Raw genomic sequence first — 56215 nt, 5'->3', positions numbered from 1 at the left:
CGTACATCCAGAACGGCTGGCGCTGCTTGATCATGAAGGGGTCGAAGGGCAGATCGCCATGGCTGTGGGTGCGGTCGTGGACCATGTCCCACAGGGCGAACGCCTCCTGGCAGCGCCGCTGGTCGGCGAGCATGTCCCGGACGTCCTCGGGGAGCTCGATGCCCAGCGCCTGGACGGCGGCCTCGCTCACCCGCCGGAAGCGGGCGGCCTCGCGGTCGCAGAAGATCCCTCCCCAGCTGAACCGCTCCGGGACCTCACGGACGGCGATGGTCTCGGGGAAGAGCACCGCGGAGTTGGTGTCGTAGCCGGAGGTGAAGTCCTCGAAGGCCAGGCCGATGTAGAGCGGGTTGTCGTAGCGGGTGCGCTCGAGCTCGGCCAGCCAGTCCGGCCACACCACGCGTACGACCAGCGCCTCGAGGTTGCGGTCCGGGTTGCCGTTCTGCGTGTACATCGGGAAGACGACCAGGTGCTGCAGGCCGTCGGCGCGCCCGCGGGCGGGCTGGAAGGCGAGCAGCGAGTCGAGGAAGTCCGGCACCCCGAAGCCGCCCTCGGCCCAGCGGCGGAGATCGGCGACGAGCGCCTGGTGGTACGCGGCGTCGTGCGGCAGCAGCGGGGCCAGCTCCTCGACGGCCCGTACGACCTGGTCGACGGCGTCCTGGGCTCTGGCTCGGGGTGGAGCGCCGTCGGCCTCGAAGTCGATCGAACCGTCCCTGGACTGCCAGGGCCTGATGGCCTCCACGGCGTCCTTGAGCACGGCCCAGGACGGGTGCTCCACTACGCGATCCACACGCTCCGCAGGCAGAATGACACCCTCCGCCACCGTAGACGAAAGAATTTCCGTCATAACCACACCTCCACCGAAGAAACTCGCGTAGAGACACCGTATCCAGCGACTGTTCTCCGGCTCAAGTGGGGCCACCGGAAATTATCCTGCCCCGCCCCCTCCCCACCGATGTTTTTCCTGTAGGACATGGCTCGGTCATGGATCGGTAGCCGAGCCGCGCCTCTGCCGCGGCCCTGCCTTAACCCCCGCGTCGCGGTGGGCCGTTACGCTGAGCGCCGGTCCGGGCAGCCGCCTCAGCACGACCAGCAGAGCCGACAGAAGAGCGAGACACCGTTGACCTTTCTCACCATCGGACACCGCGGAGTGATGGGCGTCGAGCCGGAGAACACCCTCCGGTCCTTCCTCCGGGCCGAGCGCGAGGGCCTGGACGTCATCGAGCTGGACCTGCATCTGAGCAAGGACGGCGAGCTCGTGGTCATGCACGACGCCGACGTGGACCGCACGACCGACGGACAGGGGCCCATCAGCGACTTCACCCTCGCTGAACTGCGCGAGCTCGACGCCGGGCAGGGTGAGCGCATCCCGGTCTTCGAGGAGGTCGTGGACGCCGTGCAGGCGCCCCTCCAGGCGGAGATCAAGGACACCGCGGCCGCGCGGGCCCTCGCCGAGGTGATCACCCGCCGCAATCTGCTGGACCGCGTGGACGTGCTCTCCTTCCACGACCAGGCCATCGCCGAGATCCGCACCCTCCTGCCGACCGCCCGCACCGCGCTCGTCGCCAGCCGCTACGGCCTCGATGTGATCGACCGGGCGCAGGCGGTCGACGCCGGGATGCTGGTCCTCAACATCCGCCGGATCACCCTCGAGCTCGTACAGCGCGCCCACGCGGCCGACCTCAAGGTCATCGGCTGGACGGTGAACACCCCGGACCATCTAAGGCTGGCCCGCGGCCTCGGCCTGGACGGGGGCACCACCGACTACCCGGAGATCAGGCGAGCGGCCCGCTACACGGCGTGACCAGGCTCCTGGGGTTCGGCTTCTGGTGGGCCGGCCTCACGCCAGCGGCTTGACCAGCAGCTCGAACTCGAGATCGGTGCGGCGCGGGATGCCGAAGCGCTCATCTCCGTACGGGAACGGCGTCATCTCCCCCGTACGGGCGTAGCCGCGCCGCTCGTACCACGCGATCAGGTCCTCGCGGGCCGAGATCACCGTCATACGCATCTCCCGCGCACCCCACTCGGCCCGCACCCACCGCTCTGCCTCGGCGATGATCACCTTGCCGAGCCCGGCGCCCTGGAGCGCCGGCCGCACCGCGAACATCCCGAAGTAGGCATGGTCGCCGCGGTGCTCCAGCTGGCAGCAGGCCACCATCTCGCCACCCCGCTCGACCACCAGCATCCGGCCGTTCTCCCCCGTCACCACGGCCGCGACCCCCTCGGGGTCGGTGCGCTGCCCGCCCAGGATGTCGGCCTCCGTCGTCCAGCCCGCCCTGCTGGAGTCCCCGCGATAGGCCGACTCGATCAGCGCGACCAGCTCCGGCACATCGGCCGCGGTCGCGGCCCGGAAAGTCGGCTCGGCGGCGGGCCGGGTGGCGTCCACGGTCTCCATGAGGTCGGATGTCCTTTCCTTGCGGTGTGCCCTGCGGTGTGCCCCGCGGTGTGCGACACCGCCCTGCGGCGGCAGTCGACCTTAACCCGGGATGCGTAAGGTCGCGCCATGGTGCATGTACTGAGCAGCCGCACCCTGCTGCGGCCGACCGACCCCGAACGCTCCCGTGCCTTCTACGGCGAGACCCTGGGCCTCGTGGTCTACCGGGAATTCGGCGAGGGCCCCGAGCGCGGCACGGTCTACTTCCTCGGCGGCGGCTTCCTCGAACTCTCCGGCCGCTCCGACACCCGTCCGGCCCCTGGCCTCCAGCTGTGGCTGCAGGTCGCCGACGTCGCGGCGGCCCATGAGGAGCTGATGGCCCACGGGGTCGAGGTGGTGCGGCCACCGCTGAAGGAGCCCTGGGGGCTGATCGAGATGTGGATCAGCGACCCGGACGGGGTCAGGATCGTTCTCGTGGAGGTCCCGCACGATCATCCCCTTCGCTATCGACCGGGGACGTAGGACGGCTGGAGCCTGGACGGCGCCAAGTGGGCATACTTGGGAACGGCCGTTCACCTTTATCGAAATCGAATCGATCGCGAAGGACCTGGTGGCGTGATCCCTGCCCGGCTGAAAGCGGAGGCGACCTCGTCGGCGCCCGCCCTCGTGCTGCGCCCCTGGAGCCCGGCGGACGCCGCCGACCTCGTCGAGCTGTACCGGGACGACGTATTGCGCCGCTGGACGAGTTCGGCCGTGGACGACGAGTCGGGCGCGGCACGATGGATCCAGGAACGGCAGCGGGGATGGGAGACGGGGGACCGCTTCACTTTCGCGGTCGTCGAAGCCCGAACCGCGGCGTCCGAGGGGCGGTTGGCGGGCCATGTGGCGCTCAAGAACGTCACCTCCGGCGTGCCGTCGGCCGAGGTCGGCTACTGGACCGCGGCGCACGCACGCGGCCGGGGAGTCGCCCCCCGGGCGCTGCGGGCCCTCACCGACTGGGCCTTCGCCGCCTTCGCCGCCGACGGACTGACGCGTCTTGAGCTGCTGCACCAAGTGGACAACGCGGCGTCATGCCGCGTGGCGCAGAAGAGCGGATACGACCTGGCCACGCTCCTGCCCGCCGCGCCACCCGCGTTCCCCCGCGACGGCCATCTGCACATACGGTCCCGGTCAGCGCAGGTGACCGCGCTCGTCGACGCGACGCGTCGGTGAGCGCCGAGGCCGGGTCCGAACCGGCGGTTTACGAGAACGCGTCCAGGCTCGTGAGTTCGCTGGACAGCTCCCACAGCCGGGCCGCCGCGGCGGGGTCCACGGCCCAGGGTTTGACCCCGCCGATCAGCATGTCGTCGGTCGTGGCGGGCTCGGCGATATCGCAGTCCTGGCAGTACGCACCGCCGTGGCCGTCCAGCAGGGGCGAGGTGGCGGCCCATACGGCCGTCGCCGCGCCCTGGGCGGGCGTCTTGAAGCCGTCCGCGGGTGTGCCGTCGGCGGTGATCCAGCCTTGGGCGATCTGCTCGTCGCGGGGGATGTGCCGTTGGAGTGGGGTGAGGATGCTGCCCGGGTGGAGGGCGAAGGCGTGGACTCCGCTGTGTGCGCCCAGCGTGTCGAGGTGCAGGGCGAAGAGGGCGTTCGCGGTCTTGGACTGGGCGTAGGCGAGCCATCGGTCGTAGCCCGCACGGAAGTGCAGGTCGTCCCAGCGGACAGCGGAGAGGAAGTGGCCCGAGGAGGCCACGGACACCACCCGCGCCCCGCCGGGGGCCAGCGCCGGGCGGAGGCGGTTGACGAGGGCGAAGTGGCCGAGGTGGTTGATCGCGAAATGCGCCTCCCAGCCGGGGCCGACGCGGGTCTCGGGGCAGGCCATGACGCCCGCGTTGTTGATGACGATGTCGAGGGCGCGGCCGGTCTCCAGGAAGCGGTCGGCGAAGGCCCGTACGCTCTCCAGATCGGACAGCTCCAGCTGCCACGCCTCCGTCCCCGCGATGCCGCGCAGGGCCTCCTCGGCGGTGGCGGGCCTGCGGGCCGGGACGACGACGTGGGCGCCGGCCCGGGCGAGGGCCCGGGTGGTCTCCAGGCCGAGACCGGAGTAGCCGCCGGTGACCAGGGCGGTTCTGCCCGACAGGTCGATGCCGGTGAGTACGTCGTCCGCCGTGCTGTGCGCGCCGAAACCGCTGCCGATCTTGTGTTGCTCGGTGCTCATGTCCCGGGACGCTAGGACTTGGAGTGCACACAAGGTCAAGATCGTGACTTCGGGCCCTGGGGCGGGGCCCCGGGGCGGGGGGGATCGCGCTCCCCCGTTGCCCCCGTGCGCTCCCGTGTGCGGGGCGCTCGCCGGGCAGCCTCCGGGGGATCCGTCCGTCCCGGGAGGTGCGCCGTGCACGGACCACCGCTGGTCGGCTGGCTGCTGGTCGCGCTGTGCGCGGCCACGGGGTCGTACTGCCTGCTGCGGATGCGTGGCGAGCCGCCCGGCCGGATGCGGCGGGCCGCGGGGGCGGAGGCGCTGATGGGGTGGGGGATGGCGGTGATGGCGGTGCCCGCCACGGCGCTGGATCCCCGGCCGTGGGGCCCGCCCCTGCTCGCGGCGGTGTTCGCCGTGGCGGCCGTACGGGCGCTGCTGCCCGCGTGGCACGGCGGCGGCAGGACAGCACTGGGGCACCATCTGCACCACGCGGTCGGGGCGTTGGCGATGGTCTATATGGCGCTCGCGATGGCGGTGAGCGCCCCGGCTGGGGGCCCCGGCCACGCCGGACACGCGGCGCAGGGGCGGGTGCCGGGCGGCGTGCCGGCGCTCACCGCCGTGCTGCTCTCGTACTTCGCGGTGTACGTGGTGTGGTCGGCGACCCGGCTGGCGCCGGCCGGGGCGGCCGGGGCGGGCGGGGCGGGCGGGGGCTCCGGTGGCCTCGCCTGGTCGCGGCGGCCCGAACTGGCCGACGCGTGCAGGCTGTCCATGGGGATCGGGATGCTGGCGATGTTGCTGACGCTCTGAGTCGGCGCCCGGGGCCGATCTCGCCCGGCCTCCGGTGATCGTGGCGTACGTCACTTCCGGCCGCAGGACCGTACCGGCCCCGACACCGCGCTCATAAGGTAACGGCCATGATGGTCCCGCTCGCGCTGATGGGCCTCGGCGCCCTGGCGGCGGCAATGGCGCCCCGCCTGCTGGCCCGGTCCGACTGGGCCGACCGCGAACCAGTGCTCGCCCTGTGGGTGTGGCAGTGCGTGGTGGTCGCCGTGTTGCTGTGCTGCGGGCTGACCATGGCGCTCACCGCGGCGGCGGCCTCGCAGGCCGTGCGCGGAAATGTCTTCGCCCCCGCGCCCCACGGCGTGGTGGAGGCGTACGCGCTGTCCGCGTACGGACCCTGGGCCGCCCCCGTCGCACTAGCCCTGGCCTGCGGCGCAGTATGGACGGCACTGATGCTGACGCGCGAGATCGGCCGGGCGCGGACGCGGCGCAAGCAGCGGCGGGCCGAACTGCTCGACCGCTGCCCGGCGTTGCCCGGCGAGGAGCCCACCGGGGACCGGCTGGTGGTACTGGAGGGCGAGCGGCCCGAGGCGTGGTGGCTGCCGGGCACGCCGCCCCGGCTGGTCATCACCACGGCGGCGCTGCGCCGCCTCAAGGGCCGTCGGCTGGACGCCGTACTGGCGCATGAGCAGGGGCACGCCCGGGCCCGCCACCACTGGCTGCTGCACTGCTCGTCCGCGCTGGCCACGGGCTTTCCGCAGGTGCCGGTGTTCGCGGCCTTCCGCGACCAGGTGCACCGGCTGGTGGAGCTGGCCGCCGACGACTCCGCCTCGCGCCGCTTCGGGCGGCTGACGACCGCGCTCGCGCTGGTCGAACTGAACGAGCACCGCGGGGTGTTCGGACCCGTCCCTGCCCAGCTCGCGGAGGTCCCGCGGCGGGTGGACCGGCTGCTCGCCCCCGCCGCGCGGCTCACCCCCGCACGCCGCCTGCGGCTGACGGCCGCGGCGGCGCTGGTCCCCGTCGTGCCGCTCGTGGTCACGCTGGTCCCGGCGCTGCGGGTGCTGGGCTGAGCGGAGCGTAAACCCTTCGCCGGGGGGGGCGGGACACGCGCCCTTCTTCCGCGCCCGGCAGCCCTGGCCGACGCGCGCACCCGTCAGTGCGCGATCATCGTCCTATGCACGTCTCAAGGCTCCGTGCCGTACGTACCGCCGCCGTCCTGACCGTGCTGTTCCTGGTCCTGCTGATCCTGGTCGTGGCCCGCTGGGGTCCGCTGGAGGACGCCGACGGGGACATCGCCGAAGCCCTGCACCGGACGGCGGTGACGCACCACGGCTGGACCGACGCCAACAGAGTGCTGACCGACTGGGTGTGGGACCCCTGGACGATGCGAGCGGGGACGGCGCTGCTCGTCGGTTGGCTGCTGTGGCGCCGGGAGCGGCTGCTCGCGCTGTGGGTCGTGGCCGCCTCCGCCGCGGGGACCGCGCTCCAGCAGGGCGTCAAGGCGGCGGTCGGCCGGGAGCGCCCGCACTGGCGGAACCCGGTGGACTCGGCGCACTATGCGGCCTTCCCGTCCGGCCACGCCCTCACCACCACCGTCGCGTTCGGGCTGCTGCTGTGGGTGATGGCGCTGTGCGGGGCGCGGCGGGCGTGGCTGAGGGCAGCGGCGCTGGTGGCCGCGGTGTCCGTGGCCGGCGTGGGGTTCACCCGCGTGTATCTGGGGGTGCACTGGCCCTCCGACGTACTGGGCGGCTGGCTGCTGGGCGCCGCCCTGGTCTGCGCTGCGGCGGCCGCGTACCCGTACCCCCGACGGGTCCCGCCGGGCCGTCAGGACGAGTCGGTGCGGGAATCGCCCGATACGCCCCCGTGAGGGGGCTCGCCTGGAACGATGAGGGCATGACGATCAAGGGTGCGCTCTTCGACTTCTCCGGGACCCTCTTCCGTATCGAGCCGACCGAGTCCTGGCTGCGGGCCGTGCTCGACGCAACGGGCACGGCCATCCCGGAGGAGGATATTCCGCGGTACGCGCGGCAGCTGGAGGACGCGGGAGCGCTGCCGGGCGGCGCCCCGCCCCAGGCCGTACCGCCCCACCTGACCGAGCTGTGGGGCGTACGGGACCGCCGCGCCGAGGACCACCGCGCCGCCTACACCGGGCTGGCCCGCGAGGTGCCGCTGCCCGACCCGCAGCTGTACGACGCGCTGTACGACCGTCATATGGAGCCGGCCGCCTGGCGGCCGTACCCCGACACGGCCGAGGTGCTGGGCGAGCTGCGGCGGCGCGGGGTGCGGATCGCGGTGGTCAGCAACATCGGCTGGGATCTGCGGCCGGTGTTCCGGGCGCACGGTATTGACGAGTTCGTGGACGCCTATGTGCTGTCGTACGAGCACGGCATCCAGAAGCCGGACCCCCGGCTGTTCCGGGTGGCGTGCGACGCGCTCGTACTGGCCCCGGTCGACACCGTGATGGTGGGTGACGACCGGCGGGCGGACGGGGGAGCGTCGCGGCTGGGGTGCCGGGTGCACGTGGTGGACCATCTGCCGGTGGATCAGCGGCCCGACGGGCTGCGGCCGGTGCTGGATCTCGCGGGCGGCGTCGAGACGGCCTGATTACCCTGCGAAATCCCCACAATGACCCGTCATAGACGCGGCAAAACCGTCGATTTCGGGCGATCCCCCGCGTCGCCCGAAATCGACGGAGTATCGGGGCCGCCCAGGGCACGGTGGCGGACAACCCGAGACCTCACTGAGTATATTGGCCAAGAGCCAGTCAACGCAGGAGTTACAGCATGTCCCCCCGCAGCGCTTCGGTCAATGAGGAGTTGCGCCGTCGGTCCCAGGAACGTCTGCTCCAGGCGACGGTCGAGCTGGTCGGCGAGCGCGGCTACGAGGCGACGACGCTCGCCGATATCGCCGACCGGGCGGGGGCCGCGCGCGGCCTTGTCTCCTACTACTTCCCCGGCAAGCGCCAGTTGCTGCAGACGGCCGTGCACCGGCTGATGCATCTGGAGCTGGCCAAGGGGCTCGAGCGCGAGCCGCTGCCGGAAGGCGAGGACGCGGGCCGGGAGTGGCTGGCGCGGGCGATCGACGCGATCCTGGGGCTGGCCGTGGAGCGTCCGCGGCTGATGCGGACGCATATGGCGGGCATCCTGACGGCCGAGGGGTTCATCAAGTGCGCCGAGCAGCAGCGGCTGGCCGCGCTGCTCCGCGAGACGATGGTCCGGTACGGATCGTCGGAACCGGACGCCGACTATGTGCTGTTACGCGCACAGCTGATGGGCGCGGTGGTCGCGGTGCTGCTGCCGGGGGCCCCGGTGCCGGTCGAGCGGCTGCGGGCCGAGCTCTTCAACCGCTACAAGCTGGACTGGGAGTTGGGCGTCCCGCCGGGCGCGCGGGCGGGCGATGAAACGGACGCCGAAGCGGACAGCGGAACAGGTGGTGACGCCCCGGACGGCGGCAAGCCGTCCGGGGCGGACGGTCAGCGGTAGTCGGGCTGCGTCTGTACGTTCAGCTCGCTCAGCCGCACCGACCGGGCGCCGTCGGTGCGCCGGTCGTCGATCTTGAGAACGTCGAAGCCCTTGGCGATGTCGTTCGAGTAGATGTAGCCGTTGTAGTAGTACGCGGACCAGGAGCCCCCGCCCACCAGCGTGTCGGCGGAGATGGGACCGCGCTCGAAGTAGCCGATCTCCTTCGGGTTCTTGGAGTCGGTGAACTCCCAGATGGACACGCCGCCCTGATACCACGCCTGGACCATGATGTCGCGGCCCTTGACCGGGATCAGCGAGCCGTTGTGGGCGACGCAGTTCTCGGTGTTCGCCTGGTAGCGCGGGATCTTGTAGTAGTTCCGGAAGACCAGCTTGCGCTGGTCGCCCTTGCCGACGATGTCGTAGATGCCGTCGGCGCCGTGGTCGGGGCCGACCTCGGCGTTGCAGGTCGCGGCTCCGCCGCCGCCGAGCTCGTCGGTGAACACGACCTTGTTGCCGCGCTCGTTGAAGGTCGCGGAGTGCCAGAAGGCGAAGTTGACGTTGTCCTCGACCCGGTCGATGACGCGCGGCTTGGCGGGGTCGGCGATGTCCAGCAGGACGCCGTCACCCATGCAGGCGCCCGCCGCCAGCTTGAGCTTGGGGAAGCTGGTGATGTCGTGGCAGCCGGTCGTCTTGGACACGCCCGGGTTGGTGGGCGCGCCCGGGTTGCCGCCGTCCGGGAAGAGCACCGGGAAGTCGACGACCGCCGACTTCTCGGGCGCGCGGCGCGGCACCTTGATGACGGAGATGCCGTCGTGCGGCGGCTGGCAGTCCGGGAAGGTGGCGTCCGGGGAGTACGAGGAGACGTAGATGTAGACGTTGTCCCGCTCGGGCACCAGGGTGTGGGTGTGCGAGCCGCAGGAGGTCTCGATGGCGGCGACGTACTTGGGCTCGGCCTTGTCGCTGATGTCGAAGACCTTCATGCCCTCCCAGGACGACTTCTCCGTGGCGGGCTGCGTGGTGCTGTTGCAGGAGTTGTCGCTGCGCGAGGAGTCCGTGGAGAGGAAGAGCAGGTTCCCGGAGACGCTGATGTCGTTCTGCGAGCCCGGGCACAGCACCTGGCTGACGGTCTTCGGCTGCTTCGGGTTGCTGATGTCGTAGATGACGAAGCCGTCGTAGTTGCCCGCGAAGGCGTACTTGCCCTGGAAGGCCAGGTCCGAATTGGTGCCCTTGAGGGCCTGCTTGGGGATGTTCGTCAGATGGCTGACGTTGTCGCTGTGGACGATCTCGTCCACACCGGGTATCTCGCCGTCCTCGATGGCCGCCTTGACCTCATCGGCCTGCCCCTTGGACACCCGTTCACTCTTCGGGGTGGCTCCGGGGTCGGGCGTCGCGGCCGCCGGGCTCGCGGCGAACAGCGAGGCGAGCAGGCCGAAGGCGGCTACGGCGGTGCCGAGGTGTCGGGGGCGCATCGAGGGTCTATGGCGCGTCTGGAGTCTGTGCCACGGCTTCAACTGCGTCCTCCCTTTCTTCCCGTTCGGGATCGAACGATGTGTAGACGTGGGCCCTGCGCAGTATCGCTCGATCCATGTACACCTCAACAGTCGGCAATGAATATGTAACGAAGATTCCTTGCATGGATCAGCCACTTACGTGCTAATACGGTCAGCACAGCTCGCAAAAGTCTCTGGAGGTCACGGTGTTGATCCGGCGTACGACCACGACCGCCCGTGCCGCACGCGCCGCCTCGCTCGCGGTCGCGGCGGTCGCCGCGGCCCTGGCGCTGGCCCTCACCGGCTGCGAGGCCGACGGCGGCGACAAGGCGGGCGACAAGGCCAAGGACTCCGGGCCCTCGGTGATCGCGCCGGGCAAGCCCGGGGAGGCGGCCAAGAAACTGACGGCCGAAGAGGCGGCGAAGGCGAAGGACGACGACTCCCCCAACGCGGCCGATTTCAGCTACGTACGCATGATGATCCAGCACCACCGGCAGGCCCTGGTGATGACCGCCCTGGCCCCCGACCGGGCGAAGTCGTCGAAGGTCAAACGGCTCGCCGAGCGCATCTCCGCCGGGCAGAAGCCGGAGATCGAGGCGATGAAGGGCTGGCTGCAGACGAACGGCGGCACTGACGGCATTACAGAAGGCGGCACGGCGGGCCACGAGGGCGGGCACGACCACGGCTCCATGCCCGGTATGGCCACCCAGAAGCAGCTGGATCAGCTGCGCGCCGCCAGCGGAGCCGAGTTCGACAAGCTCTTCCTCAAGCTGATGATCACCCATCACTCCGGCGCGATCTCCATGGCCACGGACGTGCTGGCGCAGGGCAACAACGTGAAGGTGGAGGAGATGGCGGACGACGTCATCGCGCAGCAGAGCGCCGAGATCCGGCGGATGCAGCAGCTCGGATAGCGCGCATCGCGCGAATCACGGACAGCTCACGGCGGGCGCCCGGCTCCGGGCGCCCGGCTCCGGGCGTCGGCCTCTGGTCCGGAACGTCAGCCTCCGGCCCCTGCCGTCACCCGGGAGCCTGTTGTCCGGCGCGTAATGCCGGACCGTAGCCCCCATCGGGTGCGATGCTGGAGACATCCTGCGGAAGGAGCTCCGCCGTGCTTCGCGTAGCAGTCGTCGGATCCGGACCGAGCGGGGTCTACGCCGCCCAGGCGCTCGTCCAGCAGCAGGCCGTGCCCGATGTGGCCGTGGATGTGCTGGACCGGCTGCCCTGTCCGTACGGGCTGGTGCGCTACGGGGTCGCCCCGGACCACGAGAAGATCAAGTCGCTGCAGAACACCCTCCGCACGGTCCTGGAGCACCCCCAGGTCAGCTTCCTGGGCAATGTACCGGTGGGGCCCGCGCCGCTGGTGCCCGAGCGGCTGCTCGGGCTGTACCACGCGGTCGTGTACTGCGTCGGGGCGGCGTCCGACCGCCGGCTCGGCATCCCCGGGGAAGAGCTGCCGGGCAGCTTCTCGGCCACCGAGTTCGTCTCCTGGTACAGCGCCCACCCCGACTCGGCGATCGACGCCTTCGCGCTGGGCGCGCGCTCGGCCGTGGTCATCGGGGTCGGCAATGTCGCGGTCGACGTGGCGCGGGTGCTCGCCCGCGGGGCGGAGGAGCTGCGCGCCACCGACGTACCGCACGCCGCCCTCGACGCGCTCGCCGACAGCCAGGTCACCGATGTGCACATGGTCGGCAGGCGCGGCCCGTCGCAGGCCAAGTTCACCACCAAGGAGCTGCGCGAGCTCGGCGCGCTGGCCGCCGCCGATGTGCTGGTGCGGCCCGAGGAACTGGCGATGGACCCGGCGTTCGCGGATCCGTCGCGGCTGCCGGGGCCCGTCCGGCGCAATGTGGAGGTGCTGCGCGACTGGGCGCGCCACGAGCCCATGGGCCGGCCGCGCCGGATCCATCTGCGCTTCTTCCTGCGCCCGGCGGCGGTGCTCGGCGAGGGCGCCGTACGGGCGGTGCGGTTCGAGCGGACCGCGCCGGACGGGATGGGCGGGGTCGCCGGGACCGGCGACTTCGAGGACCTACCGGCGCAGCTGGTCCTGCGCTCGGTCGGCTATCGGGGCGTACCGCTGCCCGGGCTGCCGTTCGCCGCGGCCAGCGGGACGGTCCCGCATGAGCAGGGGCGGGTGGTGCGCGGCGGTGCGCCCTCGGCCGGCGAGTACGTCGCGGGGTGGATCAAGCGGGGGCCGACCGGGGTCATCGGGACGAACCGGTCGTGCGCCAAGGAGACCATCGCCTCCCTTCTGTCCGACGCCGCCGCCCTCGCCGCGCGCCCGGTGGCCGAGGACCCGCGGGCGGCGCTGCGCGCGATGGGTCTGGAGCCGGTGGAGTGGCCCGGCTGGCTGCGGATCGAGGCGGCGGAGTCGGCGCTCGGGCGGGCGTTGGGGCGGCCTCGGGTGAAGATCCCGGACTGGCCCGGACTGCTGACCGCGGCCCGCGGCGCCCGGGGCTGAGCCCCTTCCAGAACACCCGCCATCCCAGAGCACACAGTCACCGCAGAACACACAGCCATCCCAGAGCACACAGTCACCGCAGAACACACAGCCACCCCGGAACACACAGCCGCCGCAGAACACCCAACCGCCCCAGAAACACACGGCGGCAACGCCCGTGAAATCAACAAGCTGTTCAAGGCTTCTATCGTCGCGCCCAGTTGTCGTGCTACCCACTCCCCAGCATTTCCGTAGCCGCAAAAGGAGCCGCCATGAAGCCCGCACGCCATCCCGTGGACGAGGTCCCGCCGCCCGGACAGCTCGCGGCCTTCGGTCTGCAGCATGTGCTCGCGATGTACGCGGGCGCGGTGGCCGTGCCGCTGATCGTCGGCGGCGCCATGAAGCTGCCGCCCGCGGATCTGGCGTACCTCATCAACGCGGATCTGCTGCTGTGCGGGATAGCGACCGTGCTGCAGTGCGTGGGGCTGTGGCGGTTCGGCGTACGGCTGCCGATCATGCAGGGCTGCACCTTCGCGGCGGTCACCCCGATGGTGCTGATCGGCACCGGGGGCGGCGGGCTGCCGGCGATCTACGGTTCGGTGCTCGTCTCGGGCCTCGCGATGATCCTGCTCGCGCCGGTCTTCGGGCGGCTGCTGCGCTTCTTCCCGCCGCTGGTGACCGGCACGGTGATCCTGGTCATCGGCCTGTCGCTGCTGCCGGTGGCGGGCAACTGGGCGGCGGGCGGCCAGGGTTCGGCGGACTTCGGGGCGCCGAAGAACCTGGGTCTTGCCGCCGGGGTGCTGATCACCGTGCTGGCCGTACAGCGCTTCGCGCCCGGCTTTCTGGGCCGGGTCGCGGTGCTGGTCGGCATCGTGGCCGGGACGGCGGCGGCCGTGCCGCTCGGCTTCACCGACTTCTCGGGGGTGGGCGACTCCGACTGGGTCGGCGTCTCCACGCCCTTCCACTTCGGCGCCCCGACCTTCGAAGCGGCTGCTGTGGCGTCGATGCTGGTGGTCGCCGTGGTGTCCATGACCGAGACGACCGGGGACTTCATCGCGGTGGGCGAGATGACCGGCCGCGAGGTCGATGCCCGGCGGCTCGCGGACGGGCTGCGCGCGGACGGTGCGGCCACCCTGCTGGGCGGGGTCTTCAACACCTTTCCGTACACGGCCTTCGCCCAGAACGTCGGCCTGGTGGGGATGACGCGGGTGCACAGCCGGTGGGTGGTGGCCGCGGCGGGCGGGATTCTGGTGCTGCTGGGGCTGGAGCCCAAGCTGGGCGCGCTGGTCGCGGCGGTCCCGGCGCCGGTGCTGGGCGGCGCCGGTCTGGTGATGTTCGGGACGGTCGCGGCGAGCGGGCTGCGGACGCTGGCCGGGGTGGACTTCCGGGACAACCACAACCTCACGGTGGTCGCGGTGTCGGTCGCCGTCGGACTGCTGCCGGTGGGCGTGCCGGGGGTCTATGAGCAGTTCCCACACTGGTTCCAGACGATCATGACCAGCGGGATCAGCGCGGGCTGCCTCACCGCCATCGCGCTCAACCTGCTCTTCAACCATCTGCCGGCCGGGTCCGGTCAGGCGGCGTCAGCGCCCGTCGCCCACCAAGCCGCCGGGGACCAGGTCCTGGCGGTCGGCGGCGAGCAGGACGCTGTCGAGCAGTCCGGGGAACAGCGCGTCTAGATCCTCGCGGCGCAGCGCGTTCATCTTGGCGGTGCCCTGGTAGATCTGGTTGATCACCCCGGACTCCCGCAGCACCCGGAAGTGGTGGGTGGTGGTGGATTTGCTCACCGGCAGCTCGATATCGGAACAGGCCAGCTCGCGGGCCTCCCCCGCCAGAGTCCGCACCACCCGCAGCCGCATGGGGTCGGACAGCGCGTGCAGCACGTCTTCGAGGCGGATGGCGTCGCGTGCGGGGTGCTCCAGCGCACGGCTGGTCGACGGTGGCGGGGCGGGGGTCTGCGGCTGCACGGCTGCTCCTAGGGCCTGGCGTCAAAGGGGGCGCCCTGCTCCCGACGCCGCAGTGACATCAGCCGCTACCGCGGCGGGCGGCACCTCGCTGCGTTGTCGCATCGCCCAAGTACGTCCAGTACGAGGGCGACGCTCCGCCTTGCGATGTACCGCACCAGACGCCGCTCGCGGCCGGACGCCCCCTTTGACGACAGACCCTAGGTGCCTCGTGACGAGATCCCATTGTACGAGAGCCCTCGTAGTTTGACGTTTGGCGTACTACGAGGGTTATCGTACGAGGGATCCACTGGCGAAGACCTGAGACGGAGCCTGCCGTGAGCGCGCTGTTCGAGCCCTACACCCTGCGGTCGCTGACCATTCCCAACCGGATCTGGATGTCCCCCATGTGCCAGTACTCCGCCGAGGTCAGCGGCCCGGACGCGGGCGTGGCCGGCGACTGGCACTTCTCGCACTACACCTCGCGCGCCGTCGGCGGCACCGGCCTGATCCTGGTCGAGGCCACCGCCGTCAGCCCCGAGGGCCGGATCAGCCCCGCCGACCTGGGCCTGTGGAACGACACCCAGACCGAGGCGTTCCGCCGGATCACCGCGTTCCTCAAGGAGCGCGGCACCACGCCGGGCATCCAGCTGGCCCACGCCGGACGCAAGGCATCGACCGACCGGCCGTGGCTGGGCGGCGGGCCCGTGGCCGAGGACGGGGGCGGCTGGCAGCCGCTCGGGCCCAGCCCGCTGCCGTTCGACGAGGGCCACCCGGTGCCCGAGGAGCTGACGGTCGAGCAGATCCATGAGATCGTGGACCAGTTCGCCGAGGCCGCGCGGCGCGCGCTGGCCGCCGGGTTCGAGGTCGCCGAGGTCCATGGTGCGCACGGCTATCTGATCGGCGAGTTCCTTTCGCCGTACAGCAACCGCCGCACCGACGAGTACGGCGGGTCCTTCGAGAACCGGACGCGCTTCGCGCTCGAGGTCGTGGACGCCGTACGCGCGGTGTGGCCGGACGAGCTGCCGCTGTTCTTCCGGATCTCGGCGACCGACTGGCTGACCGAGGACGACTCCGACGAACGCCAGGGCTGGACCGCCGACGACACCGTGCGGTTCGCGCGGGAGCTCACCGCCCATGGAGTGGACCTGCTGGACGTCTCCACCGGCGGCAACGCGGCGCGGGTGCGGATCCCGACCGGCCCGGGCTACCAGGTGCCGTTCGCCGCGCGCGTCCGGGCGGAGACCGGGCTTCCGGTCGCCGCGGTCGGCCTGATCACCGAGCCGGAGCAGGCCGAGAAGATCGTCGCGGGCGGCGAGGCGGACGCCGTGCTGCTCGGCCGCGAGCTGCTGCGCGACCCGTACTGGGCGCGGCACGCGGCGCGTGATCTTGGTGCGGTCGCCACGGCCCCGCCGCAGTACGGCCGGGCCGCCTGAGCTGGGGTGACGCGAGGGAGCGGGCCGTTGTCAGTGGTGGGGTGCAGACTCTGAGGTGCTGGCCGTGTGACGCCGGACACATCGCAAGGAGTGATGCGCCATGGATGACGTCCTGCTCGCCATCGGCACCCGCAAGGGGCTGTTCCTCGGGCGCCGTAGGGGCGGGGGCTGGGACCTGACCGGTCCCCACTTCCCGATGCAGGCGGTGTACTCCGTCGGCATCGACACCCGCCGCACCGTGCCCCGGCTGCTGGCCGGGGCCGACAGCTCGCACTGGGGTCCGTCGGTCTTCCGCTCCGACGACCTCGGGCGCACCTGGCACGAACCGCCCGCGCCCGCGGTGCGGTTCCCGGAGGGCACCGACACCTCGCTGGAGCGGGTGTGGCAGTTGCACCCGGCCGGGCCCGCCGCGCCCGATGTGGTGTACGCGGGCACCCAGCCGGGCGCCCTCTTCCGGTCCGAAGACGGCGGCGAGACCTTCGCGTTCGTACGGAGCCTGTGGGATCACCCGCAGCGGCCGGAGTGGGGCGCGGGCTTCGGCGGGCAGGCGGTCCATACGGTCGTCACCGACCCCCGCGACGCCGATGTGGTGCTGGCGGCCGTGTCCTCGGGTGGGGTGTACCGGTCCGCGGACGGCGGGGCGAGCTGGGCCCCGTCCAACACCGGGCTGAAGGCGGAGTTCCTGCCCGATCCGTATCCGGAGTTCGGCCAGTGCGTGCACAAGATCGCGCCGGATGCGGTGGACCCCGACCGGCTGTATCTGCAGAACCACGGCGGGGTGTACCGCAGCGACGACGCCGGGGCGACCTGGCTGGAGATCGGCAAGGGGCTGCCCGCCGACTTCGGATTCGCCGTCGCCGCCCACCCCCGGCGCGGCGGCGTGGCCTATGTGTTCCCGGTCAGCGACGGCTCGGACCGCTATCCGCCCGGCTACCGCTGCCGGGTCTTCCGCACCGAGGACGCGGGGGCGTCGTGGTCCGAGCTGTCCGCCGGACTGCCGAAGGCCGACCACTACGGGGTGGTGCTGCGGGACGCGCTGCGCACGGACGACGCCGACCCGGCGGGCGTCTACTTCGGCAACCGCAACGGCGAGGTGTACGCGAGCGCGGACGACGGGGACAGCTGGCGGCTGGTCGCCGAGCACCTTCCGGACGTGCTGTGCGTACGGGCGGCGGTGGTGGGGTGAGCTGAGGGACCTGCTCGGGTGAGGTGGCGCACGGCCACGCGCTGAACCACTAGAGTGACGCGACGTGGCTGCACGACCCTTGAACGAAATCGTAGAAGCAGGCTGGGCCAAGGCACTTGAGCCGGTCGAAGGACGCATCGCCGCGATGGGCGACTTCCTGCGGGCCGAGATAGCGGCGGGGCGCACCTACTTGCCGGCCGGACAGAATGTGCTGCGCGCCTTCCAGCAGCCCTTCGACGAGGTGCGCGTCCTGATCGTCGGTCAGGACCCCTATCCGACGCCCGGCCACGCCGTGGGGCTCAGCTTCTCGGTGGCCCCCGAGGTGCGCCCGCTGCCCGGCAGCCTGGAGAACATCTACCGCGAGCTGCACACCGACCTCGGCCTGCCGCGCCCGTCCAACGGCGATCTGACCCCGTGGACCGCGCAGGGCGTACTGCTGCTCAACAAGGCGCTGACCACCGCGCCGCGCCGGCCCGCCGCGCACCGCGGCAAGGGCTGGGAGGAGGTCACCGAACAGGCCATCCGGGCGCTGGCCGCGCGCGGCCGCCCCCTGGTGTCCATCCTGTGGGGCCGCGACGCCCGGAACGTGCGCCCGCTGCTCGGCAGCCTGCCCGCCGTGGAATCCGCGCACCCCTCCCCCATGTCCGCCGACCGCGGCTTCTTCGGCTCACGTCCGTTCAGCCGGGCCAATGACCTCCTGGTACAGCAAGGGGCCCAGCCGGTGGACTGGCGCCTTCCCTGACGGCTTCCTTCCTGGTGAGGGGCGGGTAGTCTGCCCGCCATGACGACACATCCGAACACCCCTGCGGGCTGGTACGCCGACCCGCAGGGCACGCCCAACCTGCTGCGCTGGTGGGACGGCGCGCAGTGGACCGAGCACACCCACCCTGGCCAGCCCGGGCAGGTCCCGCAGCAGCAGGCGCCGGCCGCCGACCCGGCCAAGGTGCAGCGCCAGGTGCAGCAGCAGGCGGGCGTCGCCCCGGTCCACGCCGGCGGCGGCACGCTCTTCAGCGAGCCGGTGCTGGTGGTGAACCAGAAGGCCAAGCTGATCGAGCTCACCAACGAATACAGCGTCTTCGACCAGCACGGGCGCACCATCGGCTCGGTGGTCCAGGTCGGCCAGAGCACCTTGAAGAAGGTGGCTCGGTTCGTCTCCAGCCTCGACCAGTTCATGACCCACAAGCTCGAGATCCGCGATGCCCAGGGCCAGCCGCATCTGGTGCTCACCCGCCCGGCGAAGTTCATCAAGTCCAAGGTGCTGGTGACGCGCCCGGACGGGCAGCCGGTCGGCGAGATCGTGCAGCAGAACGCCATCGGCAAGATCAACTTCGCCATTCAGGTCAACGGCCAGCAGATCGGCGCCATCAAGGCGGAGAACTGGCGGGCCTGGAACTTCGCCATCGTCGACCACACCGACACCGAGATCGCCCGGATCACCAAGACCTGGGAAGGTCTGGCGAAGACGATGTTCACCACCGCGGACAACTACGTCCTGCAGATCCACCGCCAGCTGCCCGACCCGCTGCTGAGCCTCGTCGTGGCCACCGCACTGACCGTGGACACCGCGCTCAAGCAGGACGCGCGCGGGTTCGGCTGAGCGGTGGGCGACAGTACGGAGCAGGGATTCGTACTCGGCATCGACTCCGGCGGCTCCGGTGTCCGAGTCGCGCTCGCCCACGCCGACGCCCCGTACGAGGGAGACGGGGACGGCGGCGAGGAGCGGGGCGGCGTTGGGGGCGACGGCCCGGCGAGCGGGCTGGCTTGGTCCTCGTCCGTGCCCACGCCCGCCGTGGTCGGCGACCGGGGCATCGACGCGGACAGCCTGCTCGCCCGGGTGCTCCCCGCCGCCCGCGCGCTGCTGCGCGAGGCGGGGGCGGACCGTGTGGTGGCGGTGTGCGTCGGCGCCGCGGGCATGGCCTCGCTCGGCGACGATCTGCGCGCCAAGCTGCCGGACGCGCTGGCGAGTTCGCTGGGCACCCGGCGGCTGGCCCTGGCGGCCGACGGGGTGACCGCCTACGCCGGCGCCCTCGGCCAGCGGCCCGGCGCGGTGGTCGCGGCCGGCACGGGCCTGATCGCGCTCGGGGCCCTGCCGGGCGATACGGCGGACGCGGACGGCGCGGGCGGCGCGGACGGTGACGGCGCGGACGTTGACGGCGACGGGGAAAGTACGGCCCGTTCGACTGCCGGTGCCCTCGGGGGCGGCGGCTGGCGCCGTGCCGACGGCTGGGGCCACCTCCTCGGCGACTGCGGCGGCGGGGCCTGGATCGGCCGGGCCGGACTCGAAGCGGCGATGCGCGCGTACGACGGGCGCGAGGGCGGCTCACAGCCGCTGCTGACGCGTCTGGAGGCGGTCTTCGGACCGGCGGGCGAGCTGCCGGGGAAGCTGTATCCGCGCCCCGACCGGCCCGCCGTGCTGGCCTCGTTCGCGCCCGAGGTCGGGCGCTGCGCGGAGCGGGATCCGGTCGCGGCCGCGATCCTGCGGGACGCCGCACAGCACATCGCGCAAGCCGCGGAGGCGGTCTGCCCGGATGTGGAGGGACGTGTGGTGGCACTCACCGGCGGCCTCCTCCGTATGGGCGCGCCCCTGCTCGTACCGCTGCGCGCCCAGTTGGCCGAGCGGCTGCCGAACGCCCGGGTGACCGAGGCGGCCGGGGATCCGCTGGCCGGCGCGGTGCGCATCGCCACGGCGCTCGCCACGCACTCGCTGCGCCTGCCGCTGGACGCGGCGCTGTTGCGCGTCATGGACATCGGCTCGGTCGCGCCGGAGTCTTAAACCCGCCATCGCCCAGCGTCAAGGCAAACAGCGGTAAAGCGAACAGTGTCGAACAACACGGCTCGGCAAATAGGGACAGAAGACCCCGCGCCGCACCCTCGCGAACAGTCGATCACAACAAGCGACTAACATGCGGCGCCATGAGCTCCCCCACTGGGCCCGCGTCCGGCCTGCCTGTACGAATGCCGCGTCCCCGCCAGCCCGGACGGCACCGCCGACCGGAGCCCGTGGTCGCCCCTGTAGGCGCCCCTCCGCTGGTGCTGGCCGTCCCGGGCTCGCCTGACGACGCCACCCGGAGCCTGGCCGAGGAGGTCCTGAGCATCGCCCGCTCCGAGCTGCCCGGCCTCGACGCCCGGATCGGGTACGTGGACTGGGACGGTAACGGGGAAGGCGCGAGCGAGGACTTCCCGGCGCTCGAGAGCGTGCTCACCCGCGCCGCGCAGGAGCGCGGCGAGCGCGCCCGCCGGGCCGCCGCGGCGGCCAAGGCGAAGGCCGAGGCCGAGGCGGAGGCGCTGGGCGAGGAGGGCGCGGCCGCGGCGGCCGCCGCCGAGCCCGCCGTCACCGACGAGACCGCCTCCGCCGTCGTCGTGCCGCTGCTCGCCGGGCCGGACAACGCGCTGCTGCGCCGGATACGCCAGGCCGTCAAGCACAGCGGCTCCGCCGCCGAACTCACCGACGTCCTCGGCCCGCATCCGCTCCTCGCCGAGGCCCTGCACGTACGCCTGTCGGAGGCGAGCCTCGCCCGCGCCGACCGCGCCCGCCTCTTCACGGTCGCGACCGCCGCGGACGGGATCATCCTGGCCACGGTCGGCGGCGCCGAGGCGGCCCAGGCCGGTGGCATCACCGGCATGCTGCTCTCCGCGCGCCTGGCCATACCGGTGATGGCCGCCGCGCTGGACGAGGACGGGGCCGTCGTCCGCGTCGCCGAGCAACTGCGTACGGCCGGCTCCACCCGGCTGGCCCTCGCGCCCTACCTCATCGGCCCCGAGGTCGCGGCCGACCTCCCCGCGGCCGCCGCCGAAGAGGCGGAGTGCGCGGCGGCGGAGCCGCTCGGCGCGTACCCGGCCGTGGGCAAGCTGGTGCTGGCGAAGTACGCGACGGTCCTGGGCATCAAGCTCCAGCCGAACCCGGCCATGCGCTGACGCCGCGCTGAGCCGCACGGGTACATGGCGGCCCCCGCCCCCGGGGCCGCCGCCCCGCTTATCCGTACGACGCCCCGGGCCGTCGGTCGGCCGCGGGACCCTCGCCCCGAGGGCGGCAAGGTGGGGCCGTCGCTTGCGCAGCGGGGCGGGTGGGTCGCCCCGCTCAGGCGAAGATCACGCACGAGGCGGCCGGGGCGGCGAGTGAGCCCATCCGGATCGGGACGCCCGATGACGGGTCGATCCGGAACCAGGTCACATCGCCGGAGCGCTCGTTCGCGGCGTAGAGGTGGCGGCCCGAGGGGGCGAGGGTCAGGTCGCGGGGCCAGTGGCCGCCGCAGGGGGTGGTGGTGACCAGCGTCATCGTGTCGCCGGACGCGTCGAGGGCGAGGGTTGCGACGCTGTCGTGGCCGCGGTTGGCGACCCAGGCGAACCGGCCGTCCGCCGAGACGACGATCTCTGACGGGAAGTTGGGGACGTCCGTACCGCTCGGCAGGACGCTTACCTCGCCGAGCGGGTCGAGGTTGCCGGACGCCGCGTCCCAGCGGCACACCGTGACCGTCGGGTCCAGTTCGTTGACGACGTAAGCGCGCTCGCCGCGGGGGTGGAAGGCGAGGTGGCGCGGGCCGCTGCCGGGGCGCAGCCGGGCCTCGCGATGGACCCGCAAGGTCACGCCAACTCCCCCACCCGTACCCGCCGCATACACCCACACCGAGTCCGTCCCCAGGTCGACCGCGAGCACCCAGCGCCCCGGCGGGTCCGGCACGACGGCGTGCGCGTGCGGGCCCTCTTGGCGAGCGGCGTCGGGGCCGCTGCCTTCGTGGCACAGCACCACCGACGGTTCGGCGAGCGCGCCGTCGTCCCGGACCGGGAGCGCGGTGACGCTTCCGGAGCCGTAGTTGGCGGTGAAGAGATGCCCGGCGGCGAGCGCGAGGTGCGTCGGGGCGGCGCCGCGCACCGGTACGGGGGTGCCCAGCGGGACGGGCGGCCGGGTGGGGTCTGCGACGCGGAAGGCCGCGGCCGCGCCGTCGTCGGTCTCGCTCACCGTGTAGAGGGTTTCGCCGGCGGGGGCGAGCGCGAGGTAGGAGGGGTTGGGCACGGCGTCCGTACTGTGCAGGGCGCGCAGCGCGCCCGTCTCCGCGTCCACGGACGCGACCGTGACGCCGGCGCCGCCCGCCGAAGTGAACGACCCGATGTACGCCCGCTGTCCACTGCCTGTGGTGCTCACCGCACTGCCCTTCCGCCGACTTTACAGATGAAAGCCCGACGGTAACGCAGCGGTCTAGACCAACCCGACCAACTCCGCCAAATCCCGAGTACGTCGCCGCTCGCGCGCGTCACGCCTTCGCGAGCGGCGCCCGCGCGCCGCCGTACAGCGGTGCCGCGAGCCCGGCGAGCGCCGCCTCCAGGCCGTGGAGGTGGGCGAGGGCGCGCTCCGCGCCCGGGTGGTGGTGCGTCTCGGCACCGGACGCGGTGGGCTCGGCGGCGGGGCGGGCGGCGGGGTTCACCAGACGCCCCACCGCGGCCTCGACCCGCAGACAGGCGGCAGTCAGCCGGGCGTCGTGCGAGGCGTCCGGGTCGGCGGCCACCCCGGCGAGGCCGCGTACCTGCCGGGCGCAGTCGTCGAGGGCGACCATGACCTGCCGGGCCCGGGACTTACGGGCGCGCAGCGGGCTGAGCGGATGCAGCAGCGGGGCGATCGACATCCGCAGCCTGACCAGCACCGCTTCGAGTTCGGCCACCCGGGGCGCGGGGTCGGCGGCCGGGTCGCCCGCGAGCCGGCGGGCGGACTCGGCGGCGCACTCCCGTACGCAGTGCAGGGCGCGCCTGATCCAGGCATCGGTCGCGGCGTGCGTGGTGACCGGCAGGACTGCCGTAACCGCGAGGGCCGCGCCGAGGGCGCCGATGACGGTCTGCTCCAGGCGCAGCGCCAGCAGCCCCGGGTGCAGCACGCCGAGGAGCCCGTACAGCAGTCCGGCCATCAGCGTTACGAAGAACATCATCCAGCTTTGAAGTGATCTCCCGGGTGAATCCGGGAGATTCCTGCCTACCTTGCGGTGGTGGGCTTGACGCGGCGTGCGCGCCTGACGACTGCCCTCCCGGCAGCCGGGATGAGCGCGAGGCCCATCCGGTACAGGTGCAAGATGTTCCGGGCTCCGTTGTGGTCGGCGTTGCCCACCCAGCCGCAGTCGGGGTTCTTGCACACGAACACGGCCTGGGACTCCCTGCTGCCCGGTGTGGTGAGCCCACACATCGAGCAGCGCTGGGAGGTGCCGGGGGCGGGAACCTTGTGAAGGGTGCCGCCATGGCGGGCGGTCTTGTACGTCAGCAGTTCGACCGTGCGACCCCATGCCTCCTGGCTGATGGCGCGGTTGAGGCCGGACTTCTGGACGACGTTCTTCCCCGGGGTCTCCACGGTGCCCTTGGCGCTCTTGACCATGTTCGTGATGTTCAGGTCTTCCACCACGACCGTGCCGTATTTCTCGGCGATGGTGGTGGTGGCCTTGTGCTGCCAGTCCAGGTGTCGGCGCTTGGCTCTCGCGCGGATTCCTGCGATCTGGTCATAGGTGGCCCGCAAGCGGTTGGAGGTGCGCTCTCCCCGCTTGCGGAAGCTCTTGCGGTGCGCGGCCCGCTGCTCCAGCCGGCCCAGCTTGGCCTGTTCCCTCCTAGTCAGCCATGCCTGGTGGTCGTATGTCGTGCCGTCGGAGAGGGCGAGCGGCACGGTGACACCCATGTCAATGCCGACTTCGGGGCCGGTGTGCGCCTCAGGTGCGGGTTCGAGGGTCTGGACGCGGAAGGCTATGTGCCAGCCAAGCACGTCTTTGACCAGCCGGGCCCCGGTGATCCGGTTCTGGGCGTTGGCACGCTTTCCCACGGGCAGATCCTTGGTCCAGCGGAACCGGACGCGGCCGATCCTGGGGATGCTGACCATGCCCCAGCGGCGGTGCACCCGAGTGATGCACAGGTCCCGGCCCTGAGGGATGTCCACGGACATCACGGTGCGAAAGCGGGCTTTGAACCCGGGAGCACCCGCGCGGCCTTCCCAGCAGTTCTTCCACGCCTGGAAGTACGTCTTGAGCACAGCCTGGGCGGCCTGCGCAGGGAGCACGGCAAGCCAGTCGACCTCCTTGCGGGCCTGGCGGATCGCCGCGTCCGCCGCCGCGAGGGAACGCTTGCCCCTGGGCAACATCGTCCACCAGTCGTGCAGCAGGTTCCACAAGGTGCGGGCCGCGTGCGCCTGACCATCCATGAGCACGGCCTGTGCAGGCGTCAGAGCCAGCCGGGCGCGATGCCCGAACTGTCGCTTCTCCCCGACACGTTCCGTGGTCATGCCGTCACGGTATCAATTGGTCTATGTCGCCGCGCTGGAATCCGAATCCTGACGCATGCGGCGGAGCACCGCCCACTGCTGTACGCCAATACATCGAGAACCAGTAACGCCCCGCTTAGCCGGCCGAGGCCACCACTCCGGACCCGTACGGGTCAGAGCAATTTGGGGGTGAGCTTCACCACCGCCCTGAAGGGCGGCGCACTGCGCAAGATCAAAGGCGGCCGCCCTCGGCCATCCGGTGCTGGCCTTCGTCCATATCGAGGTCACCCAGGGCCATCTGGACGACGTCGGCGACGCGCTCGCCGAGGTGCCCAAGATCATCGAGGCGTTCTCGATCACCGGCGCCGGGGATCTGCTGACCCGGGTCGTGGCGCGGGACAACGAGCATCTGGAGGACGTCGTCCAACGGCTCATCCAGCTGCCGGGCGTGGTCCGCACCCGCACCGAGATGGCGCTGCGCGAGCGGGTGGCCCACCGGGTGCTGCCGCTGGTCGAGGCCGTGGGGCGGGCGGCAGCCACGGCCGGGCGGGAACGGGCGGCGACCCCGACCGAGCGGGACCAGGCCACGACCGGCCGGGACCACGCGGCGCGAGCCCGCCGGGAGGGCTGACCGTCCCGCTTGGCATGCTGGTGCCCATGACGCCCCGCGCCTCCCGCACCCCCGCGGTCCTCTTCGACCTGGACGGCACGCTCGTGGACAGCGAGCCGCACTACTACGAGGCGGGGCGGCTGACCCTGGAGCGGTACGGGGTCACCGGCTTCACCTGGGAGCAGCACTCCCGTTTCATCGGGATCGGCACGCGCGAGACCCTGGAGACCCTGCGCGCCGAGTACGGTATCGACGCGCCCGTGGACGAGCTGCTGGCCGTCAAGAACCGCCACTACCTGGAGCTGGTGGGCACCTCCGCCGCGGCCTTCCCTCAGATGCGCGCGTTCGTGAAGCGGCTGCACACCGCCGGGCACCCCCTCGCCGTCGCGTCCGGGTCCTCCCGCGCCGCGATCGAGGCCGCGCTGGAGGCGACCGGGCTGGGCTCGCTGCTGGCCGTGCGGGTCTCGGCGGAGGAGGTCGGCCGCGGCAAACCGGAGCCGGACGTCTTCCTGGAGGCCGCGCGCCTGCTGGGCGCCGCCCCGGCCGAGTGTGTGGTGGTGGAGGACTCCGCGCCCGGGGTCGAGGCGGCGCACCGGGCCGGGATGCGGTGTATCGCGGTGCCCTACGTTCCGGACGGCCAGGCGCCCGACGGCGACGCGGGCGAGGACGGCGCCGCGTTCGCCTCGGCCGGGCTGGTCTTCTCGGGCGGCCAGCGGGAGTTCGACGCACAAATCGCCTACGACTGGGTCGCGCAATCGAACTGACGCCCCGATTTCCGTCCCTCCGTCACCCGATGGAATGATGCGCTCGCCCGCGAAATTCCTAGAAGATGGAGGGCATATGAGGAGATTAGGGGGAACCGCGGTGCGTCGCTGGGGAGCGGCCGTCATCGCATCCACGGCGGCCGTATCGGTCGCGCTGCCGGTATCCACCGCGCAGGCCGCCGGCGGTCCGTCGGGGATCAGCGCCAAGGGCGCTTATCTGCTGGACAACACCGCCAACAAACAGCTGTGGGCCAAGGCCGCCGACACCAAGCGGCCGATGGCGAGCACCACCAAGCTCATGACCGCGGTCGTGGTGCTCGACAGCCGGGGGCTGAATCTCAGCAAGAAGGTCGCCGTCAAGCAGTCGTACATCGACTACGTCGCCCGGGTCGGCGGCAGCAAGGCGGACCTGAAGAAGGGCGACAAGCTCACCGTCAAGCAGTTGCTGTACGGCCTGATGCTGCCGTCCGGCTGCGACGCGGCCATGGCGCTCGCCGACACGTTCGGCACCGGTGACACCACGGCCAAGCGCACCAAGTCGTTCATCTCCCAGATGAACAAGAAGGCGTCCGCGCTGGGGATGACCAAGACCCACTACGACACCTTCGACGGCATCTCGTACGGGGGGCAGAACTACACCACCCCCCGCGACATGGCCAAGCTCGCCCGGCATGCGCTCGGCAACTCCACCCTCTCCACGGTCGTCAAGTCCGTCGACACCGTTCAGAAGGCGCCGGCGGCCAACGGCAGGACGAGGACGTACTCCTGGAACAACACCAACCGGCTGCTGGGTTCGTACAGCGGCGCGATCGGCATCAAGACGGGCACCGGTACCGCGCCCGGCAGGTGCCTCGTGTTCGCCGCCAAGCGCAACGGGCGGACGGTGGTGGGCGTGATTCTCAACGCCCCGAAGCGGTACCCGGACGCCAAGAAGATGCTCGACTGGGCGTTCAACTCCAGCACCACGGTGAAGTGGCGCCAGCTCCCCAAGGGCGCGCAGCAGGACTGATTCGCTCAGTCCCCCAGCGCCCGTGAGCGCGTGACGCCCCGTCCGGACCGGTTCCGGGCGGGGCGTCGCGCCGTTCGCCCGGCGCCGGGGTGGGGACCGGTCCCGACCGCGCCTGTCTACGGTGACCGGCATGCGGATCACCTGGAGACACGTCGTCGGCTTTCTCGCGATCTCGGTTCTCGCGCTCCTGATCACGCTGACCGGACCCTGGGCCGGGGCGTGGAGCACCGCGGCCGACGCCGCGTCGCCCCCGGCATCCTCCGCGTCCTCCGCTCTGACGTCCGCCCGGTCGGACGCGGCCCCGCGCTGCACCCGGCACGCCACCGGCCCCGCCGACGCGGCGCGCTCGGCGCGGCCGGGCGATGTGGTCTGCTTCGACGGCGACCTCTCCCGGCGCCGGCTGGTCATCACCACGGGCGGCACGCCACACCACCCGATCGTGTACTCCGGGGGCGGGGCCTCCGTGAAGGGGATCACGGTCGAGGCCGACGACGTGGTCGTCAAGGGCTTCCGGGCGGTCCGTCCCCAGGCGCCGGGGGTCGAGCTGACCGGCGACCGGATCACGCTGCGGAACACCACCGTGATCCGCCCCAAGGGCGGGGACGGCGACGGCATCCGCTTCTTCGGCGACGATCTGACCATCGCGCGCAACACGGTGCGCGACACCGACAACAGCGGCGGCCGCCACGCCGACTGCATGCAGACGTTCGCCAGCGACACCCCGCCCAGCCACCGGGTGCGCATCGAGGGCAACCGCTGCGAACAGGCCGACAACATGTGCCTGATGGCCGAGGGGCCCAATGACGGCGAGGGCGACGGGCGGGGCACCACCTCGGACTTCGTCATCAAGGACAACTTCTGCGAGACCCTGCGCGCTTCGCAGGCCCTGATGTTCGAAGACGTCCAGAACGTGACCATCGCCAAGAACACCTTCGCCGCGCCCACCCATCACGCCATCGGGCTCGCCATCCACTCCACCGGAGCCCATGTCGGCGGCAACAGGCTGCACGCCGGAATCCGCTACGAGGTCGGTATCGACGCCTCGTCCCGGCCGGGCTACGAGGGCCCGGAGCCCGGCGGAGCGCCGTAACAGCCAGGGGGGAAGGGGGCAGGCGGGGGACGCGGTCCGCAGGGGTGGCCGCGTCCCCCGCCTCGCCGTACGCGCGCCTGCTCACCGCCTCGGCGCGCAAGCGCGCGTACGGCGAAGCGCGCATGCCCTCGGGTCGCCCGCTCTCCACAGTTGCGGGGGTTCTGTGAGTGCGGCCGAAACGCTGTGTGCCCGACCCCTCACGCAGTAAGTTCGGTGCGCGCGCCCAGTCGTGGCGCGATCCGGTTCCTGTGTGAGGGGGAGTGTCTCTAGTGCGCCCGGGTGGGAAGGTCGGCAAATACCGGCTCACGAAGGGGCCCGTCAACGGAGGCAGGGGCGCGGTCTGGTTCGCCGTCGACACCGAGTTGGACCGGCCCGTCGTACTCAAGCGGACGCTGGCCGAGCACAGCAGCCGGGCCGCCTTCGACGAACTGCTGGCCGAGGCCCGCGCGCTGGCGAAGTTCAGCCATCCCAATGTGGTCACCCTCTACGGCGCCGAGCGCGCCGGCTGGGGGCCGAAGGCCAGCTTCTGGCTGGTAATGGAGCATGTGACCGGAGGCAGCCTCAACGGTACGGCCCGGCTGCCCGCGAAGCGCGCGGCCCACATCGGCGCCCAGGTCGCGAACGCGCTGGCGGCGCTGCACACCAAGGGCATCGTGCACTGCGACGTCAAACCGCACAACGTCGTGATCACCGAGGACGGGGTCGCCAAGCTGGCCGACTTCGGCGCCGCGTACCGCATCGACGGCAGCACGACGAACACGCCGAGCGGCTCGTTCAGCCTCACCCCCGCCTATGCCGCCCCCGAGGCCTTCCAGGGGGCGCCGGAGCGGGCGTCCGACCTGTTCTCGCTCGGCGCCACGGTCTACGCGCTGGTCACGGGCGAGGCGCCGCCGCGCGGGCCCCGGCGGACGATCCGGACCGAGGCGCTGGGCGACCTGGTGGAGGACGGGCCCCTGCGCGATGTGCTCACCGCGCTGCTCCAACGCGATCCGGGGCGGCGGCCCGGCGCCGAGGAGGCGCAGCGGGCGCTGGCGGAAGTCGCGGGGCCGGTGGACCAGCTGCCGCGGGTGCCTCTCGACGAGGTGACCAGGCCGTATCCGCCTCCGGAGGAGCCAGGTGAGCACGCGGCGGCGGGGGCGGCCCGGCTGCCGTCGCTGCTGCGGCGCCGCCCCCTGCTCACCGGGGGCACGGCGGCCACGGTCGTGGCGATCGCCGTGGTGGCGGCGGTGCTGGGGCTGCACGACGGGGACGGGGGCAGCCCCCCGGCCCACGCCGACGAATCGCCGCCCGCCACGGCCGGCGGCTTCGGCCTCGGGAACCCCCGCACGGTCGATCCGTGCGCGCTGCTGAGCACCGGCTCGTTCGAGCGGTTCGGACACAAGGCCCAACTGGACCCGCAGTACGGCAACTTCGACCGCTGCGACGCCGTACTGAGTTCGGACGACGACGATATCGTCGATGTGACGGTGGACCTCGACACCGAAGATCCGCCGAGCACCGCGGCGGCGAGGACGTCGGGGAAGGTCAGCGTCGTCACGCAGCCCGCCGAGAGCGGCTGGTGCGGTCGCACGCTCGTGCTGTCGGGTGTGCGCGACATCGTCATCAGGGTCGAGGCGAAGCTGACCGACGACACCAAGGCGCCGCTGTGCGATATCGCCGACGCCGCCGTCGAGCACGCGGTGAGGGTGCTCAACCGGGGCGAGGTCCCCCGCCGTTCGTCGAAGTTCCCGGCCGACTCGCTGGCCCGGCAGGACGCCTGCGGGCTGCTCGACGGCCGGGCGCTCGAGGTCGTTCCGGGTATCGACGCCCGCGACCCGGACGTCGGTTTCGGCCGGTGGACCTGCGACTGGAAGAGCAGCACCAACCGTATGACGGCGCGGCTGGTATTCGACCAGGGCGTCCTTTCGATCCCGGACAACGCCCGGTTCACCGAGCTCGCCGGACACGACGCCGTCGTGATGCCGGAGTACGAGGGCGACGGCAGCTGCACCGTCGATGTGTTCAACCGCCCGTATCGGAGCCGTGACGACGGGTCGACCGAGCGGCTGCGCCTGGTGGTCGGCGGGGCGCGGGCCAAGGACCGGCCCTCCTGCGAGACGGCGACCGACCTGGCCCGGTCGGCCACCGCCGCGTTGCCGACCACCTGACCCACGTCCGAGCGGGAGGGGTCCGAGCGGGAGGGGTCCCGCCGTGGGCGGGGCACAGTGGACCCGGCACGGCACGACTCAAGGAGGCAGCGATGCACAGCCACCGCCCCGATACCCTGGCGCGCGGCGCCGAACCCGCCCGGCCCGGCACGCTCCACGCGCGCTCGGTCATCGCCGACATCAGCGTCCCGCCGGTGCCCGGCCGCGTCGTCCGGTTCGGGCGCGGCGGCCGGCCCGATGTGGATCTGTCCGTCGCCGAGGGCGATCTGCGGGTGAGCCGCCGCCATGGCGAGCTGACGTACCGCGAGGGCAAGTGGTGGCTGCGGAACACCGGGCAGCAGCTGGTCCGGCTGCCGCGCGGCCGGATGATGCATTCGAGCTCGGGCCCGATCCCGCTGGAAGCGGGGTACACCCCGCTGTTCGTCAGGGGCTCGGGCTACCGTGAGCACCTGGTCGAGCTGTATGTGACGGACCACGACGAGCGGGGCGGCGGCGCGCGCCAGGAGGACGCCACCCTGCCGCCCAAGCGGTGGCCGCTCGACGACGAGGAGCGGCTGCTGCTGGTCGTGCTGGGCCAGCACTATCTGCTGTACGAGGAGTGCCCGCGGCCGCTGTCGTACCGGCAGGCGGCCATGGAGCTGGACTATGTGTGCGGCGAGGGCGTCTGGGGCGAGCGCCGGATCGAGCGCAAGGTGGGGGCGGTACGCCGGCGGATCGAGCGCGGCGGGGACTTCCCGTACTCGGTGCTGCGCGAGGAGGACGGCGCGGGGCCCAGCGACCACAATCTGCTGCACAACCTGCTGCGCGGGCTCGTCGAGTCGACGACGCTGGTGCCGCCGGACCTCGAACTGCTGGACGGCGATGTCGACGACTGAGGACGCTGATCGTTAAACGCGGGCATTGCCACGATCATTCGATCTGATGAGTCACATCCGCCGTCCGCGTCTCCGCCGTTCAACGCCCCCTAGCGTGCTGGGTGTTCGCGCCGAACCCCCGTTTTCCCCCGCACGCAAAGGAGACACGGCTGATGTCGGTAGACGCGGCCAGCGAAGCGCAGCCGGAGCGGCAGGAGCAGCTCAGCCTCGGCACCGCCGCCGCACGCAACCTCGCCACCACCACCAAGTCCGTTCCGCAGATGCAGGGGATCACCTCCCGCTGGCTGCTCAAGGTGCTCCCCTGGGTGCAGACCGACGGCGGGGTGTACCGGGTCAACCGGCGCCTCACCTACACCGTCGGGGACGGCCGCATCGAGTTTGTGAAGACCGGTTCGCGGGTGCAGGTCATTCCGCGTGAGCTCGGGGAGCTCGCGGTGTTGCGCGGCTTCGAGGACGTGGGCGTGCTGACGGCGCTCGCCAACCGCTTCGTGCAGCGCGACTTCAATGCCGGCGAGGTGCTGGCGGAGGAGGGCACCGCGGCCGATCACATCTATCTGATCGCGCACGGCAAGATCGTCAAGACCGGCAGCGGTCCGTACGGCGAGCCGACCCGGCTCGGCGTGCTGGGCGACGGCGACCGGTTCGGCGAGCAGTGTCTGCTCAGCGCCGACTCGACCTGGGAGTACACCGCCAAGGCCGCCACCGCCGGCACCCTGCTCGGGCTGCCGCGGCGGGAGTTCACCTCGATCCTGGAGGGCTCGCCCGCACTCCAGACGCATGTCGCGGAATTCGCCGCGCTCCCCCAGCAGCGGCAGAACGCGCGCGGCGAGGCCGAGATCGCGGTGGCCTCCGGCCATGCCGGCGAGGCCGATCTGCCCGGCACCTTCGTCGACTACGAGCTGCATCCGCGCGAGTACGAGCTCAGCGTCGCCCAGACCGTGCTGCGGGTGCACACCCGGGTGGCGGACCTCTACAACAAGCCGATGAACCAGACCGAACAGCAGCTGCGGCTGACCATCGAGGCCCTGCGGGAGCGGCAGGAGCACGAGATGATCAACAACCGCGAGTTCGGCCTGCTGCACAACGCCGAGTACGCCCAGCGGATCCAGACCCACTCCGGCCCGCCGACCCCGGACGACCTCGACGAGCTCATCACCCGCCGCCGCGGCTCCCGGTTTCTCTTCGCCCATCCGCGCACCATCGCCGCCATCGGCCGCGAGCTGAACTCCCGCGGGCTGTACCCCGACCACGTGGATCTGAACGGCAACAAGGTGCCCGCCTGGCGCGGGGTGCCCATCCTGCCCTGCAACAAGATCCCCATCACCAAGGAGCGCACCAGCTCCATCATCGTCATGCGTACCGGAGAGGACGACCAGGGCGTCATCGGGCTGCACCAGACGGGGCTGCCCGACGAGTACGAGCCCGGCCTGTCCGTGCGGTTCATGGGCATCGACGAGAAGGCCCTGATCTCCTACCTCGTCACCGCCTACTACTCCGCGGCCGTCCTGGTGCCGGACGCGCTCGGCGTCCTGGAGAACGTCGAGATCTCCCACGGCCGCGACTAACCGTCCGTCCCGGAACACGAGAGAGGTGAGGTGAGAGGCGCGGATGTCACAGCCCTTCGAGCTGCCGGACTTCTACGAGCCGTATCCGGCCCGGCTGAATCCCCATCTGGCGGCGGCCCGGGACCACTCAAAGCGGTGGGCCCGCGAGATGGTGATGATCGAGGGGTCGGGCGTCTGGGACGAGGCCGACTTCGACTCCCATGACTACGCCCTGCTCTGCGCCTACACCCACCCGGACGCACCGGCCGAGGTGCTGGCCACGGTGACCGACTGGTACGTCTGGGTGTTCTTCTTCGACGACCACTTCCTGGAGAGCTTCAAACGCAGTCAGGACATGGCCGGCGCCAAGGCATATCTCGACCGGCTGCGGGCCTTTATGCCGGTGCTCCCCGCCGCCCGCGCCGCCGAGGAGCCGTCGAACGCGGTGGAGCGGGGCCTTGCCGACCTGTGGGCCCGTACGACACCGGCCATGTCCGGCGGGTGGCGCCGGCGGTTCGCCGAGGCGACCCGCCATCTGCTCGAAGAGAGCATGTGGGAGCTGTCCAACATCAGCGAGGGCCGGATCGCCAACCCACTGGAGTACATCGAGATGCGCCGCAAGGTCGGCGGCGCCCCCTGGTCCGCCGGGCTCGTCGAGTACGCGGCGGGCGCCGAGGTGCCCGAGGCGGTGGCGGCGAGCCGACCGCTGCTGGTGCTTCGGGACGCCTTCGCCGACGCCGTACATCTGCGCAACGACCTGTTCTCCTACCAGCGCGAGGTCGAGGACGAGGGGGAACTCTCCAACGGCGTGCTGGTCTTCGAGCGGTTCCTCGGCTGTGACACCCAGGCGGCCGCCGAGGCCGTCAACGACCTGATCACCTCGCGGCTCCAGCAGTTCGAGCACACCGTGTTCACCGAGCTGCCGCCGCTGTTCGTGGAGTCCGGTCTGGACCCGCGGTCCTGTGCGGACGTCCTGACCTACGCCAAGGGGCTGCAGGACTGGCAGTCGGGCGGGCATGAGTGGCATATGCGCTCCAGCCGCTATATGAACGGCGGCGGGGCCGGCGACCCCGGTGGCCCGGTGCCGGGCGGCCCGCTGGGCCTGGGCACCTCGGCGGCCCGTATCGCCACCTCGCTGGCGGCCACCCTGCCCTTCCGGCTCAGGAGCCATGCGCAGCCGCCGCGCCGGGTGGTCGGGCCGGTGCGGGTTCCGGATCTCCATATGCCCTATCCGGCGCGGCTGAGCCCTCATCTGGACCGGTCCCGGGGGCACATCGTGGAGTGGGGGTGGCGGATGGGCATCCTGGATGTGCCGCCGGGCCTCCCCGGCTTCGGGGTCTGGGACGAACACAAGCTGCGGGCCTTCGACTTCGCGCTGGCCGCCGCCGGTATCCATCCGGATGCCACCGGCGAGCAGCTGGATCTGACCACGGGCTGGCTGACCTGGGGTACCTACGCGGACGACTACTACCCCATGGTCTTCGGGCGCGCCTTCGACCTGGCCGGCGCCCGGGTCTGCAATGAGCGGCTGTCGGCCTTCATGCCGGTGGACTCCACCTCCGTGCCCACGCCGGTGACCGGTCTTGAGCGGGGCCTGGCCGACCTCTGGTCGCGTACGGCGGGGCCGATGACGGTGGATGCGCGGCGCGCCTTCCGCACCACCGTCGAGGACATGACCGGCAGTTGGCTGTGGGAGCTCGCGGGCGAGATGGAGCGGCGCGTCCCCGACCCGGTCGACTACATCGAAATGCGCCGCAAGACCTTCGGGGCGGACCTGACCATGGCCCTGTCCGGGCTGTCCCACGGCCGGACGCTGCCGGCCGAGGTGTGCCGGGCCCGGCCGGTCCAGGCCATGGAGCACGCGGCCGGGGACTATGTGGGGCTGCTGAACGACCTCCACTCCTTCCGGAAGGAGGTCGAGTTCTCGGGCGAGATCCACAACAGTGTGCTGGTCGTCCAGAACTTCTTCGGCTGCGGCACCTCCGAGGCCCTGCACATAGTCGCCGACCTGGTCAACTCCCGGATGCACGAGTTCGAGCGCATCGTCTCCACCGAACTGCCCGCGCTGGTCGAGGATCTGGCGCTCGACGCGACGGTCCGGGCCACGCTTTACGGCCACACGCGCGAGCTGCAGAACTGGATGTCCGGAATCCTCGTCTGGCACCGGCAGACCCCCCGCTATGCGGAGTCCGAGCTGCGCCGCCCCGTGGGCCTGCCGCCGCGCACCTCGTACGGCCCCACGGGTCTTGGCACCGCGGCCGCCCGTCTCGCCGCGACGCTCGGCGGCGGACGGGCGACGGCGGCAATCGGCTGACAGGCAGGGGCTGCTCGACCGTCGCTCCCTCGTTGCCTTCCGTTACCAAGAGCTTCAGTGACTCTCAGCATTCCTGGCGATTCCGCCTGGAAGGTCCGTACCGCCCACAAGCCCGGCGGCTTATGGTCCGCGCTTCAGCGACCATCGCCCGGACAAGCCTTCGGCCTCGGCCAGGAGGAGCCGGCGCCGCCCCTGGGGGTGGAGCCGCTGCTGCGGGCCGCCGCGGGCGGGCGGTACCCGTCCCTGGCCGCCGGGGCGGACGGGATCACGGACTTCGAGGAGCGGTTCCGGCACGGTGTCGAACTCATTGTGCGGGGCCGTGGATCCGGCGGTCGGCGCCGTCCGCGCTAGCCAGGGAAGATCCGAGGTCTCGCCCACCTGGCGACTTTTCGTACCGATATCATCCTGTCACCGCCCCCTGTCCATCCGATGTTTATCGTGCGCGAGGGGTTCCGGTTCCCCTCAAGGGACTGCATCATGCCCAAGGGTTCAGAGCGTCGAACTGGAGGCATGTACGTGACCACGTCTGCGATGTCATCCACACCGTCCAGAAGATCGGTCCTCGGCGGCGCCCTCGCAGCTTCCGCCGGTGCCACCGGGCTCGCCGCGGCGCCCGCCGCGTACGCCGCCGAACCCGCCGCGCCTGCCGCGGCCGGCGCCCGCGACCCATGGGCCGAAGTCCTCGACGACGCCGACATGGTGTGGCAGAAACTGCCGACGACCTGGTACGAGGGCCCCTTCCTCGGCAACGCCCGCCTCGGCTCCGGCATCTACGCCGAACCGGGCGGCGCCAACGCCATCCGCTTCAACGTCCAGCACAGCGAGGTCCAGGACCACCGCCCCGAGTTCGGCTCGCTGTTCGGCCTGGCCCGGCTGCCCATCGGCTGGTTCACCCTGGAGCCGGTCGGCACCATCACCGCCGTCGACTGGCGGCTGCGGCTGCGCGACGCCGAACTGACCGGCACCATCACCACCGACAAGGGCACCCTCACACTGCGCGCCCTGGTCCACAACTCCCGCTCGCTGATGGCCGTCGAGGTCACCCCGAGCGCCGGCGAGGCCGCCTTCCGCTGGGTCTTCCACCCGGCCGAGGCGATCAGCCCGCGGGTCGCGTTCAAGCCGATCCCGGACGGCTACACCGGCAACCCCCCGGCCGTCGTGGCGGAGCGCGAGGGCGTGCAGACCGCGGTCCAGTCCCTGCTCGCGGGCGGGCAGCATGTGACGGCCTGGCGGGAGCGCGACTCCTCCCGGCGGCGGACCCTGTATGTGACGGTGGCGCACTCCTTCCCGCGGACCACCGCCCTGGGCGCCGCATGCAAGGCCGTACGGTCGGCCTCCGCGCTCTCCTACGACGCGCTCGCCGCCACCCATCGCCCCTGGTGGCACGCCTACTACCGGAAGAGCTTCCTGTCCCTCCCGGACGCGCGGCTGCAGCGCTTCTACTGGATCCAGCTCTACAAGGTCGCCGCGGCCGCACGCGCCGACGCGCCCGTGATGGCCACCTGCGGGCCGTGGCTGGAGTCCACCCCCTGGCCGAACACCTGGTGGAACCTCAATGTGCAGCTGGAGTACTGGCTGATCCACGGCTCCAACCACCTGGAGCTCGACGCCGTGACCCGGGCGCTGAGCGAGTACCGCGACAACCTCTCCAACCAGCTCGACGCGCCGTACCGCAAGGACTCGGCGGGCATCCCGCGGACCACCGACCCCCAGCTGGTCAACGGCGGCGCGGTGGCGAACGGCGGCTACGCCGTCGGCATCCCGGGCCAGGACCCGCCCACCCCCGAGGTCGGCAACCTCACCTGGGCGCTGCACAACGTCTGGCTGAGCTACCGCCACACCATGGACACCGCGATCCTGCGCGACGTCCTCTTCCCGCTGCTGCGCAAGGCCATCACCTACTACCTCCACTTCCTCACCCCCGGCAGCGACGGCAAGCTGCATCTGCCCGCCACCTTCTCGCCCGAGTACGGCGTGAACGCGCCGGACTGCAACTACGACCTGATGCTGCTGCGCTGGGGCTGCGCCACCCTGCTGGAGTCGGCGAGGACGCTGGGCACCGACGACGAACTGGCGCCGCGCTGGCGGGAGGTGCTGACCCGGCTCACCCCGTACCCGGTCGACGAGAACGGCTACATGATCGGCGCCGGGGTCCCCTTCGCCAAGTCCCACCGCCACTACTCGCATCTGCTCGCCGTCTACCCGCTGTACGAGGTGACCTGGGAGGACCCGGCGCACCGCGAGCTGATCGAGACCTCGCTCAACCACTGGGTCGGCTTCGAGGGCGCGCTCCAGGGCTACACCTTCACCGGGGCCGCCTCGATGTCCGCCCAGATGGGGCGGGGCGAGGACGCGCTGAAGTACCTGGGTGAGCTGATGCGCCGCTTCATCCAGGCCAACACCATGTACAAGGAGTCGGGACCGGTCATCGAGACCCCGCTGTCGGCCGCCCAGTCGCTGCACGACATGGTGTGCCAGAGCTGGGGCGGGGTGATCCGTGTCTTCCCCGCGCTGCCCGCCGCCTGGCGCGAGCTGGTCGTCCACGACTTCCGTACGCAGGGCGCGTTCCTGCTGAGCGCGGCGCGCGAGGGCGGGGCCACCCGCTGGGTGCGGCTGCGCAGCGAGGCGGGCGCGCCCTGCGTCGTACGCCACTCCCTGGGCGGGGACATCGAGGTACGCGACGGACACGGGCGGCCCCTGCGGTACGAGCCCGCGGGCGACGGCACCATCCGGATCCGGCTGGCCCGCGGTCAGGAGGCGGTCATCACCGCGCGCGGCGACCGGCCCGATATGCGCGTCCGGCCCGTACGGCCGGGTGAGGAGGCGCCGCGCTGGGGGATGCCGGCCTCCTGACGGGCGGCGCGCGGAGAGAGGGGCGGATCGGCCGTCCGTGCACACCGGGGTGGCGTGCGGGCGGCCGATCCGGATACCCATGTGCCATGAGATTCATCAGCGATCTTGACCGACGGCTGTTCGCGCGGGTCGCGGCCGGCCGGCTCCGCGGCGCCCATCCCCTGCTGCCCAAGCTCACCCACGCCGCCAACCACGGCCGCCTGTGGTTCGGTACGGCCGGGGTACTCGCCGCCGTCGGTGGCCGGACCGCGCGGCGGGCCGCGGTGCGGGGCGTCGGGGCGCTGGCCGCCGCCTCGTTCGTGTCCAACACCGTGGTCAAGTGGACCGTGGACCGCCGCCGTCCGCTCCTCGACAGCGTGCCGCTGATCCGCCGGCTGACCAAGCAGCCGTGGACGAGCTCCTTCCCCTCCGGGCACTCGGCCTCCGCGGCCGCCTTCGCCACCGGGGTCGCCCTGGAGTCCACCGGGTACGGGATCGCTGTCGCCCCGCTGGCCGCCGCGGTGGCCTTCTCCCGGGTGTACGTCGGCGTGCACTACCCCAGCGATGTCCTCGCGGGGCTCGCCCTGGGCGTCGGCGCCGCCGCGCTCACCTGCCGCTGGTGGCCACCGCGGCCACAGACCCCGGCGCGGGCCCGGCCGCGCGTCTCGGCCCCGGCGCTGCCCGAGGGCGACGGGCTGGTGGTGGTCGTCAACACCCAGGCCGGCGTCGGCCTCTCGGGGACCGGTCTCACCGCCGCCGATCAGTTGCGCGCGCTGCTGCCCGCCGCGGAAATCCTGGAGCGCGAACCCGAGCAGGACCTCGGGCCGCTGCTGGACCGCGCCGCCCGGCGCGCCGCCGAGCGGGGCGGGGCGCTGGGGGTCTGCGGCGGGGACGGCAGCGTCAACGCGGCGGCCGCGCTGGCCGCCGAGCGCGGGCTGCCGCTGGCCGTCTTCCCCGGCGGCACCTTCGACCACTTCGCCCTGGACGTGGGGGTGCCCGCCATCGAGGACACGGTGCACGCCGTGACCGAGGGCGACGCCGTCGCCGTGGACCTGGCCCGCGTGGCCCCGCTGCCGGGCGACGGGCCGGGCGGCCACTTCGTCAACACCTTCAGCCTGGGGATGTACCCCGAGCTGGTGCGGATCCGCGAGAGCCTGGAGGGCCGGCTCGGCAAGTGGCCCGCCGCCGCGGTCGCGCTGGCCCGCGTGCTGCGCACCGCCACGCCCATGGAGATCGAGGTGAACGGCCGCGGGCGGCGGCTGTGGGTGCTGTTCGTCGGCAACTGCCGCTATGCGCCGGAGGGCTTCGCCCCGGCGTACCGCGAACGGCTCGACGACGGGCTGCTGGACGTCCGCGCCGTCGACGGAAACCAGCCGCTGGCCCGCACCCGGCTGCTGGTCGCGGCCCTCACCGGCACCCTGGGGCGGTCCCGAGTGGTGGCGACCCGGCGGCTGCGCCGGCTCGACCTGTCGGGCCTGCACGACGTGGATGTCCGCGCCCTCGACGGCGAGGTCGCTCCATCCCCCGCCGAGGCGCTGGTGATCGAGAAACGGCCCGGCGCCCTGACCGTCTACCGCCCGGCCGAGCCGGGGAACGAGCTGGCGCAGCGCGCCCGGACGACCGCCGCGACGGCGCACTTCCGCCGGGCCGTACTGCGCCGGTAGTACGCGCAATGGGGGCTCAGGGACGACGACGTGGCGGGCGAAACCCGTCATCGTGAGGACATGGACGACGACCGACCGGCCCTGGGAGCCCTGACGTGACCTCCCTGGCTCTCTCCGTGCTCCTGGCCCTGGCCTCGGCGGTGTGCTACGCCGCCGGCGCCATCCTCCAGGAGCACGTCGCGGCGACGACGCCGCCCCGCCCGTACGCAGCGCTGCGCCGCGGCCGCTGGTGGACCGCGGTGGTGCTCAACGGGACCGGTGCGGTCCTCCATGTGCTGGCCCTGGCGTACGGGCCGCTGAGTGTGGTGCAGCCGCTGGGCGCGCTGACCATCGTCTTCGCGCTGCCGATGGCCGCGGTGTTCGTCCGGCGCCCGGTCGGCGCGGCCGGGTGGCGGGGCGCGCTGCTGGCCACCACGGGGCTCGCCGGGCTGCTCTCGCTGAGCGGTTCGTCGAGGGCAAGAGCGCTGGCGAAGGACGACCGGATCACGGTGGCCGTGGTCACGGTGAGCGCGATCGCCGTACTGGCCCTGGCCGCGCGCTGGTCGCGGCGGCCCGGGGTGCGCAGCGTGCTGCTGGCCGTGGCCGCGGGGGCCGCCTTCGGGGTCTCGTCGGTGTTCACCAAGAACGTGACCGTGGAACTGGAGTGGGGGAAGCCGGAGTTCGAGGGCTGGGCCTCTGGGCTGCCCAGCCTGGCGATGATCGGGCTGCTGGCCGGGGCCGGGGTGCTGCTGTCCCAGGCGTCCTACCGGGGCGCGGGGCTGGCCGCCCCGCTGGCGACGGCGACCGTGGCCAACCCCGTGGTCGCCACGGCCATCGGCGTCACCGCGCTCGGTGAGCACTTCCGCCACGGCGCCCCCGGCACCCTGCTGGCCCTGCTGGCGGCGCTGGTCGCGGGCACCGGTCTGGTCATGCTGACCGTGCACGGGGTGGAGACGTCGGGTCAGCCGGCGGAGCAGGGTGCCACCGCGGACCCGGCCGGGCCGGAAGCCGCCCCGCAGCCGCAGGAGACGGACGCTACGGGCGGGGCAGATGGGACAGATGGAGCGGCCGGGACGGGCGAGGGGCCCGAGGGGCGAGGGCCGGACGACCGGACCGGCGGCCCCGGAACCGGTGGCCCCGGAGCCGGCGCCGCCCCCCGCCCGCGCCGGCTCCCCCGTATCCCCCGCCCGGCGCGCGGCGCCGACGACCGTCTGACCCCCGACCGCCGCTCCCCCGGCCGCCGCTCACGCGGCCAGCGGCGGTCCAGCCGGGGCGAGGCCGTCCTGCAGGACCACCGCTAAGGCCGGTCAGGTCCGGCTCACGGCCGCGTACGCAACAGCTCCACCAGGCCGGAAAGGTCCTCGTGGCCGTGGCCGTCGGCGACCCGCCGGGCCATCAACGGCCCGAGCGGGGCGAGCAGTTCGGGGCTGACGCCCTGCTCCTCGGCGGCCTCGACGAGGTGGCCGAACCCGGCCGACTGCATGGCGAGGTTGGAGACCACGCCCCGGGCGTGGTCGCCGCTGTCGATCTTCTCGGCGTATCCGGCCACGGCGCCCGACATGCCGTTGAGCCAGCGGCCGAGCATCGGGGCGAAGTCGGCCGCCTTGATGTCCTCGCTGCGGATCAGCGCGTAGGCGTGCAGGATTCCGGCGAACATCCCGTACATCCCGCTGAGCAGGGCGATGTCGTACAGCGAGGCCAGCGCGGCGTCCTCGCCCAGGTATTCGCTCCGCGCCAGGGCGTCCAGCGCCGCCCGGTGGGTGCCGAAGACCTCCCGGGATCCGCTGTAGAGCACAAAGGCGGCGGGGGTCGCGATCATCGGGGGTACGGCCATGATGCCGCCGTCGAGATAGTCGGCGCCCTGGTCCGCCGCCCACGCGGCCATCTCGCGGGCCTGCCGCGGGGTGCCGCTGGTCAGGTTGGCCACGGCCTTGCCGGTCAGCGCCCTGGCCACCGGGTCGAGGGTGCCGCGCACGGAGTCGTGGTCCAGCAGGCACACCACCACCAGCGGGCTCGCCTCGACGGCCTCGGCGACCGTCGCCGCGCGCAGCGCGCCCTCGGGGACGAGGGCTTCGGCCTTCGCGACCGTACGGTTCCACACGGTGGTCCGGAATCCCGCCTTCAGGAGGGCGCGGGCCAGTGCCGTGCCCATATCGCCCAGGCCGAGGACGGTCACGGGGGTGTCGCTCATATCGGGTGCTCCCGTTGCTCAATGCTGCTGTTCGTATCGGTCCCGGCGCGCCTGTCCCAGCCTTGCGGCCCGCTGTAGTGTGGGCAAGTACGGATTAAAAAGTGCGTACTTACCTTGAGGTCAGTGGGGATGGGTTCATGAGGAAGCGGCCGTATGTCTGTGGCCTGGACGCGGCCGTGGATGTCATTGGCGGCAAGTGGAAGGTGCTGATCATCTGGGCGCTGAATTCCCAGCGGTGCCGGTTCGGTGAATTGAAGCGGCTGGTTCCCGGGGTGAGCGAAAAGGTGCTGACCCAGCAGTTGAGGGAGCTGGAGGCGGATGGAATCGTCCACCGGGAGATTTACGACCAGGTGCCGCCGAAGGTGGAGTACTCACTCACCGAACTCGGCGAGGATCTCAATACGGCGCTGAAGCCGCTGGGCGCCTGGGGAAAGCAGCGGATGGCGGTTCTGGAGGACGCCGACGAGAACTGCCGTCACCCCTCGGCATGCGGATGAGGCGGTGGCTTCCGGGAGTGATGGGAGTGACCTGCCGGAGGCCACCGCCTCGTGGCGGGGCGCGTCTTCAGGATGTGCGGTTGCGGCCCACATAGACGTTCCGGGCCCGGTAATACGTGTCGCCGCTAGGGCCCGAGGACCCCGAGGAGCCCTCCATCTGGAGGTTGATGATGAGCCACAGAGGTTTTCCGACAAAACCCGCCCCACGGTGGACCGCTTTCCAGGTCCCGTCGAGGTAGTAGTGAATGTCGACGTCGGTGTTGTTCACCTTGGTGATCCAGGCGCGATAGGTGTGCCAGTTGCCCGGTGACGACACCCCGACGATGGTGCTCGATACATCCGAGGAGGTGCGGAAGGTATTGAACCAGTTGTTGGAGTTGCCCTTGAATTCCAGGATGTCGCTCTCCGGCGGCCAACTGTTGACCCCGGTCAGCCAGAAGGCCGGCCAGGTCCCGGCGCCGTTCGGCGCCTGGAATTCTCCCTTCACCTCGTAGTCGGGGAATTGGCTGGTCACCACGATCTGGTTCTTGGCGTGCACCGCGCCCGAGTGGTAGCGGATCGGCAGATGCGGGGAGGAGGAGCTGGTCCCCTCGTCCCAGGTGATCCGGCTGGCCTTCAGCGTCAGCACGCCGGAGCCGAGATAGATGTGGTTGTGGTCGCTCGCGCTGCCGTACATCCGGGCGCTGCCGTTGTGGTCGGAGCCCCACGGGTACAGATAGTTCCACGCCGACTCGAAGGCGCTGTAGCTCCCGAAGGAGCCGTTGATGACGTCCTCCCAGGTCGCGGCGGGGGCAGCGGCCGCCGGGCGCGGCCATCCGGTCAGGGCCGCGGCCCCGCCGAGGGCGGCGGCCGTGGTGAGGAACCGCCTGCGTCCGTACGACTCGCTGTGCGCTGATTGGCCCTGTGCTGATTCGCCCTGTACTGACTTGCTCCGTGCTGACATGCCACGCATGGCTGCCTCCCGAAGTCCGAAACTTCGAACACAAGCAAACAGAAGTCAATCGGAATCACCACAGTCCCAAGGGCCCCACACCTCGTCAAGGGTGTGGAACTGCTGCCGCTGAAGTGTGCTCAAGCGTGAGGGTGAATGCGTGCAATCTTCGGCGTGACGCGCATTTCCACCAGAACGCCTCAGGATGCGAACGGAAATCCTGATGCCGAATGCGTGACCTCTTCGGTCGGGCTTCGTTGGATGTGGGGAAGGGATCGCCGGGGCGGAGCCGGGCGGGGGTGAAGGATGAGCGGGTTGCGTAAGGTCGCCGAGCCGTTCGTTGCGTCCGGCCCGGCTGGAGTGGCGATCCGTACCCGGATCAAGCACCTCACCGCGCAGGATGAGAAGGCTCTTGCGCTGGTCGGCGCGCATCTGGGTTCGCTCGCGTCGCGGGACCTCAAGACGCGCTGCGCGGACGGTTGGGAGCATTGCGCCGATCGGTGGGCGGCGCGTAAGCGGGAGCTGACGCCGGAACTGGCAAAAGCCTCTCACCGCGAAGACCAGGAAAACCACTCGCCACGACGCGGCCGCCGTGGCGATCGGACGGCGCGCCCAGGGACACCCGATCCGGCGACGGACGGCACCGCCCCCACACGACCAGAGCGATCGTGCGGGGCATCGGACCGCCCAGGCCCGACCGGATGTCCCTGGGCGTGAGGCTCTGCTCATCAGCGGCCTCCGGCCGCGGGCCGCCCACGCATCCCCGGACCACGGACACGATCCATGCGCGCCGGATGCGAAGCGAACGCGGGGAACCAGAACGCCCAACATCGTTCGGGGCGTTCGGCTGAGCATCCCTGACACCAGGACTCACCCCCGCTCGGTCCCTAGGAACGGTCTTTGTTAAGCGCAGGTTAGGTCTGGCCCCGGAGGTCTATACGCCGCCGCCGTCCGCGCGGAAGCTGCCATCCGCGGCGGCGTCCCTCGGGCGGGCCGCCATCCACCCGCATGCTCGAGGAGGCCCCATGTCCGTCACATCCTCCGCGCCACAGGCTCGCACACCATGGCGCGCCGTCATCGGCGGCTCCATCGGAAACCTGGTCGAGTGGTTCGACTGGTTCGTCTACGCCAGCTTCGCCACCTACTTCGCCTCAGCCTTCTTCCCCAAGGGCAACGACACCGCGCAGCTGCTCAACACTGCCGGCATCTTCGCCGTCGGCTTCTTCATGCGCCCCGTCGGCGGCTGGCTGCTGGGCCGCTTCGCCGACCGGCGCGGACGCAAGGCCGCGCTCACCCTCACCGTGACCCTGATGTCGGCCAGCGCGCTGCTCATCGCCATAGCGCCCACCTACGACCAGGTCGGCTACTTCGGCGCGGGGGTGCTGCTGGTGGCCCGGCTGCTGCAGGGCCTGTCGGTCGGCGGCGAGTACGCGGCCAGCGCCACCTATCTGACCGAGGCGTCCCAGCCCGGCCGCCGCGGCTTCGTCTCCAGCTTCCAGTACGTCTCGATGACCGCGGGCCAGCTGATCGGCCTGGGCCTGCTGATCGTGCTCCAGCGCACCATGTCCGACGACTCGCTGCACTCCTACGGCTGGCGCATCCCGTTCATCTTCGGGGCCGTGGCCGCGGCCGTGGTCTTCTGGCTGCGGCGGAATCTGCTGGAGACCGAGGTGTACGAGGAGGCCGGCTCCCACCGGGAGACCGAGCGCGGGAGCATCGCCGAGCTGCTGCGCCACCGCAAGGAAGCCGCCCTCGTCATCGCGCTGACCATGGGCGGCACGGTCGCCTACTACACCTACACGACATATCTCACCAAGTACCTGTCCAATACGGCGGGGCTGAGCAAGTCCGACGCCTCGCTGGTCAGCTTCTGCGCCCTGTTCGTGTTCATGCTGCTGCAGCCGCTGGCCGGGGCGCTGTCCGACCGGATCGGCCGCCGCCCGCTGCTGATCACCTTCGGGGTCGGCTCGATGCTGGCCACCGTGCCCATCATGACCGCGCTGTCGCACACCGACACCTTCGGCGGGGCGCTGCTGCTCTCGCTCGCCGCGCTGGTCGTCGTCACCGGCTACACCTCCATCAACGCGGTGGTGAAGGCCGAGCTGTTCCCCACCCACGTCCGGGCGCTCGGCGTCGCGCTGCCGTACGCGCTGGCGAACGCCCTGTTCGGCGGCACCGCGGAATATGTGGCGCTGTGGTTCAAGAACGCCGGTGCGGAGTCCGGGTTCTACTGGTACGTCTCGGGCTGCGCCGCCGTGTCGCTGATCGTCTATCTGACCATGCGGGAGACCCGGGACACCTCCCTCACCAAGGCCCCCGCCGACGAGCCGGCCACCTCCGAGCGGGCGGCGCGCACCCCTGTCTGACCAGTACAGCGGCTGTTTACCCTTACGCCCATGCACATACTCCTGGTCGAAGACGACGACCGGCTGGCGGCCGCGCTGACCGCCACGCTGGACCGGCTGGGGCATCAGGTCGTCCGCGCCGGGCGCGCGGACGACGCCCTGCGGCTCAAGGACGGCGCCGACTTCGTCCTGCTCGACCTGGGGCTGCCCGATATGGACGGCCTGGAGGCGCTGCGCCGGCTGCGCCGCGCCTCCGCCGTCCCGGTGATCGTGCTCACCGCCCGCTCCGAGGAGCGGGATGTGCTGCGGGGCTTGCGCGGGGGCGCGGACGACTACCTCGTCAAGCCGTTCCGTACGGCCGAGCTGGTGGCCCGTATGGACGCCGTCGTACGGCGCGGCACCCGGCCGCTGACCGGGTCCGGCACGGTGGTGGCCGTGGGCGGCGTACGTATCGACCTGGCCGCCCGGCAGCTGGAGGTGGACGGCCGGCCGGTCGCCCTCACCCGCCGGGAGTTCGACGTACTGGCCCTGCTCGCCCGCGAGCCCGGTGTCGTGCGCAGCCGGGAGGAGATCCTGGACGCGGTGTGGGGCGATCTGCTGCTGTCCGCCTCACGCTCGCTGGATGTGCACATCGCCGGGATCCGCTCAAAGACCGGCTGCCCGTGGCTGGTGGAGACGCTGCGCGGCACCGGGTACCGCCTGGGAACCGGCGGATGCAGCTGAGGATCCTTGGCGTCTACACGGTGCTGATCGCCTGCCTGGTGACCGCGCTCGCCGTGCCGTTCTCCCTGGCGTACTCCTCGCACCGCACCGGCAAGCTGCTGCTGGAGCGGCGCGCGGACGCCACCCGCTTCTCGGAGCTGGCCGATCAGGCGATCCGCGACGGGGACACCTCCGGGCTCGTCCAGGAGGTGTCCCGCTACGAGGAGCTGTACGGCACAAAGGTGGAGATCCGCGACCGGGACGGCCGGCGGGTGGCGGGCGGCGGGGCCTGGTCCAAGGAGCCCGCCGAGCGCGCGCTGTCCGGCCGCACCACCGCCGGCCTGCCGCTGGTCACCCCCTTCGGCCCCGCCTCGGCCGTGGTCGCGGAGCCGGTGGGCCGGGACGCGCAGGTGTCCGGTGTGGTGGTCATGAAGGTGTCCACGGCGGCGGCCAGGCGCGATGTGACGCTCGTCTGGACCGCGGTCGCGGGCGGTTCGGTGGTCGCCGTGCTCTGCGCCCTGATCGCCGCCCGGAGGCTGGCGCGGTGGATTCTGCGCCCGGTCACCGAGCTGGACCTGACCACCCGCGCCATCGCCGAGGGCAGGATGGACGCACGGGTGCGCGACGGCGGCCGCGGCCCGGCCGAGCTACGGCTCCTGGAGCGCCGCTTCAACGCGATGGCCGACGCGGTCTCGGCCGCCCTGGAGCGGCAGCGCGCCTTCGTCGCGGACGCCTCCCATGAGCTGCGCACCCCGCTGACCGTGCTGTCGCTGCGGCTGGAGAACCTGGAGCCGCATCTGACGGAGGACGGCACCTCGGAGTTCGCCGAGGCCCTGGCCGAAGTCGACCGGCTGGGGCGGCTCATGGAGGACCTGCTGACGCTCGCCCGGGTCGAGGCCGGTACGGCGGCGCCCGAACCGATCGCCCGTGCGGCGCTGCGCGGGCGGCTGGCCATCTGGCACGAGGTCTACGCGGCGCGCGAGCTGACCTTGACCGTGGAGCTCGACGACACCGGCCCGTCGGCCGCGCCGCCGCCCGCCGCGCCGCTGCCCGCCGCGGCCGCCCGGATCGCGGATATCGCCCTGGACAACGCCGCGAAGTTCGTACCGCCCGGCGGCAGGGTCACGGTCCGCCTGGAGCAGGGCGTGCTGCGGATCGCCGACGACGGTCCGGGCCTCGAGCCCGACCAGTTCGAGGCGGCACTGGGCCGCTTCTGGCGCTCCCCCGGCCACGGCAATGTCCCCGGCAGCGGCCTCGGCCTGGCCATCGCCTCGGAACTGGCCCGCGCCGCCGACTGCGAGCTGTCCCTGCGGCCCGCCACGCCGCACGGCCTGGTGGTCGAGGTGCGGCTGCCCGAGCCCTAGGCCGTGTCGTCAAAGGGGGCGCCCTGCTCCCGACGCCGCAGTGACATCAGCCTCCCCCAGCTACCGCTGGGAGGTGCCCCCTGCGCCACACGACGCTCGCGGCCGGACGCCCCCTTTGACGACAGGACCTGGCGGTACCGCGCGGAGCACTCAGCCGTACACCGCGCGGTAGTACGCCGCCGCCCCCCGGTGCAGCGGCACCGTCCCCGTGCCGATCGCGTACCGCTCGTCGAGCCGGCTGCCGGGGGCGTCGGGGACGGGGAGGCGGGCGCGGGCCTCGAAGAGGACGCCGGTGACGGCGCGCGCCGTATCCGCCGCGAGGTCGGTGCGGCAGACCAGATAGCTGGGGGTGGCGACGGTCGGGGTCGGTGCGTTCAGGCCGTAGACGCCCGCGGGGATCGACACGCTCTCGTAGACGGGGCCGTGCTCGCGGCGCAGCGCCGGGGCGAGGCCGCCGAGCGGCACCAGGCGTACGGGCCGGCGCCGGGCCAGTTGCGCTATCGCCCGGGTCGGCGCGCCGCCCGACCAGAAGAACGCGGCCACCTCCCGCCCGGTCAGCGCCGCGATGGACTCGCCGAGTCCCAGCTGTACGGAGCGGACGCGGCGTACGCCCGCGGCGGCGAGCACCCGGCCGGCGGTCACCGAGGTGCCGGACTCGGCGGCGCCGAGGGAGACCGTACGCCCGGCCAGTTGGCCCGGCTCCTTGATCGGCGAGTCGGCGGGCACGACGAGATGCAGATAGTTGAGATACAGCCGGGCGAGCGCGGCGACCGGTTCCGGCCGCTGGAAGAGGCCGCGGCCCGCGGTGGCGTCGGCCGCGCTGTCCGCGAGGGACAGGGCCAGATCGGCCCGCCCGTCGGCCAGCATGTGCAGATTCTCCACGCTCGCCGCGGTGGTCAGCACGCGCACCGCGAGTTGGTCGTGGGCCCGGTGCACCTCGTCGGCCAGCCGACTGCCGAAGATCGCGTACGGGCCGCCCCGCGGCCCCGTGGCCAGCCGGACCCGGCCGGACGGGCCATCGGCGGAACACCCCTGGAGGGCGCCGGTCGCAAGGGCGCCGGCCGCCAGCGTCAGAAGGCGGCGACGTGGAACGGCGGACATCCGGCCATGTTAGGCCGTGTCTTATGGATCATCCCTGGCTGCCGCTTTTGTGGATCATCCCGAGCTCCTGGCACCGGGCGGGTACGGTCGGGCACGCCCGCCGCGCGGTGTTAGAGCACCCCGCTGAGCTGCGCCCACACCACCCGGCCGCCGTTCAGCCCCGGCCGGTCCCCCCACGCCGCGGCCATGGCCCGCACCAGCGCGAGCCCCCGTCCACCCTCGTCCTCCGCGCCCGCCTGGCGCGGGGCCGGTCCGGCCGAGCCGCCGCCCTGGTCGGCCACCTCGACGTACAGGGTGCGCGGCTCCTCCGCGCGCAGGACGCAGAGGATCTGTTCGCTGCCGGTGTGCACGAGGGCGTTGGTGAACAGCTCGGACATCACCAGCTCCGCGGCGTCGCAGGTGTCCTCACAGAAGCCCCACACCGGCACCCGGGAGCGGACCCGGCGGCGGGCCGCGGCCACGGACGCGCCCTGCGCGGGCAGCTGGAACCTCTCCTGTCGGACGCCGGTGCCGAGCCCGCTGAAGGGCCCACCGAGGGGCCCGCCGAGGGGCATGGGGCGGGCCATCGTCATGCGTTGAGGCAGTGCCATGGCCGTTCGCCTTCCGTCCAACGGTGGGGGGGTTCGCATGCCGCAAGTCGGCGACGCGTCAACCACATTGGGCCCAGTCACCCCATCACTATCGGTGCTGTAAGCGTCAGTTGGCAAGCGGCGTTCTGCAAAATGCAGAATAGCCAGAGCACTCTGTTCGGGTTCATCCCGAGCATGGCACACTGAGGCCCACGAGACCGTCCGAGGAGGTAAGGCGTGGGTGAAGCGCGATCTGCCCCGACTGTCGGGCAGATGGTCCTCGGCATGCGCCTGAGGGATCTACGCGAGAAAGCCGGCGTCAGTTACGACCAGGCCGCCAGAGCGCTGCACGTCAACCAGACGACGGTGCGCAGGATGGAGAAGGCCGAAGTCGGCCTGAAGCTCCCGTACGTCGAGAAGCTGCTGCAGACCTACGGAGCCGAAGAGGAGGAGATCGACGCCTTCCTCTCCCTGGCCGAGGACGCCAACAGACCCGGCTGGTGGCACCGCTTCCGCGATGTGCTGCCGGACTGGTTCAGCCTCTATGTGAGCCTCGAGGGCGCGGCAAGCCGTATCCGCTCCTACGAACCCCACTTCATCCCCGGACTGCTGCAGACCGAAGCCTATGCACGAGCGCTGCTGACCATCGGATTCCCGCAGGCCGACACCAAGGAGCTCGATCGACGGGTCGCCCTGCGGATGGAGCGTCAAGAACTGCTCACCCGACCCGACGGACCTCACCTTTGGGTCGTCATGGACGAGCCGGTGTTCCGCCTGCCCGTCGGCGGACCGGACATCATGCGCGCGCAGATCGACCGCCTCATCGAGGCGATCCAGATGCCGAACGTCACCCTGCAGGTGGTGCCGTTCACCGCCGGACCCCATCCGGGCATGGGCGGACCGTTCCAGCTCTTCCGGTTCCATATCCCGGAACTGCCGGACATCGTCTATACCGAGGGGCTGACCGGCGCCGCTTATCTCGACGAACGCGCTGATGTGGCCGCCTACTTGGAGGCCCTTGACCGAATGGGCACCCAGGCCACCCCGGCGCGACGCACGGAGGCCTTCCTCCGTGAGATTCGCAAGGAGCTCTGACCGTGGACCAGGTGGATCACATTTACAACGGTATGCCGGCCAAGCACCTCGGTGCGGAAGGCTGGCGCAAGCCCTGGAGCGGCCCCAACGGCGGCGCTTGCGTCGAGGTCCTCAAGCTGAGCGACGGTCGCGTGGCACTGCGCCAGTCGACCGACCCCGACGGCCCCGCGCTGATCTACACGCCTCTTGAGATCGAGAAGTTCATCCAGGGCGCCAAGGCCGGCGCCGCGGACTTCCTTCTCACCACCCGTACCGAACCGAACCTGACCACCCCGGCGGGTACCGCAACAGACTGGAGGGCCGCATGACCGAGCAGAGCGGCGTCGGCCGGATCGACACCACCAAACCGCATTCGGCCCGGATGTACGACTACTACCTCGACGGCAAGGACCACTACGAGGTGGACGCGCAGGCCGCCGCCAAGGTCCTGGCCGTCCATCCGACCGTCAAGCTCAACGCCCGCGTCAACCGTGGCTTCATCCACCGGGCGACGCGCTGGCTGGCGCGCGAGGCGGGGATCCGGCAGTTCCTGGACATCGGCACCGGCATCCCCACCGAGCCCAACCTCCACCAGGTCGCCCAGTCCGTGGCCCCCGAGGCGCGGGTCGTCTACACCGACAACGACCCGATCGTGCTGGTGTACGCCCAGGCCCTGCTGACCGGCACGCCGGAAGGGCGTACCGCCTATGTCGAGGCCGATGTCCGCGAGCCCCAGAAGATCATCACGGCTCCCGAGCTGCTGGAGACGCTGGACCTGGACAAGCCGGTGGCCATGTCCTTGAACGCGCTCTTCCACTTCATCCCGGACGAGGCGAAGCCGTACGAGATCGTCCGCGAGCTGATGGACGGACTCCCCTCGGGCAGCTACCTGATGATGTCGCACTCCACCCACGACTTCTCCGCGGAGACCTGGCGGAACGTCATCGAGGTCTACAAGGAGAACGGGATTCCCTTCATCACGCGCTCCAAGGACGAGGTCGCGGGCTTCTTCGAGGGCATGGAGCTCGTCGACCCCGGCGTCTCGGAACCGCACCGTTGGCAGCCCGATCCCGGCGAGCGCCCCGAGGACATCCGCAGCGCGGACATATCCATGTGGGCAGGGGTGGCACGCAAACCATGAGCCCCCTGCAATTCGACACCACGAAGCCACATTCGGCCCGGATGTACGACTACTACCTCGGCGGCAAGGACCACTATCAGGTCGACGAGGAAGCCGCCGCCCATGTCATGGCGGTCTTCCCGGGCGTCAAGACATGCGCCCGGGAGAACCGTTCGTTCATGCACCGGGCGACGCGCTGGCTGGCGCGCGAGGCGGGGATCCGGCAGTTCCTGGACATCGGCACCGGCATCCCCACCGAGCCCAACCTCCACCAGGTCGCCCAATCCGTGGCCCCCGACGCCCGGGTGGTCTACGCCGACCACGACCCGATCGTGCTGGCGTACGCCCAGGCCCTGCTGACCGGCACCCCCGAGGGACGCACCGCCTACATCCAGGCGGATGTGCGCGACCCTGAGCGCATCTTGGGCGCCCCCGAGCTGCACGAGACGCTGGACCTGAGCAAGCCGGTCGCGCTCTCGCTCAACGCGCTGTTCCACTTCATCCCGGACGAGGACAAGCCGTACGAACTCGTCCGGCAACTGGTCGAACCCCTGCCCTCGGGCAGCTATCTGATCCTGACCCACTGCACCCCGGACTTCGATCCGGAGACCTGGGAGAACGTCATCGAGATCTACCACCGGGGCGGCATCCCCGCCAAGGTACGCAGCAGGAGCCAGGTCGAGGTGTTCTTCGAGGGCCTGGAGCTCATCGAACCGGGCGTGCAGGAACCGCATCTATGGCGCCCCGACGGTGAGCCCCCCGCGCTCGACAGCGCCGACGTCTCGTTCTGGGTCGGGGTGGCGCGTAAGCCATGAGTGCCGAGAACACCAAGCACATCGACACCACGAAGCCGCATTCGGCCCGGATGTACGACTACTACCTCGGCGGCAAGGACCACTACCGGGTCGACGAGGAAGCCGCCCGCAAGGTGATGGAGGTCTATCCGGGCATCATCCCGTGCGCCCGGAGCAACCGTGCCTTCATGCACCGGGCGACCCGCTGGCTGACGAGCGAGGCGGGAATCCGGCAGTTCCTGGACATCGGCACCGCCATTCCCACCGAGCCCAACCTCCACCAGGTCGCCCAGAGCATCGCCCCCGAGGCCCGGGTGGTCTACGCCGACAACGACCCGATCGTGCTCGCCTACGCCCAGGCCCTGCTGCACGGCACCCCCGAGGGGCGCACCGCCTACATCCAGGCCGACGTCCGCGAGCCCGAGTCCATCCTGGACTCGCCGGAGCTGCTGGAAACGCTCGATCTGAGCGAGCCCGTGGCGCTGTCGATCAACGCGACGCTGCACTTCATCCCCGACAAGTACGGAACGTACGAGATCGTGGAGCGGCTGATGGACGCGCTGCCCTCGGGCAGCTATCTCGAGATCAGCCACAGCTCGCCGGACTTCGACCAGGCGAGTGTGGACGCGGCGGTCGCGATCTACCGCAAGGGCGGTATCGAGGCCCAGCTGCGCACCAAGAGCGAGATCGAGAAGTTTTTTCATGGTCTGGAGCTCGTCGAGCCGGGCATCGTGCCGCCGCACCGATGGTGGCCCGACGGCCCGGTCACGGTCACCGATGAGGAGGTCTCCTTCTGGGCGGGCGTGGCCCGTAAGCCCTGAGGTCCCTGGTGCTCATGCGATGGGCGCGGCGTCGGTGACCGTGAAGCCCATCACCGCGCCGCCGCCCGGCCGCCGCTCGGCGAAGACCGTACCGCCGTGTGCGGCGGCCACCTCCCGGACGATGGCCAGGCCGAGGCCGGAGCCGGGCAGGCTGCGCGCCCCGGCCGCGCGGTAGAAGCGGTCGAAGACCCGGTGGCGGTCCTCGTCGGCCACGCCCGGCCCTCGGTCGAGGACCGCCACCCGGCCGCCCCTGACAACCACCTCGATGGGCGCGGTGCCCGCCTGGTCGAACTTGGCCGCGTTCTCCACCAGATTGGTGATGGCCCGCTGGAGGGCCGCCGGGCGGCCCTCCAGGACCGTGTCGTCCGCGGTCACGGTGATCTCCCGGCCGGTGCGGCGGCGGGCGAGACCGGCGGCCCGGTGGGCCACCTCGCCGAGCGACGTGGCCACCCGCGGCTCGTCGTCGCCCTGTCCTGCCGCCAGGCTCACCACCTCGTTGACCAGGTCGGTCAGCTCCCGGGTCTCCCCCGCGAGGTCGGCCAGCAGCTCCTCGCGCGCCGCCGGCGGCAGCTCCTCGAAGCGGCGCAGCAGCGAGATGTTGGTGCGCAGCGAGGTGAGCGGGGTGCGCAGTTCGTGCCCGGCGTCCTGGACCAGCCGCCGCTGGTCGTCCTTGGAGCGCGCGAGCCGTCCGAGCATGCCGTCGAAGGCCCGCCCCAGCCGGCCCACCTCGTCCGCCCCGGCGAGCGGCACCGCCACATCCATCCGCCCGGTGGCCGCCACGCTCTCGGCGACCCCGGTCAGCCGCACCAGCCGCCTGGTGATCCGCCCGGCCAGCCACCACCCGACCAGCCCGGCCGCGACGATGGCCGCGCCGACGAACAGCGCGGTGCGCTTCTGGAGCTCCCGCAGCAGATCCTCGATATCGCTGGACTGCTGGGCGACCTGCACCGCGCCCCGGCCGTCGCCGAGCGAGACCGTGGCCATCCGGAACTGCTCCTCGCCGATCTCGACGTCCCGCCGCGACACCAGGCCCGCCGTACGGGACGCCGCCATCCGGCGCTCGGCGGCGGCCACCGGCAGGGCGGGGCTCCCGGCATCGGCGACGGCGCCCGTGGGGCGCAGTATCTGGACGTCGGTACGGGTCGGGCGGCGCAGATCGTCGCTCGGGCCGTCGTGGTCGGGGTCGGAGGAGACGAAGTCCTTGTAGCCGAGCGGCTGCTGCCGCACCTGGTTCCGCAGATCGTGGATGACCTCGCTGAAGACGGACTGCTGGTCGACCCGGACCAGCCCGGCCGCCGCGTCGTAGCTGAGGAAGCCGACCAGGAGGGTGACGACGGCCGCCACCGCCGCGAAGGAGACCGCGAAGGTGACGCGCAGACTGGATCTGGGGCGCCGCGGGCGCGGAAGCGGCACGGTCAGACCCCCCTGAGGGTGTAGCCGACGCCCCGTACGGTGTGGATCAGCGGGACCAGCCCGGGCTGGTCCACCTTGCGCCGCAGATAGCCGATGTAGACGGCGAGGTTCTTCGATCCGGGGCCGAAGTCATAACCCCATATCCGGTCGTAGATCGTGGTGTGGTCCAGCACGATGCCGCTGTTGCGCACCAGCAGCTCCAGCAGGTCGAACTCGGTGCGGGTGAGCTCCAGCTCCGCCCCCGCCCGCCAGACCCGCCGGGCCGAGGAATCGAGGCGCAGATCCGCCACCTCCTCCATGCCGTCGCCCGGCCCGGTCTCCTCCTCGCCCGCCCAGGGGGCGGCGCGGCGCAGCAGGGCGCGCAGCCGGGCGAAGACCTCGTCCACGTCGAACGGCTTGGCCACGTAGTCGTCCGCGCCCGCGTCGAGCCCCGCGATCCGGTCGGCCGTCTCCACCCGGGCGGTCAGCATGAGGATCGGCGTACGGTCCCCTTCCGCGCGCAGCACCCGGCACACCTGCAGCCCGTCCAGGCCCGGCATCATCACGTCCAGCACGATCACATCCGGCTGCTCACGGTGGGCGGCGGCCACCGCCTCGATGCCGTCGGGCACGGCGGTGACCTGGTAGCCCTCCAGCGTCAGGGCGCGCTCCAAGGCGTGGCGGATGGCCCGGTCGTCCTCGGCGAGCAGCACGGTGTTGTACGTCGTCACACCCCGAGTCTGCCAAGCCGGACGGGGTGCGGGCGCCGTGGAGCCCTCCCCGGCTGCGGCTCCGCCTGGCTTCTTACCCTGCTCTCACCTTGTTCTCGCGGCCGGCTTACCGTGCCCCGCCATGGTGTTCACAACGATCCGGGGGGGGCTCTCCCCGGTGTTGTCACCGGCCGGAAAGACACCACATGAAGATCGCATTCCTGCTCCACAACGTGTACGCGATCGGCGGGACGATCAGGACCACGCTGAACCTGGCGGCCGCCCTGGCCGAGCGGCACGATGTGGAGATCGCCTCGATGCAGCGGCACCGTGAGACGCCGCGCTTCACCGTGGACCCCCGGGTGCGGCTCGTCCCGCTGGTCGACACGCGTCCGAGCGGCCTCGACGCGCACGACCCGCGGCTCGGCGAGCCCGCCCGGGACTTTCCCTCAGCCGAGAAGCGGTACCGCCAGTACAGCCGGCTGCACGACGAGCGGGTCGCGGAGTATCTGCGCACCAGCGACGCCGATGTGATCGTGGGCACCCGCCCCGGCGCGAACGTCTACATAGCCCGGTTCGCCCCGCGCCACGCGCTGCGTATCGCCCAGGAGCATCTGCGGCACGACGCGCACAGCAAGGCCCTGCGGACCGAGCTCGCCCGCCACTACCGCACGCTCGACGCCGTCGTCACGACGACCGAGGCGGACGCGGCGGTCTACCGGGCGAAGATGCCCCTGCCGGGCGTACGGACCCTCGCCGTCCCCAACAGCGTCCCCCGGCCCCCGGTCGCCCCCTCGGACGGCACCGCCCCGGTCATCGCCGCGGCCGGCCGGCTGGTCCGCGGCAAGCGCTTCGACCTGCTGATAGACGCGTTCTCGGCGGTCGCGGACAAGCACCCCGACTGGCGGCTGCGGATCTACGGCGGGGGCGCCGAGGAGGAACGGCTGCAAGCCCTCATCGACGGGCTCGGCCTGGCGGAAAGCGCACGGCTGATGGGGCCGCACTCGCCGATCGAGGCGGAGTTCGCCAAGGCGTCGCTCGTCGCGGTCGCCTCGGACGCCGAGTCCTTCGGCATGACGATCGTCGAGGCGATGCGCTGCGGCGTCCCCGTGGTCAGCACCAACTGCCCGCTCGGCCCCGCGGAGATCATCCAGGACGGGGTCACCGGCCGGCTCGTCCCCACCGGCGACAAGGACGCCCTCGCCGCCGCGCTCCTGGACCTCATCGCCGACGCCCCGGCCCGCCGGGCCATGGGCACAGCGGCCCTGGAGAGC

Annotated in this window: 51 protein-coding genes and 3 pseudogenes (2 of these 54 cut by a window edge); 40 read left to right on the top strand and 14 right to left on the bottom strand. The window is 71.7% G+C overall.

Features of this window, described 5'->3' with window-relative positions; genetic code table 11:
- Window positions 1-844, bottom strand: the 5' portion of a protein-coding gene (locus tag ACH4U7_RS09930; protein WP_398527456.1) for a DUF6421 family protein. Its footprint begins 563 nt before the window's first position; only the first 844 of its 1407 coding nucleotides appear in the window; the start codon lies at window positions 842-844; its stop codon lies beyond the left edge, outside the window.
- A 273-nt stretch (window positions 845-1117) separates the two neighbouring features.
- Here ACH4U7_RS09930 and ACH4U7_RS09925 point away from each other — a divergent pair, with 273 nt between their 5' ends.
- Window positions 1118-1801, top strand: coding sequence for a glycerophosphodiester phosphodiesterase (locus ACH4U7_RS09925; RefSeq protein ID WP_398527455.1), 684 nt, complete (start codon window positions 1118-1120; stop codon window positions 1799-1801).
- 36 nt (window positions 1802-1837) lie between these two features.
- Here ACH4U7_RS09925 and ACH4U7_RS09920 read toward each other — a convergent pair whose 3' ends face one another.
- On the bottom strand, window positions 1838-2392 hold the full coding sequence (locus tag ACH4U7_RS09920; RefSeq protein WP_398527454.1) for a GNAT family N-acetyltransferase: 555 nt from the start codon (window positions 2390-2392) through the stop codon (window positions 1838-1840).
- 108 nt (window positions 2393-2500) lie between these two features.
- On the opposite strand from ACH4U7_RS09920, the gene ACH4U7_RS09915 reads away from it, so the two are divergent.
- Together ACH4U7_RS09915 and ACH4U7_RS09910 are read left to right on the top strand one after the other, a co-directional pair.
- The gene (locus ACH4U7_RS09915) at window positions 2501-2893 is read left to right on the top strand and encodes a VOC family protein (RefSeq protein WP_398527453.1); all 393 of its coding nucleotides are present in this window, start codon (window positions 2501-2503) and stop codon (window positions 2891-2893) included.
- Between the two features lie 93 nt (window positions 2894-2986).
- Window positions 2987-3583, top strand: a complete 597-nt coding sequence (locus ACH4U7_RS09910) for a GNAT family N-acetyltransferase (protein ID WP_398527452.1) — start codon at window positions 2987-2989, stop codon at window positions 3581-3583.
- Between the two features lie 28 nt (window positions 3584-3611).
- On the opposite strand, the gene ACH4U7_RS09905 is transcribed toward ACH4U7_RS09910, so the two are convergent.
- Window positions 3612-4568, bottom strand: coding sequence for an SDR family NAD(P)-dependent oxidoreductase (locus ACH4U7_RS09905; protein WP_398527451.1), 957 nt, complete (start codon window positions 4566-4568; stop codon window positions 3612-3614).
- Window positions 4569-4742: 174 nt separating this feature from the next.
- Between ACH4U7_RS09905 and ACH4U7_RS09900 the strand changes: the two genes are divergently transcribed.
- The 5 genes from ACH4U7_RS09900 (at window position 4743) to ACH4U7_RS09880 (ending at window position 8809) form a co-directional block, all read left to right on the top strand.
- Complete coding sequence (locus ACH4U7_RS09900; RefSeq protein ID WP_398527450.1) at window positions 4743-5354, top strand: DUF5134 domain-containing protein; 612 nt, start codon at window positions 4743-4745, stop codon at window positions 5352-5354.
- Between the two features lie 107 nt (window positions 5355-5461).
- Entirely contained in the window at window positions 5462-6397 is a 936-nt protein-coding gene (locus ACH4U7_RS09895; RefSeq protein ID WP_398527449.1) for a M56 family metallopeptidase, read from the top strand.
- 104 nt (window positions 6398-6501) lie between these two features.
- Window positions 6502-7194, top strand: a complete 693-nt coding sequence (locus ACH4U7_RS09890) for a phosphatase PAP2 family protein (protein WP_398527448.1) — start codon at window positions 6502-6504, stop codon at window positions 7192-7194.
- A 26-nt stretch (window positions 7195-7220) separates the two neighbouring features.
- On the top strand, window positions 7221-7931 hold the full coding sequence (locus ACH4U7_RS09885; protein ID WP_398527447.1) for an HAD family hydrolase: 711 nt from the start codon (window positions 7221-7223) through the stop codon (window positions 7929-7931).
- 179 nt (window positions 7932-8110) lie between these two features.
- Window positions 8111-8809, top strand: coding sequence for a TetR/AcrR family transcriptional regulator (locus ACH4U7_RS09880; protein ID WP_398527446.1), 699 nt, complete (start codon window positions 8111-8113; stop codon window positions 8807-8809).
- Here the strand turns inward: ACH4U7_RS09880 and ACH4U7_RS09875 are convergent.
- Window positions 8800-10257 (bottom strand): LVIVD repeat-containing protein, encoded by a 1458-nt coding sequence (locus ACH4U7_RS09875; RefSeq protein ID WP_398527445.1) that lies wholly within the window; start codon window positions 10255-10257, stop codon window positions 8800-8802. The genes ACH4U7_RS09880 and ACH4U7_RS09875 overlap by 10 nt on opposite strands.
- A 227-nt stretch (window positions 10258-10484) precedes the next feature.
- On the opposite strand from ACH4U7_RS09875, the gene ACH4U7_RS09870 reads away from it, so the two are divergent.
- The 3 genes from ACH4U7_RS09870 to ACH4U7_RS09860 all read left to right on the top strand — a co-directional run bounded on the left by ACH4U7_RS09870 (window position 10485) and on the right by ACH4U7_RS09860 (window position 14394).
- Entirely contained in the window at window positions 10485-11192 is a 708-nt protein-coding gene (locus ACH4U7_RS09870) for a DUF305 domain-containing protein (RefSeq protein WP_398527444.1), read from the top strand.
- A gap of 197 nt (window positions 11193-11389) precedes the next feature.
- Window positions 11390-12736, top strand: a complete 1347-nt coding sequence (locus tag ACH4U7_RS09865; protein WP_398527443.1) for an FAD-dependent oxidoreductase — start codon at window positions 11390-11392, stop codon at window positions 12734-12736.
- A gap of 251 nt (window positions 12737-12987) precedes the next feature.
- On the top strand, window positions 12988-14394 hold the full coding sequence (locus ACH4U7_RS09860; RefSeq protein ID WP_398527442.1) for a nucleobase:cation symporter-2 family protein: 1407 nt from the start codon (window positions 12988-12990) through the stop codon (window positions 14392-14394).
- Here the strand turns inward: ACH4U7_RS09860 and ACH4U7_RS09855 are convergent.
- A complete protein-coding gene (locus tag ACH4U7_RS09855; RefSeq protein ID WP_398527441.1) occupies window positions 14299-14682 on the bottom strand; it encodes an ArsR/SmtB family transcription factor in 384 nt (127 codons plus the stop codon). The two genes, ACH4U7_RS09860 and ACH4U7_RS09855, sit on opposite strands and share 96 nt — an antisense overlap.
- 314 nt (window positions 14683-14996) lie before the next feature.
- On the opposite strand from ACH4U7_RS09855, the gene ACH4U7_RS09850 reads away from it, so the two are divergent.
- The 6 genes from ACH4U7_RS09850 (at window position 14997) to ACH4U7_RS09825 (ending at window position 21195) form a co-directional block, all read left to right on the top strand.
- On the top strand, window positions 14997-16094 hold the full coding sequence (locus ACH4U7_RS09850; protein WP_398527440.1) for an NADH:flavin oxidoreductase/NADH oxidase: 1098 nt from the start codon (window positions 14997-14999) through the stop codon (window positions 16092-16094).
- Window positions 16095-16194: 100 nt separating this feature from the next.
- A complete protein-coding gene (locus ACH4U7_RS09845; RefSeq protein WP_398527439.1) occupies window positions 16195-17280 on the top strand; it encodes a WD40/YVTN/BNR-like repeat-containing protein in 1086 nt (361 codons plus the stop codon).
- Between the two features lie 64 nt (window positions 17281-17344).
- A complete protein-coding gene (locus ACH4U7_RS09840; RefSeq protein WP_398527438.1) occupies window positions 17345-18022 on the top strand; it encodes a uracil-DNA glycosylase in 678 nt (225 codons plus the stop codon).
- 39 nt (window positions 18023-18061) lie between these two features.
- A complete protein-coding gene (locus ACH4U7_RS09835) occupies window positions 18062-18877 on the top strand; it encodes a phospholipid scramblase-related protein (protein WP_398527437.1) in 816 nt (271 codons plus the stop codon).
- A 3-nt stretch (window positions 18878-18880) separates the two neighbouring features.
- Complete coding sequence (locus ACH4U7_RS09830) at window positions 18881-20053, top strand: N-acetylglucosamine kinase (protein WP_398527436.1); 1173 nt, start codon at window positions 18881-18883, stop codon at window positions 20051-20053.
- Between the two features lie 140 nt (window positions 20054-20193).
- A complete protein-coding gene (locus ACH4U7_RS09825; protein ID WP_398527435.1) occupies window positions 20194-21195 on the top strand; it encodes a hypothetical protein in 1002 nt (333 codons plus the stop codon).
- A 163-nt stretch (window positions 21196-21358) separates the two neighbouring features.
- Here ACH4U7_RS09825 and ACH4U7_RS09820 read toward each other — a convergent pair whose 3' ends face one another.
- From ACH4U7_RS09820 to ACH4U7_RS09810, 3 genes and pseudogenes are all read right to left on the bottom strand, one after another.
- Entirely contained in the window at window positions 21359-22420 is a 1062-nt protein-coding gene (locus ACH4U7_RS09820) for a lactonase family protein (protein ID WP_398527434.1), read from the bottom strand.
- Between the two features lie 109 nt (window positions 22421-22529).
- Window positions 22530-23201: pseudogene (locus tag ACH4U7_RS09815) on the bottom strand (FUSC family protein); the annotation flags it as partial.
- Between the two features lie 38 nt (window positions 23202-23239).
- Window positions 23240-24523, bottom strand: a complete 1284-nt coding sequence (locus tag ACH4U7_RS09810) for an RNA-guided endonuclease InsQ/TnpB family protein (protein WP_398527433.1) — start codon at window positions 24521-24523, stop codon at window positions 23240-23242.
- A gap of 220 nt (window positions 24524-24743) precedes the next feature.
- Between ACH4U7_RS09810 and ACH4U7_RS09805 the strand changes: the two are divergent.
- From ACH4U7_RS09805 to ACH4U7_RS09750, 12 genes and pseudogenes are all read left to right on the top strand, one after another.
- Window positions 24744-25133 (top strand): annotated as a pseudogene (locus ACH4U7_RS09805) (Lrp/AsnC family transcriptional regulator); the annotation flags it as partial.
- A 26-nt stretch (window positions 25134-25159) separates the two neighbouring features.
- Window positions 25160-25876 carry an HAD family hydrolase gene (locus ACH4U7_RS09800; protein ID WP_398527432.1) on the top strand — a complete coding sequence of 239 codons (717 nt, stop codon included), beginning with the start codon at window positions 25160-25162 and terminating at the stop codon, window positions 25874-25876.
- A 76-nt stretch (window positions 25877-25952) separates the two neighbouring features.
- The gene (locus tag ACH4U7_RS09795; RefSeq protein ID WP_398527431.1) at window positions 25953-26885 is read left to right on the top strand and encodes a D-alanyl-D-alanine carboxypeptidase family protein; all 933 of its coding nucleotides are present in this window, start codon (window positions 25953-25955) and stop codon (window positions 26883-26885) included.
- 130 nt (window positions 26886-27015) lie between these two features.
- On the top strand, window positions 27016-27975 hold the full coding sequence (locus ACH4U7_RS09790) for a right-handed parallel beta-helix repeat-containing protein (RefSeq protein ID WP_398527430.1): 960 nt from the start codon (window positions 27016-27018) through the stop codon (window positions 27973-27975).
- A 260-nt stretch (window positions 27976-28235) separates the two neighbouring features.
- Window positions 28236-30122 (top strand): serine/threonine-protein kinase, encoded by a 1887-nt coding sequence (locus tag ACH4U7_RS09785; protein WP_398527429.1) that lies wholly within the window; start codon window positions 28236-28238, stop codon window positions 30120-30122.
- Between the two features lie 92 nt (window positions 30123-30214).
- Window positions 30215-30997: an FHA domain-containing protein gene (locus ACH4U7_RS09780; protein ID WP_398527428.1), complete on the top strand. Its 783-nt coding sequence runs from the start codon at window positions 30215-30217 to the stop codon at window positions 30995-30997.
- Between the two features lie 152 nt (window positions 30998-31149).
- On the top strand, window positions 31150-32562 hold the full coding sequence (locus ACH4U7_RS09775) for a family 2B encapsulin nanocompartment shell protein (RefSeq protein WP_398527427.1): 1413 nt from the start codon (window positions 31150-31152) through the stop codon (window positions 32560-32562).
- 43 nt (window positions 32563-32605) lie between these two features.
- The gene (locus ACH4U7_RS09770; protein ID WP_398527426.1) at window positions 32606-34855 is read left to right on the top strand and encodes a germacradienol/geosmin synthase; all 2250 of its coding nucleotides are present in this window, start codon (window positions 32606-32608) and stop codon (window positions 34853-34855) included.
- A gap of 57 nt (window positions 34856-34912) precedes the next feature.
- Window positions 34913-35206: a hypothetical protein gene (locus ACH4U7_RS09765; RefSeq protein ID WP_398527425.1), complete on the top strand. Its 294-nt coding sequence runs from the start codon at window positions 34913-34915 to the stop codon at window positions 35204-35206.
- A gap of 180 nt (window positions 35207-35386) precedes the next feature.
- Window positions 35387-37708 (top strand): glycosyl hydrolase family 95 catalytic domain-containing protein, encoded by a 2322-nt coding sequence (locus ACH4U7_RS09760; protein ID WP_398527424.1) that lies wholly within the window; start codon window positions 35387-35389, stop codon window positions 37706-37708.
- 86 nt (window positions 37709-37794) lie between these two features.
- Window positions 37795-39351: a bifunctional phosphatase PAP2/diacylglycerol kinase family protein gene (locus ACH4U7_RS09755; protein ID WP_398527423.1), complete on the top strand. Its 1557-nt coding sequence runs from the start codon at window positions 37795-37797 to the stop codon at window positions 39349-39351.
- Window positions 39352-39446: 95 nt separating this feature from the next.
- Window positions 39447-40631 carry a DMT family transporter gene (locus tag ACH4U7_RS09750; RefSeq protein WP_398527422.1) on the top strand — a complete coding sequence of 395 codons (1185 nt, stop codon included), beginning with the start codon at window positions 39447-39449 and terminating at the stop codon, window positions 40629-40631.
- Window positions 40632-40648: 17 nt separating this feature from the next.
- Here ACH4U7_RS09750 and ACH4U7_RS09745 read toward each other — a convergent pair whose 3' ends face one another.
- Window positions 40649-41521 carry an NAD(P)-dependent oxidoreductase gene (locus tag ACH4U7_RS09745; protein ID WP_398527421.1) on the bottom strand — a complete coding sequence of 291 codons (873 nt, stop codon included), beginning with the start codon at window positions 41519-41521 and terminating at the stop codon, window positions 40649-40651.
- 137 nt (window positions 41522-41658) lie between these two features.
- Between ACH4U7_RS09745 and ACH4U7_RS09740 the strand changes: the two genes are divergently transcribed.
- Window positions 41659-42018: a winged helix-turn-helix transcriptional regulator gene (locus tag ACH4U7_RS09740; protein ID WP_398527420.1), complete on the top strand. Its 360-nt coding sequence runs from the start codon at window positions 41659-41661 to the stop codon at window positions 42016-42018.
- Between the two features lie 67 nt (window positions 42019-42085).
- Here ACH4U7_RS09740 and ACH4U7_RS09735 read toward each other — a convergent pair whose 3' ends face one another.
- Window positions 42086-42961, bottom strand: coding sequence for a family 16 glycosylhydrolase (locus ACH4U7_RS09735; protein WP_398527419.1), 876 nt, complete (start codon window positions 42959-42961; stop codon window positions 42086-42088).
- 517 nt (window positions 42962-43478) lie between these two features.
- Between ACH4U7_RS09735 and ACH4U7_RS09730 the strand changes: the two are divergent.
- From ACH4U7_RS09730 to ACH4U7_RS09715, 4 genes and pseudogenes are all read left to right on the top strand, one after another.
- A pseudogene (locus ACH4U7_RS09730) lies at window positions 43479-43856 on the top strand (hypothetical protein); the annotation flags it as partial.
- Between the two features lie 118 nt (window positions 43857-43974).
- Complete coding sequence (locus ACH4U7_RS09725) at window positions 43975-45315, top strand: MFS transporter (protein ID WP_398527418.1); 1341 nt, start codon at window positions 43975-43977, stop codon at window positions 45313-45315.
- 30 nt (window positions 45316-45345) lie between these two features.
- Entirely contained in the window at window positions 45346-46017 is a 672-nt protein-coding gene (locus ACH4U7_RS09720) for a response regulator transcription factor (RefSeq protein ID WP_089510124.1), read from the top strand.
- Complete coding sequence (locus ACH4U7_RS09715; protein WP_398527417.1) at window positions 46008-47360, top strand: ATP-binding protein; 1353 nt, start codon at window positions 46008-46010, stop codon at window positions 47358-47360. Before ACH4U7_RS09720 ends, ACH4U7_RS09715 begins: the two co-directional genes overlap by 10 nt.
- Window positions 47361-47510: 150 nt before the next feature.
- Here the strand turns inward: ACH4U7_RS09715 and ACH4U7_RS09710 are convergent, their stop codons facing one another.
- Both ACH4U7_RS09710 and ACH4U7_RS09705 read right to left on the bottom strand, forming a co-directional pair.
- Window positions 47511-48461 (bottom strand): TAXI family TRAP transporter solute-binding subunit, encoded by a 951-nt coding sequence (locus ACH4U7_RS09710; RefSeq protein WP_398527416.1) that lies wholly within the window; start codon window positions 48459-48461, stop codon window positions 47511-47513.
- A 110-nt stretch (window positions 48462-48571) separates the two neighbouring features.
- The gene (locus ACH4U7_RS09705) at window positions 48572-49051 is read right to left on the bottom strand and encodes an ATP-binding protein (protein ID WP_398527415.1); all 480 of its coding nucleotides are present in this window, start codon (window positions 49049-49051) and stop codon (window positions 48572-48574) included.
- 216 nt (window positions 49052-49267) lie between these two features.
- On the opposite strand from ACH4U7_RS09705, the gene ACH4U7_RS09700 reads away from it, so the two are divergent.
- From ACH4U7_RS09700 to ACH4U7_RS09680, 5 genes are read left to right on the top strand one after another with little or no spacing between them, the layout of a single operon-like run.
- Window positions 49268-50125: a helix-turn-helix domain-containing protein gene (locus ACH4U7_RS09700; protein ID WP_398527414.1), complete on the top strand. Its 858-nt coding sequence runs from the start codon at window positions 49268-49270 to the stop codon at window positions 50123-50125.
- A gap of 32 nt (window positions 50126-50157) precedes the next feature.
- Window positions 50158-50433, top strand: coding sequence for a DUF397 domain-containing protein (locus ACH4U7_RS09695; RefSeq protein ID WP_398527513.1), 276 nt, complete (start codon window positions 50158-50160; stop codon window positions 50431-50433).
- Window positions 50430-51245: an SAM-dependent methyltransferase gene (locus ACH4U7_RS09690; protein ID WP_398527413.1), complete on the top strand. Its 816-nt coding sequence runs from the start codon at window positions 50430-50432 to the stop codon at window positions 51243-51245. The genes ACH4U7_RS09695 and ACH4U7_RS09690 overlap by 4 nt, the downstream gene beginning before the upstream one ends.
- Complete coding sequence (locus tag ACH4U7_RS09685; protein WP_398527412.1) at window positions 51242-52039, top strand: SAM-dependent methyltransferase; 798 nt, start codon at window positions 51242-51244, stop codon at window positions 52037-52039. The genes ACH4U7_RS09690 and ACH4U7_RS09685 overlap by 4 nt, the downstream gene beginning before the upstream one ends.
- The gene (locus ACH4U7_RS09680; RefSeq protein WP_398527411.1) at window positions 52036-52839 is read left to right on the top strand and encodes an SAM-dependent methyltransferase; all 804 of its coding nucleotides are present in this window, start codon (window positions 52036-52038) and stop codon (window positions 52837-52839) included. The genes ACH4U7_RS09685 and ACH4U7_RS09680 overlap by 4 nt, the downstream gene beginning before the upstream one ends.
- Window positions 52840-52851: 12 nt before the next feature.
- Here the strand turns inward: ACH4U7_RS09680 and ACH4U7_RS09675 are convergent, their stop codons facing one another.
- Both ACH4U7_RS09675 and ACH4U7_RS09670 read right to left on the bottom strand, forming a co-directional pair.
- Window positions 52852-54252, bottom strand: a complete 1401-nt coding sequence (locus ACH4U7_RS09675) for an ATP-binding protein (RefSeq protein ID WP_398527410.1) — start codon at window positions 54250-54252, stop codon at window positions 52852-52854.
- Between the two features lie 2 nt (window positions 54253-54254).
- Window positions 54255-54962: a response regulator transcription factor gene (locus tag ACH4U7_RS09670; protein WP_398527409.1), complete on the bottom strand. Its 708-nt coding sequence runs from the start codon at window positions 54960-54962 to the stop codon at window positions 54255-54257.
- Between the two features lie 185 nt (window positions 54963-55147).
- Here ACH4U7_RS09670 and ACH4U7_RS09665 point away from each other — a divergent pair, with 185 nt between their 5' ends.
- Window positions 55148-56215 carry the 5' portion of a glycosyltransferase family 4 protein gene (locus ACH4U7_RS09665; RefSeq protein ID WP_398527408.1) on the top strand. 219 nt of this gene lie beyond the right edge of the window, so only the first 1068 of its 1287 coding nucleotides appear in the window; it begins with the start codon at window positions 55148-55150; its stop codon lies off the right edge, out of view.

The sequence above is a fragment of the Streptomyces sp. NPDC020845 genome (assembly GCF_044334165.1).
Lineage (GTDB): Bacteria > Actinomycetota > Actinomycetes > Streptomycetales > Streptomycetaceae > Streptomyces.
This window is presented reverse-complemented; position numbering and strand designations above follow the sequence as displayed.

What these genes read in the sequence shown, in the direction of transcription:
- ACH4U7_RS09710 (WP_398527416.1), bottom strand. Translation starts at nt 48,461, where the DNA reads ATGTCCGCCGTTCCACGTCGCCGCCTTCTGACGCTGGCGGCCGGCGCC.
- ACH4U7_RS09735 (WP_398527419.1), bottom strand. Translation starts at nt 42,961, where the DNA reads ATGTCAGCACGGAGCAAGTCAGTACAGGGCGAATCAGCACAGGGCCAA.
- ACH4U7_RS09755 (WP_398527423.1), top strand. Translation starts at nt 37,795, where the DNA reads ATGAGATTCATCAGCGATCTTGACCGACGGCTGTTCGCGCGGGTCGCG.
- ACH4U7_RS09845 (WP_398527439.1), top strand. Translation starts at nt 16,195, where the DNA reads ATGGATGACGTCCTGCTCGCCATCGGCACCCGCAAGGGGCTGTTCCTC.
- ACH4U7_RS09705 (WP_398527415.1), bottom strand. Translation starts at nt 49,051, where the DNA reads ATGGCACTGCCTCAACGCATGACGATGGCCCGCCCCATGCCCCTCGGC.
- ACH4U7_RS09920 (WP_398527454.1), bottom strand. Translation starts at nt 2,392, where the DNA reads ATGGAGACCGTGGACGCCACCCGGCCCGCCGCCGAGCCGACTTTCCGG.
- ACH4U7_RS09890 (WP_398527448.1), top strand. Translation starts at nt 6,502, where the DNA reads ATGCACGTCTCAAGGCTCCGTGCCGTACGTACCGCCGCCGTCCTGACC.
- ACH4U7_RS09795 (WP_398527431.1), top strand. Translation starts at nt 25,953, where the DNA reads ATGAGGAGATTAGGGGGAACCGCGGTGCGTCGCTGGGGAGCGGCCGTC.
- ACH4U7_RS09690 (WP_398527413.1), top strand. Translation starts at nt 50,430, where the DNA reads ATGACCGAGCAGAGCGGCGTCGGCCGGATCGACACCACCAAACCGCAT.
- ACH4U7_RS09680 (WP_398527411.1), top strand. Translation starts at nt 52,036, where the DNA reads ATGAGTGCCGAGAACACCAAGCACATCGACACCACGAAGCCGCATTCG.
- ACH4U7_RS09685 (WP_398527412.1), top strand. Translation starts at nt 51,242, where the DNA reads ATGAGCCCCCTGCAATTCGACACCACGAAGCCACATTCGGCCCGGATG.
- ACH4U7_RS09745 (WP_398527421.1), bottom strand. Translation starts at nt 41,521, where the DNA reads ATGAGCGACACCCCCGTGACCGTCCTCGGCCTGGGCGATATGGGCACG.
- ACH4U7_RS09780 (WP_398527428.1), top strand. Translation starts at nt 30,215, where the DNA reads ATGCACAGCCACCGCCCCGATACCCTGGCGCGCGGCGCCGAACCCGCC.
- ACH4U7_RS09880 (WP_398527446.1), top strand. Translation starts at nt 8,111, where the DNA reads ATGTCCCCCCGCAGCGCTTCGGTCAATGAGGAGTTGCGCCGTCGGTCC.
- ACH4U7_RS09720 (WP_089510124.1), top strand. Translation starts at nt 45,346, where the DNA reads ATGCACATACTCCTGGTCGAAGACGACGACCGGCTGGCGGCCGCGCTG.
- ACH4U7_RS09875 (WP_398527445.1), bottom strand. Translation starts at nt 10,257, where the DNA reads ATGCGCCCCCGACACCTCGGCACCGCCGTAGCCGCCTTCGGCCTGCTC.
- ACH4U7_RS09895 (WP_398527449.1), top strand. Translation starts at nt 5,462, where the DNA reads ATGATGGTCCCGCTCGCGCTGATGGGCCTCGGCGCCCTGGCGGCGGCA.
- ACH4U7_RS09905 (WP_398527451.1), bottom strand. Translation starts at nt 4,568, where the DNA reads ATGAGCACCGAGCAACACAAGATCGGCAGCGGTTTCGGCGCGCACAGC.
- ACH4U7_RS09740 (WP_398527420.1), top strand. Translation starts at nt 41,659, where the DNA reads ATGAGGAAGCGGCCGTATGTCTGTGGCCTGGACGCGGCCGTGGATGTC.
- ACH4U7_RS09770 (WP_398527426.1), top strand. Translation starts at nt 32,606, where the DNA reads ATGTCACAGCCCTTCGAGCTGCCGGACTTCTACGAGCCGTATCCGGCC.
- ACH4U7_RS09825 (WP_398527435.1), top strand. Translation starts at nt 20,194, where the DNA reads ATGAGCTCCCCCACTGGGCCCGCGTCCGGCCTGCCTGTACGAATGCCG.
- ACH4U7_RS09725 (WP_398527418.1), top strand. Translation starts at nt 43,975, where the DNA reads ATGTCCGTCACATCCTCCGCGCCACAGGCTCGCACACCATGGCGCGCC.
- ACH4U7_RS09810 (WP_398527433.1), bottom strand. Translation starts at nt 24,523, where the DNA reads ATGACCACGGAACGTGTCGGGGAGAAGCGACAGTTCGGGCATCGCGCC.
- ACH4U7_RS09790 (WP_398527430.1), top strand. Translation starts at nt 27,016, where the DNA reads ATGCGGATCACCTGGAGACACGTCGTCGGCTTTCTCGCGATCTCGGTT.
- ACH4U7_RS09860 (WP_398527442.1), top strand. Translation starts at nt 12,988, where the DNA reads ATGAAGCCCGCACGCCATCCCGTGGACGAGGTCCCGCCGCCCGGACAG.
- ACH4U7_RS09800 (WP_398527432.1), top strand. Translation starts at nt 25,160, where the DNA reads ATGACGCCCCGCGCCTCCCGCACCCCCGCGGTCCTCTTCGACCTGGAC.
- ACH4U7_RS09835 (WP_398527437.1), top strand. Translation starts at nt 18,062, where the DNA reads ATGACGACACATCCGAACACCCCTGCGGGCTGGTACGCCGACCCGCAG.
- ACH4U7_RS09715 (WP_398527417.1), top strand. Translation starts at nt 46,008, where the DNA reads ATGCAGCTGAGGATCCTTGGCGTCTACACGGTGCTGATCGCCTGCCTG.
- ACH4U7_RS09885 (WP_398527447.1), top strand. Translation starts at nt 7,221, where the DNA reads ATGACGATCAAGGGTGCGCTCTTCGACTTCTCCGGGACCCTCTTCCGT.
- ACH4U7_RS09695 (WP_398527513.1), top strand. Translation starts at nt 50,158, where the DNA reads ATGCCGGCCAAGCACCTCGGTGCGGAAGGCTGGCGCAAGCCCTGGAGC.
- ACH4U7_RS09775 (WP_398527427.1), top strand. Translation starts at nt 31,150, where the DNA reads ATGTCGGTAGACGCGGCCAGCGAAGCGCAGCCGGAGCGGCAGGAGCAG.
- ACH4U7_RS09915 (WP_398527453.1), top strand. Translation starts at nt 2,501, where the DNA reads ATGGTGCATGTACTGAGCAGCCGCACCCTGCTGCGGCCGACCGACCCC.
- ACH4U7_RS09760 (WP_398527424.1), top strand. Translation starts at nt 35,387, where the DNA reads ATGTCATCCACACCGTCCAGAAGATCGGTCCTCGGCGGCGCCCTCGCA.